This is a genomic window from Ralstonia sp. ASV6 (assembly GCF_016429285.1).
In the GTDB taxonomy this organism is placed as follows: domain Bacteria; phylum Pseudomonadota; class Gammaproteobacteria; order Burkholderiales; family Burkholderiaceae; genus Ralstonia; species Ralstonia flaminis.
Window position 1 is genome coordinate 1 of record NZ_JAELUI010000039.1, and the last position, 44688, is coordinate 44688.

The window sequence follows — 44688 nt, forward strand, 5'->3', positions numbered from 1 at the left end:
GCTGTGTACGGCAGCGGGCCTGGGCGTGGCCATCCCCGCGCTGTTCGGCTACAACTGGCTCGCCTCCCGGTCAGATGCCATCGCCGCCGACATGGCGGTGTTCGTGGACGAGTTCGCTACGCGCCTGGCGGAAGAGCACGGCGACGGTCGCGCCACCGTTGTACTGGGCGATACCGCACCGCGTGCGGCGCATGCAGACCATCGCACCGACACGTCGGGCGGCGGCTTCGTGGCCAGCCCGGCCGCGCCGCACCGCGAGTAAGGGGCCGCCATGGCAAACGTGTCCCGCTTTGGGCCCAAGAAGCGCGCCAGCGGCATCAACATCACGCCGTTTGTGGATGTGCTGCTGGTGGTGCTGGTGATCTTCATCCTCACCAGCAACGCGAGCATCCCCGGTATCAAGGTCAACCTGCCGAAGGCGAGCGCCAGCGTGGCGTTGGAGAAGCCCAAGACCAAGGCCATCACCATCGACAACAACGGGCAGGTGTTCCTGGATGCGTATCCGGTCACGCTGCCCGAGCTGGAAGACCGCCTGCGCACCGAGAAGGCCGTCACGCCGGATTTTCCGGTGATCGTGCGTGGCGACGCATCCGTGCAGTACGCCAAGGTGGTGGAGGTGCTCGACCTGTTGCGCAAGATCGAGCTCAACCAGATCGGTCTGGTGACCGGCAAGCCGGCAGCGTGAGGGCGGCGCAATCATGCAGCTTGACCTGAACCCGTCCACGCCCACGGCGGATCCGCAGCCGGCTTTCTGGCGGCGCTGGGGCAGCTATGTGATCGGCGCCGTAGCGGCGCTGATCGTCGTGGCGGTGGTGTGGTATCTGCTCGCGGGCACGGCGAGCACCAAGCGTGAGGCACCGTCCACGCCGATGCTCGTGCTGCAGCCGCCACCACCTCCACCGCCTCCGCCACAACCCGAAAAGCAACCGGAGCCTGACAAGGTGAAGCCCGAAGTGGTGGAGCCCAAGCCCGACCCCACGCCCGAAACACCCAAGCCGGCAGAAGACACACCCAACCCCGCGAAGGACCTGTCCGACCCCGTCACCATGAATGCCGACGGGCAGGCCGGCACTGACGCCTTCGGTATCGGCGCAGGCAAGGGCGGCGGCATGAGCGGCGCGGGTGCCGGCGGCGGCAATGCCACGTATGGCCGCTATTTCGGCTACGTGCTGCAGCAGGCCCTGTCGCGCGATGACCGCGTACGCCGCCTGGCGTTCCTGATGCAGGTGAACGTGTGGCTGGACCCGAACGGCCGCGTCACCCGCGTCGAGCTCGTGCACGGCAGCGGCAATGCCGACACCGATCAGGCCGTGCTCGCCTCCTTGCGCGCGATTGAGCGCGTGGATGAACGGCCACCGGCTTCCCTGCAGTTTCCGCAGCGCGTGACGCTGCAAGGCAAGCGGCCCGCCGGTTGAAACACATGACAACGATAGCGCCGGCTCGGCAGTCGAGCCGGTACTCCAGCATGCAACGCACTTCTTCCAAGAACATGGCACTCAACCCTGTTACCCACCCATTCCGTGCCGCCGCGCTGGCATCGGCTGTCGGCTTGTTGATCGCGTCGGGCAGCGTGCACGCGCAGGCCGCCGCGGGCGAGACCACGATGGTCAAGCTCATCCGCGGCCTGATCCAGAGCGGCGCGCTCAAGAAAGACGTCGGCGAAGCGCTGCTCGCGCAAGCCCGTGCCGAAGCGCAGGCCACGCAGCAACTGCAGCGCCAGGTGGCCGCGCAGGCTGCTCAACCTACGCAAACGGCAGGCGTGAAAGCCGAGCCCGGCGATGTGCGCGTGCCCTATGTGCCGCAGACCGTGCGCGATCAGATTCGCGACGAGGTCAAGAGCGAGGTGCTGGCCCAGGCCAAGACCGAGCGCTGGGCGGCGCCCGATGCCATCCCCGCCTGGACGCAGGGCATTCGCGTGGAAGGCGACGTGCGCGTGCGCAACGAATCGCGCTTCCTGTCGAATCAGAACAGCAACATCGAAATCGACTGGGCGGCCATCAACGCCGGCACCGGTTTCGACGTCAACACCAACACGAATACCAAGTTGCCGCCGCTGCTCAACACCTCGCAGAACCGCCGCAACCAATGGCGTGTGCGGGCGCGGCTGGGCGTCTTCGCAGATATCTCCGAGAGCACGCAGGCTGGCATCCGCCTGGCCTCGGGCAGCGACAACAACCCCGTGTCGACCACGCAGTTGCTGGGCACCGCGCAGGGCAAGAAGAACGTGTGGCTGGATCAGGCATGGATCTCGCACAAGCCGGCCGACTGGGTGACGATCACGGGCGGCCGCTTTGCCAATCCGTTCTGGTCGACCGACCTGCTGTTCTCGCAAGACCTGAACTTTGACGGCATTGCCGCCAACTTCAGCAAGACACTGCGCGGCGACACCATCACCGTGTTCGGTACCGCCGGCGTGATCCCGCTGGAGTACTCGGCAGATGGCTTCCCCAGCCGCAGCCAGGACAAGAGCTCAAGCCAGAACAAGTGGCTGTTTGCCGCTCAGGCGGGCGCGGAGTGGAAGGTGGATTCACGCAACACGGTGCGCGGCGCGGTGGGCTACTACAACTTCAACAACGTCACGGGGCAGGTGTCGCAACCGTGCGCGTTGTACTCGGGGCTGGACAACTGCAGCACGGACTGGTCGCGTCCGGCCTTCATGCAGAAGGGCAACACGCTGATGCTCCTGCGCAATATCGCGCTCAACCCGCTGGACCCGGCCAACACGCCGCAGCCGCAGTACGTGGGCCTGGCATCCGAGTTCCGCCTGCTGGACCTGAACGCGCGCTGGGACACCAAGGTCATGGGCAACTACGGCCTGCGCTTCGACGCCAACTACATCCGCAACCTGGCGTACGACGCCGACAAGATGTGGCAGCACGCCGGGCCGGGCGGCATCGTCAACAACTTCGGCGGCACCGGCGGAACGAACCGCTCGGACTTCCGCAGCGGCGGCAACGCGTACATGTTTCAGGCCACCTTCGGCAAGCCGGCCCCGAGCGCGCGCGGCGACTGGAACGTCATCGCTGGCTACAAGCGCATCGAGGCGGATTCCATGCCCGACGGCTACAACGACCCGACCTTCCACGGCGGCGGCACCAATGCGCGCGGCTACTACTTCGGCGGCTCGTATGCGGTGGACAAGAACGCGTGGTTCACCGGCCGCTGGATCTCCACGCGTGAAGTGACCGGCCCGCGCCTGTCGATCGACACGCTGCAGCTCGACTTCAACGCCAAGTTCTAAGGGGGCGACGTGGACGAGAACCGAACGGTTTCACGGCTGATGCTGGCGTTGTTGGTGGCGGCATCTCTGGCCCCCTGTGCCGCGTCGGCGCAGCAGCCCAGCATGGAGGAGCGTTTGCGTGCACAGCTGCGCGCGACCACTACGCAGCTTCAACAAGCACAGGCGCAGCTCGCCCAACTGCAGGCGGGCGGTGGTACCAACGCGCCCGCATCGGATGCCTCCAAGAAGGAGCTTGCCGACCTGCGCACCCAGCTTGATGCGGAGCGTGCGCGCACGCGGCAACTGAGCGAGGGTAGCGCCGCCGCCCATCGTGAAGCGCAGACCGTGGCTGACAAGGCCAATACGCAGATCACGCAGCTGCGCGCCGCGTACGATGAGTTGCTGCGCCGCGCCCGCGCCAGTGAAGCGGAGCGCCAGAAGCTGGCCACCGCAACGGCCACGCAGCAGAACGCCCTGCAGCAATGCGAGGCCAAGAACGCCAAGCTCTACGCCGTCGGCCAGGAAGTTCTGAGCGCCTACGAGTCGATGGACGTGACCACCGTCATCGCCGCTCGCCAGCCGTTTGCCACCAAGTCGCGCGTCAAGTACGAGCAGATTGCGCAGGAGTACGGCGACAAGCTGTACGAGGGCCGCTTTGATCCGCGCGCTGTTACCGCGCCGACACCGGAAGCCTCCGCACCGCACGCAGAAGCGCCCAAGGCGCCCTGAGTTTTCTCCTCTCCGATTCACCCACGCACATGACCACCATGTCCATGCTGACAACCCTTTCCCCCACCGATGTGGCCGACGCCATCAAGGCAGCGGGCGGTGCTGTGACTGCCATTGAGCAAGGCGGCATCACCTACCTGACCAGCGCCAGCCACGGCATCAGCTTCCAGATCCTGTGGGGCAACGCCATCGAGCCCGGCCGCTATGCAGATCTCACGTTGAGCTGCCCGCTGCGTGTGCAGGGTGGCGCGCTGCCCGACGGTCTCATTGCCGATTGGCACCGCTCACGTCGTTTTGCGCGTTTGGCGCAGCACGGTGATTTTGTTGTGCTGGAGATGGATGTGATTGCTGCCGGAGGCATCTCCGTTGAGCACCTCGTCACGCAGATCCGCCTGTGGATGCAGATGATGGGCGAGTTCTTCGTGTACCTGCGCAACTATCGCAACGAGCCGGCAGCACAGACTGCAACGGCTTCGGGTGCTGGCGTGGCTCAGCCTGTGGAAGCCGTCACGCAATAACGTAATCAATCGTCGCGCTTCCATGCTGCAAGGTTTGCGTTGGCATGAAAAAAGCCCGGCAATGCCGGGCTCAAACCTCGCGACAGCGGTGAACCGCCGTCTGTATCCCTATCGATTAACGACCAGCCTTGCCTGCGCAAGCCGTGGTGTTGCCGATGTTGACGTTCTTGCCGTTGACGTTGTTGAGCAGGTTGTCGCGGATCAGGCTGACCAGCGCGTCCGGCAGCGGGGCGAAGCCGTTGCCGGTGATGCGCGGCAGGTTGCTGTTGATGCCCGAGTACGTCGTGTGGCGGTCCAGGAACGTCTGGATCTTGCTCAGCACCGTGGCGTTGGCGTAGCACTGGACGTGGTCCAGGTAGGTCACGCCTGCGATCGGGTAGCCCGTGGAGGGGTTGGCAACCGTCAGCGCCCAGGTGTTCGGGTCAGCCAGGTTGGACGACAGCGTAGGCAGGGTGAGGTTGCTGAGCGCCGTGGTGGTGTTTGCCGACGTCGGGTCGTAGGTCTGACCATCGTTGCTGTTCGTCAGGCTGGCAGCCGACAGGTTCTTCGTTGCAACGGTCGAGTTCGGGGCAAGCGTGGTGTTGATGTAGTCCGGGCTCAGGTAGCCGATGCCGCTGTTGGCGGCCACAGCGTCACGCACACCGGCGCTCAGGTTGCCACCCACGAAGTTGGACGGAACGCCACCCGGGAAGCTGTCGGTGAACTTCGTGCTCGTCACGAACGTCACGTTGGAGTTGTTGGCGTTGCAGACCGCGGCAAGGTGACGCGTGAAGATCTCCGACGTGCCGCTGCTGTCCGAGCGGTAGACGACCTTGATCGGGCCAGAGGCGCCGCCGAGCGCTGCCCAATCGGTGATTTGACCGGAGAACACACCGCACAGCTGGTCGTCGTTCAACGTCAGGCTGCTCAGGCTGGCGTTCTGGAACGGAATGCCAACAGCGGTACCGACCGACGGGATCTGCACCAGGGCGCCGTCCGTGCCCTTGCGGGGGGCGAAGGCGCTGATATCCGACGAGCTCAGGATCGAGTCGCTGCCGGCGTAGTGCACGGTCGTGTCCGTGCGCGGCGTGACGTAGGCGGCGTTGAAGGCGGCCGGGTTGTTGGTGGTCAGTGCGGTCTTGCCACCGCCGCTACCCGTCACGGCGTAGATGTGGTTCGGGCCAAACACAGCGATTTCCGAGCTGTACAGGAACTCGGGCAGCGAAGCGCCACCGCCTACGACCACCGGCGATGCCGGGCTCGGGTTCGGTTGCGTACCGGCAAAGGCCACCGTGGCGGTGCCCAGGGCCAGCGCGGCGCAGGCGGCTTGAATCATGACTTGCTTCAGCTTCATGGAGTGCTCCAGAGGAATAGGGATCAGCAAATACAAGTTGTGTTGTTTTGCCGATGTGCGCTCATGAATGAATTCACACCGGCATGCAAAGTATTGATACCGGGTGTGAATCAGGTGGGATAAGCAGATGAAAAAGCGATGGCGCTAGCTCATGCGTTCTCGTCATGCGTTTCTGCGGAATGAAAGCCGTGGAATATAAGCAGTGTGCGGTTTTGCAGGTCGCCGTTCGTCAATTAGAGGCGGACTGTGCGTTTGAGTTTCACACGTGACAGACGCAAGGCATTGCACCATGCATGAATGCGGAATGCAATTCGAACAATTGAATTGTATGGCTGCATTCTGATTGAAATTCAATTGAATACAAGCCATGGCGTATTTGCCAGGGGTGCGTGTTGTCTTTTGATCTTGCTCCAAAGTAGAGCAGGACACAGGGCGCCACGCAATGCATCACAAAGGGGGGGCGCTGCAGAACCACTCAACCATGAGGTCCGTTCATGAACCTGGCTTTGCATCCGACCGAAGAGCGCATGTTGACGGTAGCGATGTATATCGAGGAGTTTGGTCATCTGACCAAGGCGGAACACGTGCCGCGCGCACGGTGTCCGATCTGTCATGGGGCGCTTTATGTGATCGGCTCGAAGAGCGACAAGCTCAAGCCGCGCTTCAGCCATATCAGCGGCGAGCGGTTGTGCTGTCCGCTCGTGCGCAATGGCGAGGCGCCGTCCGACATCACGGTCGAACAGCAGGCCGACGTCGTGCTCGCGCAGCGCAACCGCGAGCGCTTTCTCGCGCAATGGCAGTGGCACTTTGCGTTCATGAAGCGGCCACACCACGCGCCTACGCTGTCCATGGCGCGCTTCATTGCCTTGCTCGACTACGCTTCGGCACGCAACCTGTGGGCGTACGAAGAACTCAAGCCGGCGAGCGTGCCGTACATCCTGCTGTCGTATGCCGGCTTCATCCTGGCGGGGCGGCAGCGCGGTGGGCGATGGCTGCATTTCTGGTTCGACTCGTCTGTGCGTGACGTGCACGATCTGCACATGCCGCGCCGCTCGCCACCGCGTTTCTTTCGCGCGCACTACACGCACCCGCGTGCGACGCTGCTGCCGTCACAACAGCATCTGTTCCACATGGAGGAGGTGAGCTTGTCGCAGACGTATCTTGAAGAAGCACAGCCCGACGTGAATGCAGAAGACGTGGGTGCGTTCTGGACCTATCTGCGCCGGGCGGAGGCATGAAGCGCAGCCGCATACGCCGGGAGCGTGGCGCGGCCGTCGTCACCGCGTTGCTGGTGGTGGCAATGGCGGTGACGCTCGTGGCGACGATGTTTGCCGGCCAGCGCGCGGCCATTCGCACGGTGGAGGTGCAGCGCCTGCGTGCCGACACGGTGTGGATGCAGCGAGCTTCCGTGGAGTGGGCACGCCTGTTGTTGCGCGAGAACGCACGTACCGCGCCCGTCGATCATCTCGGCCAGCGCTGGGCGTCGCCCGTCAACGATCTGCCGGTGGCCAACGTACTGGGTAAGACGGGTGTGCAGGCGTTCGACGCTGCAGGCGACATGCGCGTCGACGGCTACATCGAAGATGCACAGGCGCGCTTCAACCTCAACACACTGATTACTGCCGCCGAAGGTGGCAAGCCGCCAGGCATTCGACCAGAAGGTGTACGTGTGTATCAGCAGTTGCTGACGAAAGCCGATCTCGATCCGTCGTTGGCGATGCTGACGGCCACCACCATTCTGCGTAGTCTTGATGCAAAGGGCTCGTCCGCATTTGCGCTCGCGCAGCCGGTGGACCTTGTCCGCATTTCCGGCTACACGGCCGACGGTGTGCGCAAGCTCGCGCCGTATGTGGTCGTGCTGCCGGAGCCGACGTCGGTCAACGTCAACACGGCGGGGCCAGAAGTGCTGGCAGCGACGATCCGTGGCCTGTCGCCGGGGCAGGCCGCAGCGCTGGTGTCGAGTCGCGACAGGGCATGGTTTCGCGATATGGGGGATCTCACCAACCGCCTCAAGGCCATCGCACCCGGTCTGGCTGAGCAGGGTGACATCCTGCTGGAAACGCGCAGCCGCTACTTCATCGCGCACAGCCGGTTGCGCAACGGGCGGGCTACACGCGCGCTGGATGCGCTGATCCTGCGCGAGGGCATCGGTGAGCGCTACCGCACCTCCCTGCTGTGGGTGCGTGAACCGGCTATGCCAGGCATCGATGGTTGAAGCGTAAGCAGCGCGCTACAGGTCCGCCAGAACCACCTTGGTATAGGGCGCGTCATTGACCATCACGGTCACTTCCAGGCCCGTCACAGCGTTGGGGGTGATCCGCGGCAGCATGCCGGAGGCCGCCACGGCGGATGCGGGGCGCGATGCATCCGCCGACAACGCCTTCCACCCCTGCGTTGTCCACCCCCGCACTTGCAGTGCTGACGTGTGCTCCACCAGCGTCAGCCGCTCCGGCAATGTGGCATTCAGTGCTTCACGCGCGGGGCCGCGCTCGTTGAGCGGTGCTGAAGCTTCGCGGATGAGCGAGCCGCCGTCCACACGATAGCGCACCACCTGCCAGCGGATCGGCTGACGCGAATCGCGCAGCATGCGCACGATGCGAAGGTCACCATCGCCAAACACAACGGCTGGCTGACCAAGGTCGTCGTCACGCACGGCTTCACCAAAGTCCGTATCGAGCTGCTCGAACAGACGGTCGATGGCGCGCGTCTCCTCCAGGCTGTCCGCCAGCCGATGCTGGCCGCGGATGATGCCGTCCAGCGACCGCCACGAGATCAGCGCAATGATCGCCAGGATCGTGATGGCGATCACCATTTCGATGAGGGTGAAGCCAGTTGACGGGCGGGCGCGCTGCATCAGCATCAGAAGGCCTGATTGGAGGTGTCGGCCAGTACGGTGGCCACTTGCGCCAGGCGCACGCGCGTCTCCAACCCTTCGCCTTCGCGATAGACGGAGACGACGACCAAGTGGAATACGGGGTTCTCTAGCACGATGACGGTGTCCTCGCACGTGAGCGCGATGCGCCCCTGGCCACACGGCGTGCGGTGCAGCCCCGGGGGCGGTACCGCATTGGCCAGGCGCATGCGCGCAAGGTGGTTGGTGGCGCTCCATTGCGCCAGCGTGCGCTCGCGCATGCCGGCGCTGGAATCGGCCAGCAAGCCGGTCGCCCGCAGGCAAGCACCCAGCGCCACGGCCACGATCACCAGTGCCACCAGCACTTCCAGCAGCGTGAAGCCGGCAATGTGCCGCCGCGTGGCTCTATTGCACAACATAGCGGCTCGGGCCCGTGGTGACGATATCGACCTGTGCCGTGTCGGCGGCCATGTGCAGGGTGATGGGCGGTTCGATGGCTTCGCGGCCAAACAGCATGTGCACGCTGCCGGATTGCGCGGGGCGGCCTACCTGCATGAGTGACAGTGCAGACAAGGGCTGCCGCCACTCGCTCGCGCGCAGCACGTCGTCACGCAAGGGTTGCCAGGCATCGTGCTCGCGGATGAGGAAGCGGTAGCCCTCGGGCGTCGCCTCCCACACGATGGGTTGGGAGCGCAGGCGCGCCTCGTCATGCGCCGCCTGCAGCAGAAAAATCAGGCGCTGCGCCTGGTGTTCAAGCACCGTGCGCTGGCTTGGTTGCGCATTGACGACCACCGCCCCCATCACGATGCCGATGATGACCACCACCACCAGCATCTCCAGCAGCGTGAAGCCGCGTGCGCGCATGCCGGTGCGCATGCTCAGTGCACCATCTGGTTGATGTCGAGAATCGGCATCAGTACGGCCAGCACGATCAGCAGCACCATCACGCCCATGCTCAGGATAAGCGCGGGTTCCAGCAGGCTGGTGATGAACAGCGTGCGGCGCTCCAGTTCGCGTGTCTCGCCCTCGGCTGCACGGTCCAGCATGGGAGCGAGGTTGCCGGTGGATTCTCCAGAGCGGATCAGGTGGACCAGCACAGGTGGAAACCGGTTGGCATGCGCCAGCGCGCGTGACAGCGACGTGCCCTCGCGCACGCGGCCGATGGCGTCTTCCACGTTCTGGCGCAGCACCACGTTGTTGAGCGTTTCCCCAGCCGCTTGCAGCGCCCGCAAGATTGGTACCCCCGCGCTGATGAGAATGGCCAACGTGCTGGCAAAGCGCGCCGTGTTGTAACCGCGCACGAGCCGGCCGATAAGCGGCGCGCCCAATAACCAGCCGTGCCATGCTTGACGCGGGCCGGGTCGTCGCAACAGGCGTTTGACGCTCATACCGATTGCCGCTGCTACCAGTGCAGCCAGCCAGCCCCAGTCGCGCGCGAAATCGCTGCAGGCCAACATGATGATGGTCAGCGTCGGCAGCTTTTGCTTGGTCGTCGTGAAGACCCCCACCACCTGCGGCACCACGTAGGTCAGCAGGAAGACCACGATGCCAAACGCCACCACGGTGACGACGGCCGGATAAGTAAAGGCCAGCTTGATCTTTTGCGTGAGGGCGTTGCGGCCTTCGATGTAGTCGGCCAGGCGCGAGAGCACCACGTGCAGCTTGCCGGTGTGCTCACCGGCGGAAACCAGCGCGCGGTAGATGTCAGGAAAGTCGCGCGGGTGGCGGGCTAGCGCACCAGACAGCGATTGCCCGCCCACCACCTCCGAGCGCAGCGTGCCGATGAGGTCGCGCACGTAGTCGCGCTCGGCTTCAGCCGCCAGGGCAGAGAGCGCTTCGTCCAGCGGCAGCCCGGCCGTCAGCAGGCTGGCCAGTTGGCGCGTGAACAGCGCTTGCTCCGTGGTGCCGAGGCGATGGCCGAACAACCCGTTGAGGCTCGTGCTGGCCGTGCGTTCGGTCACGGCGGATACGTCGATCGGCGTCATGCCGCGCGAGCGCAGCAGCGTGCGCGCACCTCGGCTGCCATCGGCATCGATGACGCCACGGCGCAGTTGTCCGGCCGGCGTGACGGCCTCGTAGCGAAAGGTCGGCATGAGCGAGAACGGGCGAAGACTGCGGGTTCATCAGCAAAGCCGGACCGACTCTATGCAACAATGATGGCGATGTGGTGTGCGAAAGTTTGCACAAGCGTGTCAATGCGCCATGCGCGGCGGGTTTAGGCCCGCTTGCGTACCGGGCGCCGGCCCATCTCCTGCAGGAAGGCCCGTGCACGTGCCTCGCCGGTGTAGGCCGTGTTGATCCGCACCCAAGGCGAGACCTCCAGATTGGGCCGGAAGTAACTACCGGGCGCCAGCGTCACACCATGCCGCTCAGCCGCGGTAACGAGTTCGCGCGAATCCTCCACGTGCGGCACGCGCGCCCACAGGAAGTTGCCGCCGGTTGGGTGATGAAACACTTCCCAGCCCGCGTCCGTCAGCACGTCGAGCGAGGCGATGAGCGAATCGCCGATGCGTTGCCGCAGCCGCTCGGTGTATTTGCGGTACGCACCGCGCTCCAGCAGTGTTGCCACGACCGCCTCTGAAAAGCGCGAGCCGCCCACGCTGGTGAGCATCTTTACGTCGGTCAGGTCCTGCACGAGATCGCGCCGCGCAATCAGGTAGCCCACGCGCAGCGATGCCGATACCGTTTTGGAGAACCCGCCCACGTAGATCACGTGTTCAAGCTGGTCCAGCGTGGCCAGCCGTGCGGTCGGGTCGGCTTGGATGTCGGCAAAGATGTCGTCTTCCACAAAGACAAAGCCGTGGCGACGCGCCAGCTCCAGCAGGCGGAACGCAACCGGCGGAGACAGCACCGAGCCTGTCGGGTTGTGCAGCACGCTGTTGATGAAGAACAGCTTGGGCCGGTGCTCACGCAGCATCGCCTCGGTCACCTCCACGTCGGGGCCATCGGCGGTGCGTGGAATGCCGACCAGCTTGACGCCATGCAGGCGCAGCAGGCCGAACACGTTGTAGTAGCCCGGGTCTTCCACGAACACGGTATCGCCGGGCTTGAGCAGATGGCGGATGACGAGATCGATGGCCTGGCTTGCGCCCACCGTCATCATCACGTTGGGCAGCTCGGCCTGGATGCCCAGTTGGCGTGCGCGCGTCATGATCTGGTGCCGTAGCGCGGTGTTGCCCAGCGGTGTGGCGTAGTCGATCACCGCTTCCACGTCGGTGCGCGAGACCTGGCGGATGGCCTGCGTAAGGCCGCCCATGTCGCGCCAGTCCGCCGGCACAAAACCGCCGCCCAGCTTGAGCGACGCGTCAGGGTAGTTGAACTGCTCAAGGATGTGATCAGATTCGACCTCTGCGCGGCGCGGGTCAGACCAGCCGCGTCCTGCGCGCCCGGTCAGGCCGCTCTCGGCCACGTAGAAGCCCGAGCCGTGGCGCGAGTCCAGCAGCCCCAGCGACACCAGTCGGTCATACGCCTCGATCACCGGAAATCGGCTGATGCTGTACTCGGCCGCCAACTGGCGGATCGACGGCAGCTTGGCGCCGGGCCTCACATCGTTGTCGCGAATCCAGGTCTGCACGCCGGCCACGATCTGGTCAGCAATGGGCACGCGGGTGGTGGCGTCGATCAGGAGCTTCATGGGCGATAGCCCTCCGTAGCGGATGATGCGGAACAGTCATGTGCAACTGTTCGTGACTGTTCACATTGTAACGATCCGCTGTCCAACTGAAAGAAGCGCCGATGCCCGGCTGGCGTATTTCAACGCACATGAACTCCAACATCGACTGCGCGGCCCATGAACTGGCTGCACGAGCGAACGATGCCTGGGAGGAGGGTGCACGCGACAAGGTGGCCGCCTCTTTGAGGGAGGCGTTCGTCCCGCGAGATCATCTTCTTGTGCAGCGCCACGGAGGCGAGCAACCTCGTGGCACAGACGCTTGGTCGCCAGCAGCACGCCGGTCTGAAGAAGGCCGGCAGGGCCGGGCATTCGCTGAAAGAGCAAAGCCAGCAGCTTAAGCAGGTGGTGTCGGTGTTCCGGATTGATCGGGAAGCGGCACTCGGGTGATCGCGCTGGTGGTAAGGCAAGACCGGCGCCCTGGGCAAGGAGCCGGTTTTTCTTTGGTCAGATGCCGAGGTCTAGCAAAAACGGATGGAGCGCGCCGTCAACGCGCCGTCAACGCCCCTTCATCCGCTGCACGGATCGATCCCCAACCCACTGCACTACGCTTACCAGGGCAATCAGCAGCACGATCACGACCGCCATGACCGTGGTGTCGAAGCGCTGATAGCCGTAGCGGATGGCGATGTCACCCAGGCCGCCTGCGCCCACCGCGCCCGCCATGGCCGATGCGCCAATCAGCGAGACGATGGTGAGCGTGAAGCCGCCGATGATGCCGGGCAGTGCCTCGGGCAGCAGCACATGCCAGACGATGTGTCGGCGCTTGCAGCCCATCGCCTGCGCGGCTTCCACCAGGCCGCGGTCGACTTCGCGCAGGCTGATCTCGGCAATGCGCGCAAAGAACGGCGTGGCGCTGATCGACAGCGGCACGACCGCCGCCCATACGCCAATGGTGGCCCCCACCACCAGCCGTGTGAACGGCAGCAGTGCCACCAGCAGGATGATGAAGGGCGTGGCACGAAAGCCGTTGATGAGCGCACCCAGCACGCGGTGCACGCGGGGCGATTTCAGCGTGTTGCCTGGCGCCGTCAGCACCAGGATCAGCGCCAGGGGGATACCGGCCAGCGCGGCGATCAGCGCAGATGCGGACACCATCGTCAGCGTGTCGAGCAGGCCCTGCCAGATGCGGTCAATCGTGAGCGGGGACATAGCCAAGGCTCCGGGTGGACTGGGACAGTTGCAAGGCCGCTAGCGCATCTTGCGAGAGGGTGCCGCCCGCTGCCGCAACCAGCAGGTGCCCTTGCGTGCGGCCCTGGATGCGATCGAGATCGGCGCGCAGCAGACGTGTCGGGTGGCGCAGCGCCTGAGCGATCTGCGCCAGCTCGGGCACGGCGACCGTACCGGTGTAGCCCAGTTCAATCAATTGTTCAAAGGTGCCGCGCGTGGGCGGGGTGGGCTGCAGGCGTGCCGCCACGTCGTCGGGCAAGCCGCCGCGCAGCGGTTGCAGCAGGGCGCGCGTGGCGTCGTGCTGCGGGTCACCAAAGACGCGCCACACGGGGCCCTGCTCTGCGACGCGGCCGGCTTCGAGCACCAGCACGTTGTCGCAGATGTCGCGGATCACCCCCATCTCGTGCGTGATGAGCACGATGGTCAGGCCTAGGCGGCGGTTGATGTCGCGCAGCAGAGCGAGGATGGCGTCGGTCGTTTCCGGGTCAAGCGCGGAGGTGGCTTCGTCGCACAGCAGGATCTCAGGCCGGTGCACCAGTGCACGGGCAATGCCCACACGCTGCTTCTGCCCGCCGGACAGGCGCCCTGGATACACGTGCTGCTTGCCCTCCAGCCCGACCAGCGCCAGTAGCGCATCCACGCGTTGCGCAATCTCCGCCGCCGGCACACCGGCCACCCTCAACGGCAGCGCGACGTTCTCCCACACCGTCTTGGCAGAGAGCAGATTGAAGTGCTGGAAGATCATGCCGATGCGCCGGCGCAGCCCCACCAGCGCATGCGTGCCAAGCGTGCCGACGTCGACACCGTCTACCAGCACCTGCCCGCTAGTCGGCTTCTCCAGCCCGTTGATGGTGCGCAGCAGGCTGGACTTACCCGCACCGCTGCGCCCAATGATGCCGAAGATGCCACCGGCCGGAATGTCGAGATCGATGCCTTGCAGCGCATGCACATCGCCCGCCGCCGCGCGGTACGTCTTGCCGACGTTGCGGAAGGTGATGGTGCCTGCGGTGGGCGCAGCAACAACCGCATCGGCGGCCCTGGCGTGCGGCACCGTGGCGTCGTGCCAGGCGTGGACGGGGTTTGAGACAAGTGTGGTCATGGCGTTACCGGGTCATCGTTTCAGCGCTTGAGCCAGGGCAGGGTGTAGAGCTTGTTGTCGTTGGCATACGACGTGTGGATCTGCTGCTGTACCGCTGGCGACTCCTGATACAGCTTGATGAAGCGCGCGATGCGTGGGTCGCCCGCGTTGTCGCGCCGCGCCACGAAGCGGATGGCGAAGTACTCGTCGTCGATGCCCGAGTACAGCAGGCCTGCGCCGGCAATGTCGGCCTTGCCCGCATTGACGAAGTGCGCCGGATAGCCCTGAGCGAGGTCCACGTCGTCCAGTGCGCGCACGAGCTGCGGGCCCTCGATCTCGACAAACTTGAGCTTCTTCGGGTTGGCCACCACGTCATTGAGCGTGCCGCGCGCGCCTACGCCGTCACGCAGCTTGATCAGCCCAGCCTTCTGCAGCAGCAACAGGCCGCGGCCCTGGTTGACGGGGTCGTTGGCTACCGCCACGCGCGCGCCGTCCTTCAGATCAGCCAGGCGCTTGATCTTGCTGGAATACAGGCCGATGTTGCCCAGCACGCCGATGCCGACGCTCTTGAACGCATAGCCGCGCTCCTTGACGGCGTTGTCCAGAAAGGCCTGGTGCTGGAAATAGTTGAGGTCCAGGTCGCCCGAGGCGAGCGCGACATTGGGGGTGGTCCAGTCGGTCAACTCGACCACCTTGACATCCAGCCCCTGCTTGCGGGCTTCAGCGGCGGCTACCTCCACGGAATCGGCCAGCGCGCCGGGTGTGACGCCAATGCGCAACGGTGCCGCATATGCGGCGGCGGTCAAGGTGAGTGTGGCGAAGGCGAGGAAGAGTCGATGTGTGAGCTTCATGGGTGTGCATGCTGCAAAGGGAACATGGGGTGATTCCAGCATGGCGGGTGGCCCTATTCCCACGAATATTTGCGTAGATGGTTACTCGGTCCGGACATGGCCCTGTAGCGGGGTGTGCTGGCGGCGGCACGCGAGTACAGCGATACTGGTGCCTTACGCCCGGTGCACGCATGCTGGGCGAAGGCAGTTCACCCTCAAGGAGCGGAGACCAATGAGAGCGTCGTACAAGCGTCGTGGTGCAGTGATCGGGCGGCTGTTGCGGCTCGTGATCGCAGTGGTGGTTGTGGTGGCGGCCTATGTGGCCTTCAACACCTGGCGGCATGGCTCGCGCCAGCTCGATGTGCCGGCCGTCACGCCGGTGGCCGTGGATGGCCCGGCGGCTGCCGCACACTTGGCGGAAGCCGTGCGTGCACGTACCGTGTCCAGCGCCACCGACGCACAGTTGAACGCCGACCAGTTCCGCCAGCTGCACGCCATGCTGGAGGCGCGTTACCCCAAGGCGCACGCCGTGCTTCAGCGCGAGCAGGTGGGTGACTTTGCGCTGCTCTACACCTGGAAGGGTTCCGACCCGTCACTCCAGCCCATCATGCTGATGGCGCACCAAGACGTCGTGCCCATCGCCTCCGGCACCGAAGGCGACTGGACCGAGCTGCCGTTCGACGGCGTGATCAAAGACGGCATGGTCTGGGGCCGGGGCGCATGGGACGACAAGGGCAACCTGATCTCGCAGATGGAAGCCATCGAACTGCTGGCCGCCAGCGGCTTCAAACCGCGCCGTACCATCCATCTGGCCTTTGGTGCCGACGAGGAAGTGGGCGGCGACCGTGGTGCCAAGCAGATCGCCGCGCTGCTCAAGTCGCGCGGCGAGCGCCTCGATTTCGTGATCGATGAAGGGCTGCTGATTACCGAAGGCGTGCTGCCGGGCCTGACCAAGCCGGCAGCGCTGATCGGCGTGGCTGAGAAGGGCTTCCTGTCAATGCAGCTCAAGGTGTCGGCCACGCCGGGGCATTCGTCGATGCCGCCGCCGCACGGCCAGAGCGCCATCGCCATGATGAGTGCCGCGCTCAAGCGCTTGGACGACGATCAACTGCCCGCCGGCATCCGTGGTGTGGCGCAGGAGATGTTCCAGACGCTGGCGCCCGAAATGCAGGGCTTCAGCCGTGTCGCGCTGTCTAACCTGTGGCTGTTCGGCCCGCTGGTGCAGAAGCAGCTGGAGGCGTCTGCCAGCTCCAATGCCATGCTGCGCACCACCACGGCGCTGACCGTCATCCAGGCCGGCAACAAGGACAACGTGCTCCCGGGCCGTGCCGAGGCCATCGTCAACTTTCGCCTACTGCCTGGCGATACCGTGGCGTCAGTGACGGAGCACGTGGAGAACGCCGCCAAGGCCGCGGCACCCAACGGCAAGTTCGAGCTGAGCAACTTGCCGGGCGTGAGTGAGGCCTCGCCGGTGTCGCCCACGCAATCGGCGTCGTATCAGTTGATCAATAAGACGGTGCGTGAGCTGTTTCCGGGCACGGTGGTGGCGCCGGGGCTGATGATCGGCGCGACGGACTCACGCCACATGATCGGGATTGCGGACCACGTGTACCGTTTCTCGCCGGTGCGCGCGAAGCCGGAAGATCTGCCGCGCTTTCACGGCACGAACGAACGGATTACCGAGGCCAACCTGGTCGAGTTGATCCGCTTTTACCACCGGCTGGTGCAGCAGGCGGCGGGCTGAGGCGCGGGCACCGGCCCGGCGCTCACTGTCCGTGGGTGCTGGGCAGCTCGTGCGAAGGCGCTGGTTTTGGCGCGGACGATGCCTTTGCGCGTTGTCCGCGCGTCGCGAGCCAGCACAGGATCGACCCAGCAACCACCATCGACGCGCCTTTCCAGAACGCGAACGACAGCGGGGCATGCAGCAGCGCAGCCGCCAGCGCGGCGGAAAACACGGGAATGAAGTACGACGCGCCTGCCAACACCGTCACGTTGCCGTGCAGGATGCCGACGTTCCAGGCCGCATAGCCGAACCCCATCGCGCAAGCGGCCAACGCCAGATAGATGGCAGCCGGGATGCTGAAGTGCATGGCGCCGCCGCCCGTTGTGAAGAATTTGATCCACAGGGCGAGCGCCGTCAGCATGAAGAACAGCGTGACGCCATTCTTACCCCCGGCAATGCGGCTGGTGACCGTACAGTACGCCGCCCAGATCATCGCCCCGGCGAAGGCCAGTCCGTAGCTGAGCGGGTTGTCCTTCACGTTTGCGGCCATGCCGGCCAGATCCAGCCCCTGGTCACCGCCAAGCACCAGGCAGATCCCCAGGATGGAGATCAGCGCACCCGGAACGATCAGAGCATTCGCGCGCTGCTTGTTGAACGCAATGGCCGACAGCATCGTGAAGGTCGGCCACAGGTAGTTGACCATCCCGACCTCGATGGCCTGCCGGCCGCTGTTGGCATAGCCGATCGACAAAGACAGGCACAGCTCGTAGGAAACGAACAGCAGGCTGCCCCACACCAGATAGCGCCGGGGAAACGTCTTCAGGTTGCCGAGGCCAACCGTGAACAACAGCAGCACCGATGCCACCGAATAGATCATGGCGGCGCCGCCCACCGCCCCCAGGCTTTGGCTGACGCCCCGGATCAAGCCGACGATTGAGCTCCACAGCAGCACCGCGATGAGTCCGATCAGTGTTGCCCTACTTTTGCTTTGCATAACGCTTGCCTGCACGGATTCGTCGATCTGAAGTCAATACTGTCCATACCTACCACACCCGGTTCCATCCTGACCAGCAGGACGCGATTCTGGCCGGGCGGCGGAGCATCCATAGGGATGCCTGATGGGCAAAGGAGCGGAGGGCGGCCAGTTTAGCAATCGAATGTTCCGGGCCGGATTGGGGCGGCAAACTGTTCGCGAAAGATGCTGAACAGTTCAGCCAAACTGTTCGCAACTGTTCATGTCAATGCCTTGACGCGCCGCGCAAGATGGAATCGTGCCGACCAGCAATGCCAAAAATCCATCACGAACCCCGGCACAAGGAGTCTCCATCATGCGCGAAATCAGGATCTTCGAACTGGACCGGCCGGGCGTGCCGGTGAGCTGGCGGTCGGCACGGACCCAAACCATCGCCGCACAAGCCGGGCTGTTGTGGGTGACGCAAGAACACCAGTTGCAGGACATCTGGCTCAGGCCTGGTCAATCGATCGACGTGCCGGCAGGTGTGCGCTTCTGGCTCTCGGGCGATCCGGCAGACGGCATGGCAGCGCGCTTTGCCGTCACGGAAGACATCAATGCACCGCGCCGTCTGCTGCGCTTCATTGGCCAACGGGTGGCCGCAGCGTATCGGCAGGTCCTGCGCGATGACGGGCGTGATGCAACACGCACGCCGTCGGCATTGCGGATCGGTACCTGAGCGTACCTAAGCCGGAAACACCAGCCGGAACTCGGTCCGCCCATCCGGCGGGCTGCTGGCCTGCACCGTACCCCCGTGCAGGTCCATGATGGTCTTCACGATGGCCAGTCCCAACCCCGTGGACTGGCTGGATGGTTCACCGGACTGCGCACCGGATTGCGCCCGTGAGGGGTCGCCCCGGTAGAACCGCTCGAACAGCAGCGGCAGACTCTCGGCCGGAATGGTCGCCCCCGGGTTGCGCACAACAATGCCGATCTCGTGCTGCAGGTATTCGACCACCACGTCGATGCGTTCACCCGTCGGCGTATAGCGCAGTGCGTTGTCCAGCAGGTTGTTGATCGCCCGGCGCAGCAGCGTCGCATCTGCGTGCACCTGCGCATCGCCCGTGACGTGGATGGCGATCTCGCGATCGGCGGCCACGGCCTCGAAGTAGTCCACCAGCACCTGAATTTCGTGTCGCGCATCCAACGGCGCCACGGACAACGCCACGCGCGCATGATCGGCACGCGCCAGGAACAGCATGTCTTCAATCATGTGCGACAGGCGTGCGTATTCCTCCAGATTGGATTCGAGCACGCTGCGGTATTCGTCCACCGTGCGCGGGCGGGCGAGCGTGACTTCAGTCTGGCCGACGAGGTTGGCCAGCGGCGTGCGGAAGTCGTGTGCCAGATCTGCCGAGAATTGCGAGAGCCGTGCAAAGCCATCCTGCAGCCGCGTGAGCATGGCGTTGAGTGAGGTCAGCAGGTCAGCCAGTTCGCGCGGCGCACCCTCCAGCGCGAGGCGTGTGTCGAGCTGGCTGGGGACCACCGCCGCCGCTTGCCGGCCGATGCGCTCCAGTCCCCGCAACGTGCTGCGCACCAGCAGCAGGCTTAGCAGCGCCACGGCAGCCACGCCGCCAACTACCGCAAAGACAATGTGCCGCTGGTAGCTGGCCAGCAGCGCGGCGCGGCTGTCGCCGTCCTGGGCGACCAGCACGATCACCTTGGTGCCGGTCTGCCCAAGCCACGCCTCGGCCGCCACGGCTCGCGACGCAATGCCAGACATGGACGTCCAGGTGCGCACGGCCGATTCAGCGGGTGACGTTTCGGCCAGAACAGCAGGTGGCGTCGTCACCGATTCGCCTTCCGGATTGACTTCGATCAGCGTGCGCCCCTCTGGCGTGGCCATGCGCAGGATCAGCCCGTCATGGCCGGAGACCACGTCGGTATAACGGTGAGCACTGCGCGTCAGATCGTCTGCGCTGGTCGCCTCGCTGGCCAGGTGGCGCAGCTGCGTGATCTTGCCGAGCAGCATGGCGTCGTCGGTGGCGCGCAACTGGGCGTTCAGCGCGTAGTACAGATACGCGCCGGCCGCGGTGAGCGTGACGGCCGCCACCACAACAAAGGCCAGCACCAGCCGGCCGGCGAGCGATGCAGGCCAGCGCATCAGCGGGCCCATCAACGCCCCACCGCGTCCAGCACGTAGCCCATGCCGCGCAGCGTGTGGATCAGCTTGTGCTCGAAGGGGTCATCCACCTTGGCGCGCAGGCGGCGGATCGATACATCGACCACGTTGGTGTTGCTGTCGAAGTTCACGTCCCACACCTGCGAAGCGATCAGCGAGCGCGACAGCACCTCGCCCGCGCGGCGTGCCAGCAGATGCAGCAGTGCGTATTCCTTGGCGGTCAGGTCAATGCGTTGTCCAGCACGTGTGACGCGGCGCTTGATGGTGTCGATGGTCAGGTCGGCGATTTCCAGGACTTCGTTCTCGCGCAGCGGGCCGCGCCGCAGGATGGTGCGCACGCGCGCCACCAGTTCGGCAAAGGCGAAGGGTTTGACAAGGTAATCGTCGGCGCCCAGTTCCAGGCCCTTGAGGCGATCGTTCAGATCATCACGCGCGGTCAGGAACAGCACCGGCGTGTTTTTTTGGCGGCGCAGCTGTTGGATGACTTGCCAGCCGTCCATGCCGGGCAGCATGACGTCGAGCACGATCAGATCGTAGTCGTGTTCCATGGCCTGGAAGAGTCCATCCGGGCCGGTGCGGGCGAGGTCGGCCACGAAGCCGGATTCCGTCAGGCCCTTCAGGAGGTAGTCGCCCGCTTTGGGCTCGTCTTCAACGATGAGCAGTCGCATGATGAAAGTTGCGGGCGCCCGTGGTGCGGCCCGTCTTGGCTGCCGATGCCGCCACGATATGCCAAAACCCCTGCTGCGGGGCCGAAGATGACAAGTTTGTCATGTTCAGGTCATGCCCGCGTGGCGACCCCCTCCCTAGACTGGCCCCACTGACACCGCCCCCTTTTCCTGTCTTGCTGGTGTCAGGCTATCTAAGGAGATCATCATGGCGATTCGATTCCAACGTGTACTGCCCCTGGCGGCTTCTGCCGCGCTGGCAGCATTGCTGGTTTCCGGCACTGCCGTGGCCGCGCAAGACCATCACGACGCCTGCTGTGACCCACAAGTCAAGTCGATGGCGGCTCCGCTGGCCAAGGCTGGCCCGCGTGACCCCTACACCGACGGCGCCAAATCCGGCGCACGTGATCCGTACACCGACGGTGCTGCTGCACACGCCGTGCTCGAAGCACGCATCGGACCGCGCGACCCGTACACCGATGGCGGCCTGACCGACACGCGTGGCCCGCGCGAGCGCAATCCGTACACCGACGGCGCCCGCGTGTGATGCACGCCAAGCCCTGGCTCTATCGGCCCGTTGGAGCGGCCCTTGCGTGTCTTCTGGCCGCTCCTTTGGCTGCCGTGGCGGCAACTGACCCTGTCACCCCGGCAGACCTTTCTGCAATTGCCTCCGCCGATGTGGTTGCCGGCCAGACCGAACGTGTGACGCTGCAGCAAGCGGTGGAGCGCGCCATGCAGACGCATCCCGTGCTGGCCGCTGCCAGCTACGAGATGGCCGCCAGTGAAGGTGCGCTGGATCAGGCGAGCCGCCTGCGCAATCCCGAGGCCGCGTTCGTTACCGAAGACGTGCGCCGCAACCGCGCCACCATGACGGCGCAACTCAATATCCCGCTGGAACTTGGCGGTAAGCGCGCAGCCCGCACGCGTGCAGCCGAGCTGGGGCGCGACGCTGTTACGCAAGGCGCGGCAGTCCTGCGCGCCGAGTTGCGCGCCGACGTGACACGCACGTTCTTCGACTTGCTGATTGCGCAGGAGCGTCTGACGCTGGCGCAGGCCTCCGATACGCTGGCTGCGCAGGCGGAGTCGGCTGCCGCGCGGCGCGTGCAAGCGGGCAAGGTGTCGCCCGTAGAGCAGACCAAGGCGGGTGTGGCGCGTGCCAGCGCTGCCATTGAGTTGCGCGATGCGGGTGCTGAGTTGCTGGTCGCGCAGCGCGCGTTGTCTGCATTCTGGGGCGGGGCGGCTGCCGCGCCGCAAGCCGACGGCAGTGCCGAGACGCTGCCCGTTGTACCGCCTGAAGCGCGTCAGGCCACCACCACACTGGACAACACGCCCCGTGCGGTCCGCGCCCGGCTGGAGATCGACCGCCGCCAGGCACTCGCCAACGTTGAGCGCAGCAAGCGCGTGCCGGATGTGACGGTCAACGTGGGGGTCAAGCGCGATAGCAGCGCGAACAACAACATGGCCGTGCTCGGCGTTGCCGTGCCGTTGCCATTGTTTGACCGCAATCAGGGCAACCTGCTTGAAGCACAGCGCTTGGCTGACAAGGCCTTCGAAGACTACCGCGCGCTGCAGCTTGAACAGAACGCCACCCTGGCACAGGACGTTGCCCGGCTCGATGCGGCGCGCACCGCTGTGCAGTCGCTGCGTCAGGACGTGCTGCCTGGCGCGCAGCGTGCCTATGACGCCGCACGCATTGGCTTTGATGCCGGCAAGTTCAATTTTCTCGATGTGCTGGATGCCCAGCGCACGCTGTTTCAGGCGCGTGCGCAGTACCTGGCCGCGTTGTCGCGTGCGCATCAGGCGGCAGCCGGCATCGATCGCATTCTCGGCCGGTGATCCGGCATCTCTTTTTTCGTTGACATGACACTTCCACCGCAACAACGGCGCGTCATCGCGCTCATCGTCTTGCTGAGCGCACTGGCTGCGGCCGGACTGTGGTTCGGCATGGGCGCACGCCAGGCTGCCACCGCCGAGGCCGAAGCCGCACCCACGCCCGCCGCCACGGAGCAGGCCGAGGCAGCGCACGCCGAAACGCTCACCATGACGGCCGAAGCGATTTCCAACGCCAAGATTGGTGTGGAGACGGCGGGTGCGACGGAGTTGCGAACGGAAGTTGTCCTGCCCGGCGAGATTCGCCTGAATGAAGATCGCACCGCGCATGTCGTGCCGCGTGTGGCGGGCGTGGCCGAGAAGGTGGCAGTGGAGCTGGGCCAGCCGGTTAAGCAAGGCCAACTGCTTGCCGTGCTGTCGAGCCCCGCGCTGTCAGACCAGCGCAGCGAGTTGCAGGCCGCGCAACAGCGCCTGGCACTGGCGCAGGAAACCCATGCGCGCGAGAAGCGCCTGTGGGAGCAGGGCATTGCCGCCGAGCAGGACTACCAGCAGGCGCGCACCTCGTTGCAGGAAGCACGCATCGCGGCGGATAACGCGCGCCAGAAGTTGACGGCCATTGGCGCTGCGCCGTCAGGGGCGACGCTCAACCGCTTCGAGTTGCGTGCGCCGTTTGATGGTGTGGTCGTCGCCAAGCATTTGTCGCAAGGCGAGGCCGTGCAGGCCGAGACGGCGGTCTTTACCGTGGCCGACCTGCGCACTGTGTGGGCGGATTTCTCCATCACCGCCAAGGACCTGGAAGCAGTGACCACCAACGCCGCTGCTACTGTGCGTGCAACGGCCACCGGCACCGCTGTGCAGGGCAAGGTGTCGTACGTGGGCGCATTGCTGGGCGAACAGACGCGCACGGCACCGGCGCGCGTGACGTTGGACAACCCCAAGCTGGCCTGGCGCCCAGGCATGTTCGTCAACGTGTCGGTGGAGTCGGGTCGCACGCAGGTGCCCGTGGCCGTGCGCGCAGACGCCGTGCAAACGGTGGATGACAAACCTTCGGTATTTGTCCCCGTGCCCGCAGGGTTCGAGGTACGCCCGGTCAAGATCGGCCGCTCAGACGGCACGTGGACAGAGATCGTTGAAGGCCTGCCCGCAGGCACGCGCTATGCCGCTGCCAACAGCTACGTGCTGAAGGCCGAAGCCGGCAAGTCCGCCGATCACGGCCACTGAGAGGCGCCCCATGTTCGAGAGCCTTCTGCGTACCGTCATTGCCCAGCGCTGGCTGGTGCTGCTGGCCGTGCTGGCCGCTGCCGCATTCGGCGCGTACAGCTACACGCGCCTGTCCATTGATGCGGTGCCCGACATCACCAACGTGCAGGTGCAGATCAACACACCGGCACCGGGCTATTCGCCGCTGGAAACCGAGCAGCGCGTCACCTATCCGCTGGAGACAGCCATGGCGGGGCTGCCGAAGCTGGAGCAGACGCGCTCGCTGTCGCGTTACGGCCTATCGCAAGTCACCGTCATCTTCAAGGAAGGCACCGACATCTATTTCGCGCGCCAGTTGGTGAGCGAACGTCTGCAGGCTGCCAAGGAGCAGTTGCCCGCTGGCATGGCGCCGAGCATGGGGCCGGTCTCCACGGGGTTGGGCGAAATCTATCTCTGGACCGTCGAAGCCGATGCCAATGCGCGCAAGCCTGACGGCACTGCTTACACGCCGGCCGATCTGCGCGAATTGCAGGACTGGGTGATCCGCCCGCAGATCCGCAACGTGCCGGGTGTGACGGAGGTCAACACGATCGGCGGGAATGCCCGTGAATTCCTGGTGGCGACCAGCCCCGAGCGCTTGGCTTCGTACAAGCTCACGCTGGCCGACGTGGTGGCCGCATTGGATCGCAACAACGCCAGCGTCGGCGCCGGCTACATCGAGCGCAAGGGCGAGCAATACCTCGTGCGCGCGCCTGGTCAGCTGCGCGACGCGGCCGACATCGGCAACGTCGTGCTGGCAAGCCCCAACGGCACACCCGTGCGCCTGCGCGATGTGGCCACCATCGAAAGCGGCAGTGAGTTGCGCACCGGCGCAGCCACCAGCAACGGGCGCGAAGTCGTGCTCGGCACCGCATTCCTGCTGATGGGCGAGAACAGCCGCACCGTGTCGCAGGCGGTGGACAAGCGCATGCAAGAGATCCGCAAGACGTTGCCGGCGGGCGTTCGCGTGGAATCCGTCTACGACCGCACGGTGCTTGTCGATAAGGCCATCGCCACGGTCAAGAAGAACCTGCTGGAAGGCGCCATTCTGGTCATGGCTGTCTTGTTCCTCTTCCTCGGCAACCTGCGTGCGGCAGTGCTCACCGCGTTGGTGATTCCGCTATCGATGCTGATGACCTTCAGCGGTATGGTGTCGGCCAAGGTGAGCGCCAACCTGATGAGCCTGGGCGCACTGGACTTCGGCATCATCGTCGATGGCGCGGTGGTGATCGTCGAGAACTGTGTGCGGCGCCTGGCGCATGCGCAGGAAGCACGTGGCCGGCCACTCACGCGCGCCGAGCGTTTTGAGGAGGTGTTTGAGGCCGCCCGCGAAGCACGCCGCCCGCTGCTGTATGGCCAACTCATCATCATGGTCGTGTACCTGCCGATCTTTGCGCTGTCGGGCGTGGAAGGGAAGATGTTCCACCCGATGGCGATCACGGTGGTGCTGGCGCTGGCTGCCGCCATGATCCTCTCCATCACGTTTGTGCCGGCGGCGGTGGCGCTGTTCATTGGCGAGCGCGTGGCAGAGAAGGAGAACCGCCTGATGGGCTGGGCGCGCCGCATGTATGCGCCGTTGCTGGAGCGCGTGCTAGCTGCACCAGCTGTGGTGCTGATCTTTGCGGCTGTCGCGGTGACGGTCTCGCTGGTCGCCGCCACGCGCCTGGGCGCCGAGTTCGTGCCCAACCTGAACGAAGGCGATTTCTCCATCCAGGCGATGCGCGTGCCCGGTACGGGCCTGGCGCAATCGCTGGAGATGCAGATGCAGATCGAGCGCACGCTCAAGGCGAAATTCCCCGAGATCGAACGCGTCTTCGCCCGTACCGGCACGGCTGAAGTGGCGACCGATGTGATGCCGCCCAGCATCTCAGACGGCTACATCATGCTCAAGCCAGAGAAGGACTGGCCCGCTGGCCAAGAAGGCAAGCGTCGCAACCGCGACCAACTGCTCGCCGACATTCGTGCCACGGTCGAAGCGCTGCCCGGCAACGCGTACGAGTTCTCGCAACCGATCCAGTTGCGTTTCAATGAGTTGATCTCGGGTGTGCGCAGTGACGTCGCCGTCAAACTGTTCGGCGATGACATGAATGTGCTCGAAGTGCAGGCCAAGATCGTGGCGTCGCAACTCGGCAAGCTGGCTGGTGCCACTGAGGTGAAGATCGAGCAGACGGGTGGCTTGCCGTTTCTCAACGTCGACATCGACCGCGACAAGGCGGCACGTTACGGGCTGTCCATCGGCGCGATCCAGGACACGGTGTCAGCAGCCATCGGTGGCAAGGATGCCGGCACGGTGTTCCAGGGCGATCGCCGTTTCGGCATCGTGGTGCGCCTGCCGGAAGCCTTGCGCAGTGACCCCGCCGCGCTCGGCCGTCTGCCGCTCGCACTGCCCAACGGCCAGGGTTACGTGCCACTTTCCGATGTCGCAACGCTCAACGAGGTCACCGGCCCCAACCAGGTCAGCCGCGAAGATGGCAAGCGACGCATCGTCATCAGCGCCAATGTGCGTGGGCGTGATATCGCCTCGTTCGTGGAGGAGGCGCAGACCGCGCTTGATGCACAGATGCGTCTGCCGACGGGCTACTGGATGGCGTGGGGTGGCCAGTTCGAGCAGTTGCAGTCGGCCACCGAGCGCCTGCAGATCGTGGTGCCGCTGGCGCTGGCGATGGTGCTCACGCTGCTGTTCATGATGTTCGGCAACCTGAAGGATGGCTTGCTGGTGTTCTCCGGCATTCCGTTTGCGCTGTCAGGCGGCATTCTGGCGCTGGCGTTGCGCGGCATTCCGCTGTCGATCTCTGCGGCGGTGGGTTTTATCGCGCTGTCAGGCGTGGCTGTGCTGAACGGGCTGGTGATGCTGAGCTTCATCCGCAGCCTGCGTGAGGGTGGTCAGTCGGTCGATCAGGCTGTGCGGGAAGGGGCGCTGACGCGCTTGCGCCCGGTGCTGATGACGGCGCTGGTGGCATCGCTCGGTTTCGTGCCGATGGCGCTGGCGACCGGCACCGGTGCAGAGGTGCAGCGTCCGTTGGCGACTGTGGTGATTGGCGGGATCCTGTCTTCGACAGCGCTGACGCTGCTGGTGCTGCCGGTGTTGTATCGCCTGGCTTATCGGCGTGAGGCAAAGCCGGAAGGGGCGGCAATGTCGGCGCCCGAGGCGTCGTCCGCCTGAGCGCCGTGCGTCGCTATCCCGCTCAGTGCCACAGGCCGGCGAGGTGCAGCAGCGCTGCGCATGCGCCGATCGCCACCAGGAACAGGCCGGCGCCAATGGGTGAGCCCCAGCCATACCAGCTCAGGGCCTTCTCGGCATTCGGGTCAAACGGAATGGGCTGCGGTTGCGCATCGCGCGGCAGGGTTTGGGACGAGGTTTGCATGGTGACTCCAGTGGTCATGCGACTACGAGAACTACGTTGAAGGCGGGTCAGCTCAGGCTGGCCCGGCGGTGGAAGCAGCCTTGTCGGCCGCCGCGCGCTGCTGGTGCCAGCCGCGCCAGAAGTCCAGCCCGCCCAGCGTGCCGGTCTCCATCTGAGTGACGAGCCCGCTGACGAACTGGCGTTCGGCCAGCAGCAGGGCGCGCTGGTATTCGGACTCGATCATGAAGAGCTGTGGAAGTTCTTGTGCTGCTCCGGTTGCCAGTTCGGCGTCGACTTCGGCAATGAGCGGATCGAGCCGCGCGAGGCGATCGCGCAGCAGATCGATTACGTGGTCTGGTGGCAGCGCCGGCAGCAGCGACAGCCCGGCTTCAAAGCGCAGGTACTCCTTCTCCGGCCGAGCGATCCATTCGCGCAGCCAGTCATTCATTTCGGCACGGCCGGCGGGAGTGATGGCGTAGACCGTGCGCTCGGGGCGGGCGCCATCGCGCACGGTTTCGGTCGGCACAATCAGCGCGGCGGCTTCCAGTGCGTCGATCACCGTGTACAGCGAGCCGTAGCGCAGCTTGATGCTCTTCTCTTTGCCGCGTGCACGCATGGTCGACGCCATCTCGTACGGATGCATCGGCTTTTCAAACAGCAGGACTAGAACGGCAAGGGCCAGTGGGCTGGTCGGTCGTTTCATTTTGCTCGGTTACGTATATCCGTTAACGAATATACGTAACCGATTTCGTAAACGCAAGCCCACCGTGGTGGCGATGCCGCACGTGAGGAAAGTGACGCTGTGGGAGGGTGCTGCGGGTGCCCAGGGCCGCGCAAACGGCCCTGGCGGGGTGACGCGGCTTATTCAGCCTGCAGTGCTGCGATGATCTTCTCGGCGTGGGCCTTGAGCTTGTCGCTGTCGGCTTGCACGCGGGCGTGCGGTTGCAGAGGGGTGTCGCTGTAGCGCGGCAGCACGTGGAAGTGCACGTGCGGCACGGTCTGGCCGGCGGCGCTGCCGTTGAGCTGGAAGATGGCGATGCCTGGCGGCGTGAAGGCGGTGCGCACGGCGCGGGCCAGCTTGCGCGTGGTGCGGATGGCGGCAGAAGCGGCCTCGTCCGACAGGTCGAACAACTCCGCCGCGCCTTCCTTGGGCAGCACCAGAACGTGGCCGTCGGCCTGCGGCATGATGTCCATGAAAGCGATGGTGTGGTCGTCCTCATACACCTTGATGCAGGGCAGTTCGCCGCGCAGGATCTTGGCGAAGATGTTCTGGTCGTTGTACGTCGCGTCAGGCATGGATGTCTCCGGCAAAACAGGAAAGGGCAGCGCGCAGTATATCTGCCACAGGCGGGGGCACGTGTGGCGTGAACTTGGCGTAGATCAAGCGACACGGTCGTCCGCCGACAGCAGCGCGACAACCTGTTCCAGCGGTTCTCGCTCGGTAGGCGCTACTGATCTGCACACGCGCGCGTTGGTGAGTCCCGGCGCCGGTCAGCGTTACCTCCAGCCCGGCATGCCGGCTGGGAAGGTCGGGGCGCTGAAAGGCTGGCGAATCGGGTATCGCGGCTTATTCGCTCTGCAATGCGCGCGATGCGGCGCGATTCATTCCTGCGCGTTTTTGTTTGAAGCGACAAGCGGCGCGCCGGCCAGCAACGTGTCTTCAAAGAAACGGCGGCGTGCGTCCTTGTCTGGCTTGCTGCCCTGGTGCCAAAGCGTGGCTTCGGAGAGTTGGTAGGCGTACAGCATGAAGGCGCGTGTCTTGGCATCCTTGCGCGTAAAGCCAATCGCCTGGAAGTGCTGGACGTAGTAGTCCATGCGGTGTTCGTCGACGGTTTCGACGGCCTCCTGTGCCATCGGGTCACGTCGTGCCCAGGCACGGATGGCGAACTCGATCATGGCGGTGCGGCGCGCGCTGCGGCCGCGAAACGGCAGCGCCAGCAGATCACGCACGAGGCCCTGTACAGACGGGTTCTGCCGCTCGAGCTTGGGGCCGACGCGCGTGCGCTCGCTCCAGTCCTGCAGCACCTGGTGCAGCAGATCGTCGCGGTTCTTGAAGTGCCAGTAGAAGCTGCCGCGCGTGACTTCCAGTTGTTTGGCGAGCACGTCTACGCGCACGGCATCGATGCTCTTGGTGACGAGCAGATCGGTGGCCGCGCGCACCCAGTCGTTGGGTGTGAGCTGCGCACGCGGCGTGGCGGTGGAGGTGGATTCGGCGTCGACGGGTGCGTCGTGTTCGTCGATCAGCGGGGCGGGCATGCACACCTCGTACGGCGTGGAGATGAAGGCGGATTCTATCGACGCTGACACCGCTGTCCAGCGCTGAGCGCATGCTGAGTGCCCCAGGTTTTCTCCGGTTGACATGTCAACAAACGCACTCCTACCATGCACATACGTTTGTGTATGGAAGGATCGAGCTACCGTAAGCCTCGGTTTGCGGTTTTGTGCAAGGACCATGCTCGACGATGCCTTCTGCACGGCGTCTAAAGATAAAACATCAGGAGACATTTGCATGAAGGCATTCCGACTCGCGCTGTGCGCGGCGGCCGTCGCGGGCGCATTTTGCGCGAGCACTGTTCACGCCGAGACCGTCAAGATCGCCTGGATCGATCCGCTGTCCGGGCTGATGGGCGCGCTGGGCCAGAACCAGCTGCGCAGCTGGCAATACGCGGCCGACCTGGCCAACCAGCAGAACTGGAGCGGCAACGGCACCAAGTTTGAAGTCGTGGGGTTTGACAACAAGGTCTCGCCGCAAGAGAGCCTGACGATCCTCAAGCAGATCACCGATCAGGGCATCCGCTACGTTGCACAGGGCGACGGCTCCAGCGTGGGCATGGCACTGCAGGATGCCATTGCCAAGTACAACGACCGCAACCCGGGCAAAGAGATCATCTATCTCAACTACGCCGCGGTCGACCCGGACATGACCAACAGCAAGTGCAACTACTGGCACTTCCGTCTGGACGCCAACTCCGACATGAAGATGGAGGCCCTGACCACCTATCTGGCCAAGGACCCGAATATTAAGAAGGTCTACCTGCTGAACCAGAACTATTCGTTCGGCCATCAGGTGGCGCGTGCGGCCAAGGACTACCTCAAGCGCAAGCGTCCGGACATCCAGGTCGTGGGTGAAGACTTGCACCCACTGGCGCAGGTGAAGGACTTCTCGCCCTATGTGGCCAAGATTCGCGCGTCTGGCGCCGATACCGTGATCACTGGCAACTGGGGCAGCGACCTGGCCCTGCTGATTCGCGCAGCCAAGGATGCGGGCCTGAATACCAACTTCTACACGTACTACGCCGGTACCACGGGCGTGCCGACGGCCATGGGCGCATCGGGCGCAGATCGCGTGAAGGTCATCAGCTACTTCGCGCCGAACGACGGCAACCCCAAGACCAACGCGGTGCTCGACGGCTTTAAAAAGAAGTACAACGACGACTTCTTCAACGCCGATGTCTATACCGGCATTGCGTTCCTGGCCAAGGCCATCAAGACCAGCGGCTCGGCCGAGCCGGCCAAGGTGGCCAAGGTGATGGAGGGCATGACGGTTGAGAGCCTGAATGGCCCGGTCGAGATGCGCAAGACCGACCACCAGGCGCAGCAGACGCTGTACGTCACCACGTGGGTCAAGGCCGACGGCAAGAAGATCAAGTACGACCAGGAAAACACCGGCTACGGCTGGCGCACCGACGTCACGCTTGAGCCGCACCTTGGTGCGCAGCCGACGTCGTGCCAGATGAAGCGGCCGGCGTCGTGATCCTGTAGTTGAGGTGTCTCCGGTTCAGACCGGGGACACCGCGCCTGTGCGCGCAAGATGCCCGCGGGCGTTGTCCAGAAAGCGATCCACCGTAGCCTGCACCGATTCCGGCGACCAGCCGGCAATGTGCGGCGTCAGCACGACCTGCTCCAAGTCCAGCAGGCCCACCGGCGGCTTCGGCTCACTCTCATACACATCCAGCCCTGCGCTGCCCAGCTTGCCTGTACGAATGGCGGCTTCCAGCGCCGCTGTATCCACCACGCTGCCGCGTGCGATGTTGACCACGCAGCCCGTCGGCCCCAGCGCCTCCAGAACTGACTGATTGACCAGGTGCCTGGTTTGCGCGCCGCCCGGCGTGGCAACGATCAGGAAGTCAGCCCACTCGGCCATCTCCTTGAGCGCACCGAAGTACTGGTACGACACACCGTTGCGCGGTTTGCGGTTGTGATAGCCGATCTGCATGTCAAAGCCTGCGGCGCGGCGCGCGATCTGCAGGCCGATGGTGCCGAGGCCCACGATGCCCAGGCGCTTGCCGTACACACCAGGCTGCAGCGGAATGTCGTCGCGCCAGACACCTTTGCGCGTGGCGCGGTCCAGCTTCGGGATACCGCGCACGGCAGCCAGCAGCAGGCCGAAGGCGTGGTCTGCCACGCAGGCGTCGTTGGTGCCGGCGCCGTTGGCTACCACCACGCCGCGTGCACGGGCGGCTTCCACGTCGATGTTCTCGTAACCGGCGCCCAGTGCGCAGGCCAGTTCCAATTTGGGCAGGGCGGCGATTTCTGCGCCGGTCAGGCCGGTCGAGCCGTTGGTCAGCACGATGCGCACGTCGTGCCCGTTTTGGGCGATGGCGGCGTCGCGTTCTGCTCGTGTCGGGGCGTGGATGACGTGGAAGTGTTGAGCGATCTGCGCCACGTTGTCGGGCGTCATCGCAATCAGGATCAGGAGTGTCGGCTGCATGGTGAGGAGCGGGCGAGGAAGACGGGCGGGCCGTGTCTTGTCAGCTGGAAGTGCTGCCCACGGCGCCCGAAGATCATAGCGTGCCCGCTGGCAGGGGCACTGGGAAGCCCCTGACACAGCGGGGTTACACGCCGTTACCAATGAAGAAATTTGGTTTCACGGGGCAAGCAGCGTGCGGCATAGACTTTGCGGCAAGAGGCGCAGACCGCAGGAAGGCCTCCGGCCTGAACCAGACGCCTCATCCATAGACGGAAACAATCATGCAAGCAACGAACAGGTGGGTACGCGTCAGTCGCGCGGCGCGATGGATGGCAATGGCGACCATGGCTGCGGCAGCAGCCGGCCTGGCCGGCTGTGTCACGGCGCCTTACCCCGGCTACGGTGCGGGCTATGGCGCCGGCTATGCGGCCGGCAGCAATGCATACGGCAACAGTTATGGCGGCACGACCTACAGCACCGCGCCATACCCCAACGGCTATACCGGTGGGTACGACACCACCTACAACAACGGCTACAACGGCAGCTACGACCCGAACGCGCCGCAGCCGTATCCGCAGCAACCCTATCCGGCGCAACAGCCGGCCCCTGCGCCGGTGTATTCGCAACCGAACTATTCGCCGTATCCGAGTGGCGGCGAGCCTGCCTATCAGGCGCCGGCCGACAATCGCTACGGTGTGATTGAGCGCATTGATGCAGTGCCAGTGCGTGGGCAGCCCACCGGTGTAGGTGCGGTGCTGGGCGGTGTGGTGGGCGGCTTGCTTGGCCATCAGGTGGGTGGCGGACGCGGCAATACCGTGGCCACCATTGGTGGTGCGGTGGCAGGCGCCATGGCAGGCAATGCCGTGGAAGGCAATACGGTGGTCGGCCAGACCTACCGCGTGACCATGCGCCTAAACGACAACTCCATGGTCACGCTCACGCAAAACAACCCCAACGGCCTGCGTCCGGGCGACCGCGCGCGCATCGAAAACAATATGGCCGTGCCGTATTAGCCACTTTCTGCATGGGAGTTTGTCTGCGCCAGACTTCAGAAGGGGCGCGGACCGGCCGTTATAGCGGGTGCCGCAACCTGTTTTTTGCCCGCTTTGACTCCCATGTTTAATCGACTCTCCATCCGTTTCCGACTCAATGCAGCCCTTGCGCTGCTCGCCGTGCTGCTGGCCACGATTGGCACCATTGGCGTGGTCGGCATGCGCGCATCCGACGCGAACAGCAAAGAGATCTATACCAACCAGCTCGCTTCGACCTCGCTGGTTGCCAAATCGCAACTGAACGCAGCCATCGTGCGCACCACGCTGGATCGCGCGGTTTTCCACCTCGACGCCGCTGACGTACCAGCCATCCTCGACAAGGCTGACGGTTATCGCGCAAAGTCGAACGAGGCCTGGAAACAGTACAAGGCGCTGCCCATGAGCGCTGATGAGGCGCGGCTGGCTGAAGATATGGAAGCCAAGCGCACGGCGCTGTTTCGCGACGGTATCGACCCATTGATGGCCGCGCTGCGCGCCCGCGATGCCGCTGCCGCTGACAAGGTGGTGATGAACACGATTCCGCCGCTGTCCGTGGCGCTGTCCGCCGCTGCGGATGCGCTGGACCGCAGCCAGACCGAACAGGCGAAGGCCGGCTACGACCGCGCAGTGGCGCGCTCGCACGGTTTCCTGATGCTGTGCATCGGCGCCGTTGTGGTGGGCATTGCGGCAGCGCTGGGCTGTGCGTTTGGTCTGCACCGCGCGATCTCTGTACCGCTGTCGCGCATGCTTGGCCACTTTGGCGAGATTTCACGCGGTAACCTGACCGAGCACATCACCGTGACCAGCCATGACGAAATGGGCGCGCTCACCCGCGGCCTGATCGACATGCAGCGTGGGCTGATCCGCACCATCGAGACGATGCGCGGCGGCAGCGATTCCATTGCCAGCGCGACCAAGCAGATTGCCGCCGGCAATCTTGATCTCTCGCAGCGCACGGAAGAGCAGGCATCTTCGCTGGAAGAGACGGCTTCCAGCATGGAAGAGCTGACCTCCATCGTGAAGCAGAACGCCGACAATGCACGCCAGGCCAGCCAGCTTGCTGGCAACGCATCAGACATCGCAGTCAAGGGCGGCGAAGTGGTGGGCCGCGTTATCGAAACGATGTCGGGCATCAACAACAGCAGCAAGAAGATCGCCGACATCATCGGCGTGATTGAAGGCATTGCCTTCCAGACCAACATCCTCGCCCTGAATGCCGCGGTGGAGGCTGCGCGTGCAGGCGAACAAGGCCGTGGCTTTGCCGTGGTGGCCGGTGAAGTGCGCAGCCTGGCGCAGCGCTCGGCCACGGCGGCCAAGGAAATCAAGGAACTCATCAGCGATTCGGTTGGCCGTGTTGAAAACGGTTCGACGCTGGTGACCGAAGCCGGTACGGTGATTGACGAAGTGGTGGTGGCCGTCAAACGCGTGACCGACATCATGGGCGAGATCAGTGCCGCGTCGGATGAGCAGAGCGCGGGTATTGAGCAGGTCAACCAGGCCGTCACACAGATGGACGAAGTGACGCAGCAGAACGCGGCGTTGGTGGAAGAGGCTGCAGCCGCTGCGCAATCGCTGGAGGAGCAGGCTGGTGTGCTGCGCGAGACGGTGGCTTCGTTCCGTCTGCCGCCGGCCGGTGCACACGCCGCGTCGACGACGAGCATCAAGCCTGTAGTTGCTGCCTCCGCCGTTGCACCTGCCGCCAAAGCCGCCATGCCGGTGGCCATCAAGCCTGCGCCTCGCAAGCCTGCGGCGGTAAAGGCTCGTGCGATTGTGCGCAAGCCTGCAGTGGCGCCTGCAGCCGTAGAGCCGACGATGGCACCTTCACCAACCGCCGCACCTGCTGCCGCTGCGTCCATGCCGGTGGCACCCGCACCGAAGACCGGCAAACTGGCTCTGGCAGCATCGACCAGCGACGCGGACGACTGGGAGCAGTTCTAAGCGTTGATTTAGCCCTGGCGGCTGCGCATCACGCGCGGCCGCATGTTTCAGCGCTGCAACCGGATCGCTTGGCTGGCGCAGCCGATGTTGTCGATATTGCTGCATCGGCAGGAAAGCGGTGCGCCCGCTGTGCCGCCGCACCGGCCGATTCTGCACGGTGATCTTTGCGCATCAATGCGGGAGTACACAGACTTCCCGCAAAGCCTTATGCCAAAAGGCTTCACAATCTCTTCAAACTTGTTGCGCGCTGCCCTCTGAACGCGTGTGCGTCCCGCCGCGCAATGTCCTCGCAAGCTCGCCTCATCCAAACAGCCTGCGCCTGACCGCAATGTCCCTCCGCCGTTTGTAGGGCGGCCCTATCGGCTACCCGGACGATCGTTGCGTGACCATGACGTGCATTGCATGCCGCGGCCATGATTGTTCCTGCGCGGCGTCGGGTTGAGCGCGTTCATCCTTGCAACAACGCGGTACGCTCCGCACCCGCGCAGCGCCCCCCGCGTTATGCCGCACCGCGTAACGGCGCGCCTTGGCGAGCCTTGGTACGGTCCTCGCGTTGCTTGTTTCCCGAAGCGAATCACAGAACGAAGCATTGGCTACCACTTGCCAGAAACGGTGGGGTCCACATGCCACGGCGCGCCATTGCGCCGCACGCCAAAAAGAACCTTGGGGGAAGCAATGAGCGCCATAGCGCAAAGCGGGGGAGCGGCCGGGCACCTTTTTGACGCCGGCGCGTGGGAGGGGCCATGAGCGATGTGCCATGGGAAATCTACCTGGCGTTGCTCAACACGCTGACGGTGGCGACCACGCTCGTCATCCTCATCAGCACCGCCGACGATTTCTTTCTGGACGCCTTCTACTGGGTGCGGGAACTGTGGCTCTGGCCGCAGCGCGGTCGCACGCCCGTCACCATCTCGGCCCAGGCGCTACGCGAGCGCGAGGAGCGGTGGCTGGCCATCATGGTGCCGGCCTGGAAGGAGTACGACGTTATCGCCAAGATGGTGGAGAACACCTTGGCGACGATGGAGTACACGCACTTCATCATTTTTGCCGGGGCCTACCGCAATGATGCGGAAACCACCACCGAGGTCGAGCGCATGGTGCGCCGCTATCCGGGGCGCGTGGTGCGGGCGGCTGTCACGCACGACGGCCCCACCTGCAAGGCCGACTGCCTGAACACCATCATCCAGACCATCATCCGCCACGAGGCAGGCCACGGCATCCGCTTTGCGGGCGTGATCATGCACGACTGCGAAGACGTGATTCACCCGCTGGAGCTGAAGTATTTCAATTACTTCATCGGCGATCAGGATCTCGTGCAGCTGCCAGTGCTCTCGCTTGAGCGCAAGTGGTACGAGTGGGTGGCCGGCACTTACATGGATGACTTCTCAGAGACACACCAAAAGGATCTGGTGGCGCGTCAGGCCCTGACCGGCACGGTGCCGGGGGCAGGTGTGGCGCTGTGCTACAGCCGTCGTGCCATTGAGGCCGTGATGAAGGTGCGCGGTGATTCGCCCTTCAATACCAGCACGCTGACTGAGGACTACGACTTCAGCTTCCGCCTGCGTGAATTGGGCATGCGTGAAGCCTTCGTGCACTTCCCGATCTGTGAAAACGCGGCGCCTACTGAAGACGCCGAGGGCAACACGCGCACGCGCTGGCGTCTTGGGCGCCGCCGTGGCGTGCGCCCGCAGCTGCTGGCTACGCGAGAGTATTTCCCCAGCACTTTCCGAACCGCCTACCGGCAACGTGCGCGCTGGGTACTCGGCATTGCATTCCAGGGTTGGCTGCAGATGGGGTGGAAGGGCAACCTCATCACCCGGTACATGTTCTTCCGTGACCGCAAGGGTGTGGTGACCGCACTGTTTTCGATCCTGGCGTATGTGCTCTCGCTCAACTATCTGGTGATTGGTGCGCTGCTGGTTAAGGGATGGGTTGCGATTCCGGATGGCTCTTTCGTGGTCGGCTCTGCATGGATGCAGGACTTGCTGGCCGTCAACGCAACGCTGCTGTTCAACCGGCTGGCGCAGCGCGTGTATTTTGTCGGGCGCCTGAATGGTCCGCTGCAGGGCGTGCTGTGCTTGCCCAGGCTGGTGGTGAACAACTTCATCAACTTCTTCTCGGTATGCCGGGCGTGGAAGATCTTCCTGATCTATTGCCTGACCGGTAAGCCGATCGCGTGGGACAAGACCCAGCACACCTACCTGTCGAACGACGCGCTCGGCCGCACACGCTGCATGCTGGGTGAAACGTTGCTCAAATGGGAAGTGCTGACGCAGGCGCAGCTTGATGCGGCTTTGGCCATACAACACGAAACCGGCCGCCGGCTCGGGACCATCCTGGTCCAGCAAGGGCTGATCACGCCCGACACGCTGGCCGATGCGCTGGCCGAGCAGGTTGACCTGCCGCGCGTGAGCCTGACCAACGTCGTGTTGGGCGCATTGGCGGATTGTCTGCCGCGCGACCTGGCTGTGCGGCATCACGTGGTGCCGTTTTCCATTGGCGAGGACGGCTCGCTGAATGTCGCCGTGTCGGAGTTGCCCAATGGTGAAGTGTTGGACGAGTTGGCCCGCGCGGCCGGGCGCAAGGTTGCGTGCTTCATGGCATGCGACCACGAGATGTCGGCCGAGTTGATGCTGATGGCTGACCCCAATCGCCGTGCCACCGTCGTATTTGGCCCAGCGGCGTATTCGGCTACGCTAGCCGTTGAATCCATGACGGGCGCCGGCCCGGCAGTAGCAGGCACGGCATCCGCAACCGAGGCTCCCCCCATCCCCCCGATACCTTCGGGGCCGGTCTTGCAAGGTCTGGCCTCCGGCCCTGAGGTACACCCCAATCCATCTGTTGCGGGAGGTGTGGCATGACTACCGAGAGAACCATCCGTTCCACCCCGCGCCGCGCAGGTTGGCCGATCAGGTGGCCCATCGCTGCCGCAGTTTGGGCGCTATGTCATGGTGTATCCATGGCGGAGCAGACGGCGCAACCGCTTCAGCCCGACGCGTACTTCCGCGCAGACCGCGCTTACCATGCGATCGACGCCAACAAGCTCGATGATGCCGAAGCCGCCACGCGCGCCGCGTTGGTCGTGCAGCCTGACAGCCTGCAACTGAACCTGCTGCTGCTCGATGTGCTTACGCGCAAAGGCCAGTTGGATGCGGCGCGCACGCAAGCCGATGCCCTCGTGCAGAAGTACCCCAACGAGCCGCGCGTGTATGCGCAGCACGGGTTCCTCGCGCAGAAGGCGAATGACCCGGCCACGGCCGAACAGGATTTCGCCCGTGCCGTCCAGGGCACGGACTGGACACCGCAGGAGCAGCGCAACCTGCGCCTTGCGTGGTCGGACAGCGCGTATTCAGCCAAGCACCCGCAGGCTGCGCTGGATGCACTGACGCCGCTGCAGGATCAACCCGACCCTGACGTGCAACTGCGTCTCGCGCAATCGCGGCTGCAGTTGGGCGATCGCGCTGGCGCTGCCCAGGCTGCCAAGCTGGCTGCCGAACGCGCGACAGACCCTGCCCGTCAACATTACGCACAAGCACTGCTTGCCCAGGCGATGGCACCGCAGGCGCAAAGTCCGGTTGCACCGGTTGACGACTCGCGCGTTGCCGGCCAGCGCGCGTTGAACGAAGCCTATGACCACCTGCGGGCACGCGATGACCGTGCAGCGCTCGCAGCCTTTCAGCGCGGTTTCGCTACGGGGCAGGGCAACTGGAGCCACTACGCGGATGCCGCCTACGCTGCCAAGCGCCTGGGCGACAACCCGACCGCCATCACGCTGTTCCGCAAGAGCCTGGACGTAGCCGATACCGACGCCAATACCAAGAGCGACGTTGGCGGCAATGGCAATGACAGCCTTCCCGCTGACCGCCGCTTCGGCTATCGCCGCGAGGTGGAGCAGATGCAGCGCACCTGGGGCATGGTGCTGTCCGGCGCGTACCAGACATCGGCGTTTGGCCTGCCCAACACGGTAAGCGTGCTGCAGGGGGGCGCGGAGGTCTACTGGCAGCCTCCCGGCATCGGCTATCGAGACGGCAGCATCTTCCAGCTCTTCGTGCGCGGTTACGACAACCTTTATGACGGCAACGGCATCGCCGGCCTGCCGACGGCGCAAGGGTCGGTGGGGGCGCGCTATAAGCCGATCAAGGATCTCAATCTGGTGTTCACCGCCGAGCGGTTGATCCGCATCGGTACCCAGTCTGTCAATGACACGCTGCTGCGCATCGGCTTCTCCACCGACCAGGGCATCGACCTGCAGGTCACCAAACCGCGCTGGCAGACCTGGCAGGCGTATGGGGAAGGCGCGTACTTTCTCAATCAGGGCCGCATGATCATCAGCACCGAAGCGCGCTACGGCCACACCTGGTTACTCAACTCGATCAGCGATCATCTGACGGTCTATCCGCACGTGGTACTGGCTGGTGACCACGACAACAAGGCCACCGACCGGCAACTCGCGCTGGGTATCGGCCCCGGCATCAACTTTCGCTACTGGTTTCGAGAGACGCAATACAGCGCCCCGGCCAGTTGGCTGGATCTCACCGTGCAATACCGTCTGCCCCTGACCCACGCCGACCGGGCGAAGGGCGTAGTAGCGCGCGCCATCCTTTGGTTCTAGCGGCCAGGAGCCCAGGTGTCACGGATGAAACGATTTTGATCAACGAGGGGTACGGGCAACGACGATGAAGGGCAGTGGTGCACGCGCGATGGCGTCGTAGCGCCAGGGCAAGACCAGGCGGGATACATGGCACGACCTTCGCTCTAGGGTGAAATCTGCGCCGGTGTCAGAAGCGACGCGCTCGTCGTCGCGCTTGGAGTGACCAGCCGATGCAAATGACATGGGGAGAGCAAGATGACCGGGAAGATTTTGACAGTGTTCGGCACGCGGCCAGAGGCGATCAAGATGGCGCCGCTGGTAAAGGCGTTGCAAGCCGAGGCAGGCTTCACGTCGGCGGTGTGTGTGAGCGCGCAGCACCGGCAGATGCTCGATCAGGTCTTGCAGCTCTTCGGCATCGTGCCGGAGTTTGATCTGAACCTGATGCAGCCTGGGCAGACGTTGTCGGGCATCACCTCCAGCGTGCTGGGCGGCATCGACGGCGTACTGGATGCTTTCCAGCCCGACGCCGTGCTGGTGCATGGCGACACCACCACCACACTGGCCGCCAGCCTTGCAGCGTTCTACCGGCGTATCCCCGTGGGGCATGTCGAGGCAGGATTGCGCACGGGCAACATCTGGTCTCCGTGGCCGGAGGAGCTGAACCGCCGCGTGACCGATTCCGTGACCACTTGGCACTTTGCACCAACAGCTGAATCGCGCCAGAACCTGCTGGATGAAGGCATCGACCCGAGCCAGGTCACGCTCACCGGCAACACCGTTATCGACGCACTGCTGTCTGTGAAACGGCGCCTGGATGCCGATGCGGCGCTATCGGCGGAGATGGCTGCGCGCTATCCATTCTTCGACGCGGGGCGGCGGATGATTCTCGTGACCGGGCATCGGCGCGAAAACTTTGGCGAGCCGTTCGAGAACTTCTGCGTGGCGTTGCGCTTGCTGGCGGCGCGCCACCCGGATCTGCAGATCGTCTATCCGGTGCATCTGAACCCGAACGTGCAGCAGCCGGTGAATGCCATCCTGGCAGGCCATGACAACGTTCATCTGATCGCGCCGCAAGACTACTTGCCGTTCGTCTACCTGATGGACCGAGCCTATCTGATCGTCACCGATTCCGGCGGCATTCAGGAAGAGGCGCCTGCGCTGGGCAAACCGGTGCTGGTGACGCGTGACACAACCGAGCGGCCCGAGGCCGTGGCTTCCGGCACCGCACGCCTGGTTGGCACCGATACACAGCGCATCGTGGCGGAAGCCGAAACGCTCCTGCAGGACTCCGACGAATACCAGCGCATGGCGCAAGCCCACAACCCATATGGCGATGGCCACGCATGCCGTCGCATCGTCGATGCATTGAAAGCGGCCTTCGAGGCGCCCGCCAAGGTGGTGGCGCGTGGCCCGCAACTCGTTCGCAAGCCGGCCACCGAGGCCGAGATCATCAATCTGGAAGCGGCACGCGCCACGGCGCTTGAGGCTGCGTCTGCGCAACGCCTGAACGGCTAGGAGGCTTGGATGAAAGCGAAACGCATCGGGGCTGGCATCTTGCTGGCCTCCGCCCTGGTTGCCGGATGGCTGGTGTTGGCGCCACCGTGGGCCGGCAATGCGGGGGTTCCTGCCGTGGTTACAGGGGGTTCTGAGCAGCGCAATCCCAGCATGGATGCAGACAAGGCAAAGCCTGCATCCGCTTCCCCCAATGGCACGGTCGTGGCCGGGCAGCCCGCACAGGCAGCTGTTGTGGCTGTGGCCACACACAAGCCCGTGACCGGGGGCGGACGCGCCTACGGCTACGGCGTCATGGATGAAAACGGGCAGGTCGTTCCGCCGCCGCGCCCACCTGGCATGACCGAAATCCGTCCCGGCATGCCAGAGAACGAGCCAACCGGCACGGAACGTGGCCACGACCGTGGTCCCAACTTCAACCTCGGGCTCTACCGCCAAGCGGATGGCTCGGTGTATCGCCCATGAGTCGGAGAGCCATCATGAAATCGATGTTTCGTAAGTTCCTATGCGCACTGATCTTTGCGGGCAGCCTGCTCGGCATCTCGCTGACCGGGCCAGCGCAGGCGTCCACTTGCACCATTGGGCTCGGGCCCATTTGCGTGACGGTCGGCACAACGGCTTCGGCGCAGACCACGCCGGCTCCCATCCTGGTGTTGTACGATGCGCCCGCCAATGACCAGTACACCAACCTGGGCAAGGCGTACGCGATCATGCTGTACAACCTGCTCGCGCACTTCAATACCACCATCACGATGCTGCCCGTGCAGAATTACACGGCTGGCATGACCGAGCAGTACACCGCCACGTTCTATATGGGCAGTTATTACGCCAACCCTATACCGGCGGCGTTCCTGTCCGACGTGAGCACCACGCAAAAGACTGTCGTCTGGTTCAAGTACAACCTGTGGGAGCTGGCCTGGAACACGGCGTATCCGTTCACCTCGCGCTATGGCATCACATTCTCCAGCCTCGCCGGCATGAATGCTGCGCCGTCGGCTAGTGCCCCCAACCCTGGTTTCTACGATACGGTCACGTACAAGAACCAGACCATGACCAAGTACTACGCCTTCAACGCCACGACCGGGGCCATTTCCGCAGATCCGGACATTGGCGTGACTGCGGTGGCCGACGCCACCAAGGCCACGGCTCTGGTGACCATCTCTAACTCGGTCAATCCCACCGCATATCCGGCCGTGCCGTACGTAATCCGCTCCGGCAATTTCTGGTACTTCGCCGACATGCCGTTCTCGTTCATCGGACCGCGTGATCGCTATCTGGTGGTCTGCGACATGCTGCACGATATTCTCGGCACCAACGCGCCGACGCAGCATCGTGCGCTGGTCAGGTTGGAGGACCTCAACGCCACCAATACCGTATCGTCGATCGAAACGCTGGCAGGCTATCTGTACGGCAAGAAGATCCCGTTCTCGCTTGCAACCATCCCGCTCTACACCGACCCGAATGGCGTCTACAACGGTGGCGTGGCACAGACCATTCACATGGTCAATGCGACAGGGTTGAAACAAGCGCTCAACTACTCGATTGCACGCGGCGGCAAGCTCCTGATGCACGGTTACACGCACCAGTACAGCAATATCCCCAACCTTGTGAACGCCGTCAGCGCGAACGACTACGAGTTCTGGCTCGCTACGTTGAACCGGCCGGTGAATGAGGATTCAACGCAGTGGGCGGCAGGACGCCTGTCTGCCGGGTTACTGGAGTTGCAGCTCAACGGCTACACGCCGTTTGCATGGGAGGCACCACACTACCAATCCTCTCCACTGGCCATTGCGGCGGTGCCGAAGTACTTCAAGAACACATACCAACGCGTGGTGTACTACACGTCAAGCAACCCGCAGACGTTGAATGCAACCACGCCGGGCCATGACTTCTCGGTCGGCCAGTTCTTCCCCTACATCATTCAGAAGGACTACTACGGCCAGCGCGTGATTCCTGAGAACCTGGGTAACGTGGAGTACAACATCTGCAATATCGACCCGTCGTCGTGCCTGACGTACACCGCACAGGACATCCTGACGAACGCCAACTATGCGCTGGTTGTGCGCGATGGTTTTGCTTCGTTCTTCTTCCATCCATTCTGGCTTGAACCCGATCTTGGTACGCCAGGCTATGCGGACTTCCAAACCATCATTACCGGCATCACCAACCTGGGCTTTACCTGGGTAGATGCCAGCACGGCGCAGTAGTCATGCGCTGGATGCGCTCGATACTGGCGGCAGCAACGCTGGTGTTGGGCGCCTCCACAAATGCCGCGGGGCCGGTGGGCACATTGCCTGCCGGCCCCGCGCCGCTATATGGCGTGACGGTGGATGCGGTGGACAACGTGCCCGCCGTGGTCGATGCGCTCTCGCACCTGTCACGCACGCCCACCGTGCGCATCGTCTTTGATGAAGGGATGGACGCACCGGACTACGCCGCGCCTGTCGCTGCCATCCGGCGCGTGGCCTACGTGATGGGCGAGCTGGTCGATTCGTCCACGCTCAGGCAAATCACCGTGCAGCAGATGCGCGAGCGCGCCAGCACATACGTTGATGCGCTGGGCCGTAACGTCGACATCTGGGAAGTCGGCAACGAGATCAACGGCGAGTGGACCGGCAGCACGCGCGATGTCATCGACAAGACGCTGGCCGCTTACGACGCCATCAAGCAGCGCGGTGGCCGCACGGCGCTCACGCTCTACTACAACGAAGGCTGCGCTGAAACGCCATCACGCACCATGTTTGACTGGACCGAGCACAATTTGCCGCCAAGCCTGCGCAATGGCGTGGACTATGTATTCATCAGCTTTTACGAAGACGATTGCAAGATCGCACCGCCCGACTGGAACGCCGTATTCGACCACCTTGGAAGCCTGTTTCCGCAGGCGATGCTTGGCTTTGGAGAGGTCGGCACACGCCATGCGGCAGGCAAGGGCACATTGATCGCGCACTACTACGGCTTGTCGATTGCGCATCCGCGATTCGTTGGCGGCTATTTCTGGTGGTACTTCCGGCAGGACATGGTGCCGCGCACGCGACCGCTCTGGCGCAGCATCGACGCGGCCTTTCAGTCGATGCCAGCCAAACTGTTGCGAACGTCGCCTACGCCCTAGCCCGTGTGCCTGGGTACTGCAGACCTTGCGGCGGCTGTCCATGGGTCTGCCCATCGGGCTCGACGGGTTCACCATGGCGTCGCACAAGCTGGATGGTGCGGGTCGGCAGTGCGAAGGCTGCCCCGAGGTTCTGCAGCTCTTCAAGAATCGCCAGGTTGATGCGCTGCTGGATATCCATGTAGAGGTTGAAATCGGGGCTGGTCACGAAGTACACCACCTCGAAGTTCAGCGCGTTCTCGCCAAATTCCTTGAAGTGCGCACGATCGAAGCGCGTATCTCCCGCCGTCTCGACGGCGTGGCGCACGATGTCCGGGATCTTCTTCAACTGCGCGGCACGCGCGTCGTACGTCACCCCGAACGCGAACACGATGCGTCGTTCCTGCATCCGCTTGTAATTGTGGATCGTACTTTTGAGTAACGCAGTGTTGGACGTCACGATCTCTTCGCCCGAGAGGCTGCGGATGCGTGTGGTCTTGAGCC

At 64.3% G+C, this 44688-nt stretch carries 41 protein-coding genes and 1 pseudogene; 24 read left to right on the forward strand and 18 right to left on the reverse strand.

The annotated features are described in order from the left end of the window. From JHD73_RS29075 to JHD73_RS09990, 6 genes and pseudogenes are all read left to right on the forward strand, one after another. Nucleotides 1-262: pseudogene (locus tag JHD73_RS29075) on the forward strand (MotA/TolQ/ExbB proton channel family protein); the annotation flags it as partial. A gap of 9 nt (nucleotides 263-271) precedes the next feature. Continuing rightward, nucleotides 272-685 carry a biopolymer transporter ExbD gene (locus tag JHD73_RS09970; protein WP_199030132.1) on the forward strand — a complete coding sequence of 138 codons (414 nt, stop codon included), beginning with the start codon at nucleotides 272-274 and terminating at the stop codon, nucleotides 683-685. Between the two features lie 13 nt (nucleotides 686-698). Then, entirely contained in the window at nucleotides 699-1415 is a 717-nt protein-coding gene (locus JHD73_RS09975; RefSeq protein ID WP_199030133.1) for a TonB family protein, read from the forward strand. Between the two features lie 50 nt (nucleotides 1416-1465). Next, nucleotides 1466-3241 (forward strand): putative porin, encoded by a 1776-nt coding sequence (locus JHD73_RS09980; RefSeq protein WP_199030134.1) that lies wholly within the window; start codon nucleotides 1466-1468, stop codon nucleotides 3239-3241. A 9-nt stretch (nucleotides 3242-3250) separates the two neighbouring features. Then, nucleotides 3251-3949 carry a hypothetical protein gene (locus tag JHD73_RS09985; RefSeq protein ID WP_199030135.1) on the forward strand — a complete coding sequence of 233 codons (699 nt, stop codon included), beginning with the start codon at nucleotides 3251-3253 and terminating at the stop codon, nucleotides 3947-3949. A 29-nt stretch (nucleotides 3950-3978) separates the two neighbouring features. Next, on the forward strand, nucleotides 3979-4467 hold the full coding sequence (locus JHD73_RS09990) for a YbjN domain-containing protein (RefSeq protein WP_199030136.1): 489 nt from the start codon (nucleotides 3979-3981) through the stop codon (nucleotides 4465-4467). A 115-nt stretch (nucleotides 4468-4582) separates the two neighbouring features. Here the strand turns inward: JHD73_RS09990 and JHD73_RS09995 are convergent, their stop codons facing one another. Next, nucleotides 4583-5800: a substrate-binding domain-containing protein gene (locus JHD73_RS09995; protein WP_199030137.1), complete on the reverse strand. Its 1218-nt coding sequence runs from the start codon at nucleotides 5798-5800 to the stop codon at nucleotides 4583-4585. Between the two features lie 494 nt (nucleotides 5801-6294). Here JHD73_RS09995 and JHD73_RS10000 point away from each other — a divergent pair, with 494 nt between their 5' ends. Both JHD73_RS10000 and gspK read left to right on the forward strand, forming a co-directional pair. After that, complete coding sequence (locus tag JHD73_RS10000) at nucleotides 6295-7038, forward strand: hypothetical protein (protein WP_199030138.1); 744 nt, start codon at nucleotides 6295-6297, stop codon at nucleotides 7036-7038. Further along, the gene (gene gspK, locus JHD73_RS10005) at nucleotides 7035-8015 is read left to right on the forward strand and encodes a type II secretion system minor pseudopilin GspK (RefSeq protein ID WP_199030139.1); all 981 of its coding nucleotides are present in this window, start codon (nucleotides 7035-7037) and stop codon (nucleotides 8013-8015) included. Before JHD73_RS10000 ends, gspK begins: the two co-directional genes overlap by 4 nt. A gap of 15 nt (nucleotides 8016-8030) precedes the next feature. On the opposite strand, the gene JHD73_RS10010 is transcribed toward gspK, so the two are convergent. From JHD73_RS10010 to JHD73_RS10030, 5 genes are all read right to left on the reverse strand, one after another. After that, nucleotides 8031-8660 (reverse strand): type II secretion system protein J, encoded by a 630-nt coding sequence (locus tag JHD73_RS10010; protein WP_199030140.1) that lies wholly within the window; start codon nucleotides 8658-8660, stop codon nucleotides 8031-8033. Then, nucleotides 8660-9070, reverse strand: a complete 411-nt coding sequence (gene gspI / locus JHD73_RS10015) for a type II secretion system minor pseudopilin GspI (protein WP_199030141.1) — start codon at nucleotides 9068-9070, stop codon at nucleotides 8660-8662. Before gspI ends, JHD73_RS10010 begins: the two co-directional genes overlap by 1 nt. Further along, a complete protein-coding gene (gene gspH, locus JHD73_RS10020; RefSeq protein ID WP_199030142.1) occupies nucleotides 9057-9527 on the reverse strand; it encodes a type II secretion system minor pseudopilin GspH in 471 nt (156 codons plus the stop codon). Before gspH ends, gspI begins: the two co-directional genes overlap by 14 nt. Before the next feature lie 2 nt (nucleotides 9528-9529). Then, nucleotides 9530-10744 carry a type II secretion system inner membrane protein GspF gene (gene gspF, locus JHD73_RS10025; protein WP_199030143.1) on the reverse strand — a complete coding sequence of 405 codons (1215 nt, stop codon included), beginning with the start codon at nucleotides 10742-10744 and terminating at the stop codon, nucleotides 9530-9532. A gap of 122 nt (nucleotides 10745-10866) precedes the next feature. After that, entirely contained in the window at nucleotides 10867-12285 is a 1419-nt protein-coding gene (locus tag JHD73_RS10030; protein WP_199030144.1) for a PLP-dependent aminotransferase family protein, read from the reverse strand. Between the two features lie 285 nt (nucleotides 12286-12570). Between JHD73_RS10030 and JHD73_RS29080 the strand changes: the two genes are divergently transcribed. Continuing rightward, nucleotides 12571-12711 (forward strand): hypothetical protein, encoded by a 141-nt coding sequence (locus tag JHD73_RS29080; protein ID WP_233176878.1) that lies wholly within the window; start codon nucleotides 12571-12573, stop codon nucleotides 12709-12711. A gap of 108 nt (nucleotides 12712-12819) precedes the next feature. Here the strand turns inward: JHD73_RS29080 and JHD73_RS10040 are convergent, their stop codons facing one another. The 3 genes from JHD73_RS10040 to JHD73_RS10050 are packed head-to-tail and all read right to left on the reverse strand — an operon-like array spanning nucleotide 12820 to nucleotide 15420. After that, entirely contained in the window at nucleotides 12820-13473 is a 654-nt protein-coding gene (locus tag JHD73_RS10040; protein ID WP_199030145.1) for a methionine ABC transporter permease, read from the reverse strand. Next, on the reverse strand, nucleotides 13454-14590 hold the full coding sequence (locus JHD73_RS10045; RefSeq protein WP_199030146.1) for a methionine ABC transporter ATP-binding protein: 1137 nt from the start codon (nucleotides 14588-14590) through the stop codon (nucleotides 13454-13456). The genes JHD73_RS10040 and JHD73_RS10045 overlap by 20 nt, the downstream gene beginning before the upstream one ends. 20 nt (nucleotides 14591-14610) lie before the next feature. Next, entirely contained in the window at nucleotides 14611-15420 is an 810-nt protein-coding gene (locus JHD73_RS10050; RefSeq protein ID WP_199030147.1) for a MetQ/NlpA family ABC transporter substrate-binding protein, read from the reverse strand. Between the two features lie 211 nt (nucleotides 15421-15631). On the opposite strand from JHD73_RS10050, the gene JHD73_RS10055 reads away from it, so the two are divergent. Continuing rightward, on the forward strand, nucleotides 15632-17143 hold the full coding sequence (locus JHD73_RS10055) for a M20 family peptidase (RefSeq protein WP_199030148.1): 1512 nt from the start codon (nucleotides 15632-15634) through the stop codon (nucleotides 17141-17143). A gap of 22 nt (nucleotides 17144-17165) precedes the next feature. Here the strand turns inward: JHD73_RS10055 and yddG are convergent, their stop codons facing one another. After that, complete coding sequence (gene yddG / locus JHD73_RS10060; protein ID WP_199030149.1) at nucleotides 17166-18116, reverse strand: aromatic amino acid DMT transporter YddG; 951 nt, start codon at nucleotides 18114-18116, stop codon at nucleotides 17166-17168. 334 nt (nucleotides 18117-18450) lie between these two features. Here yddG and JHD73_RS10065 point away from each other — a divergent pair, with 334 nt between their 5' ends. Beyond that, nucleotides 18451-18813, forward strand: coding sequence for a DUF2917 domain-containing protein (locus JHD73_RS10065; protein ID WP_199030150.1), 363 nt, complete (start codon nucleotides 18451-18453; stop codon nucleotides 18811-18813). Between the two features lie 6 nt (nucleotides 18814-18819). Here the strand turns inward: JHD73_RS10065 and JHD73_RS10070 are convergent, their stop codons facing one another. Both JHD73_RS10070 and JHD73_RS10075 read right to left on the reverse strand, forming a co-directional pair. Further along, complete coding sequence (locus JHD73_RS10070) at nucleotides 18820-20241, reverse strand: heavy metal sensor histidine kinase (protein WP_199030168.1); 1422 nt, start codon at nucleotides 20239-20241, stop codon at nucleotides 18820-18822. A gap of 8 nt (nucleotides 20242-20249) precedes the next feature. Then, a complete protein-coding gene (locus JHD73_RS10075) occupies nucleotides 20250-20924 on the reverse strand; it encodes a heavy metal response regulator transcription factor (RefSeq protein WP_199030151.1) in 675 nt (224 codons plus the stop codon). Between the two features lie 205 nt (nucleotides 20925-21129). Between JHD73_RS10075 and JHD73_RS10080 the strand changes: the two genes are divergently transcribed. From JHD73_RS10080 to JHD73_RS10095, 4 genes are read left to right on the forward strand one after another with little or no spacing between them, the layout of a single operon-like run. Then, nucleotides 21130-21468: a hypothetical protein gene (locus tag JHD73_RS10080; RefSeq protein ID WP_199030152.1), complete on the forward strand. Its 339-nt coding sequence runs from the start codon at nucleotides 21130-21132 to the stop codon at nucleotides 21466-21468. Beyond that, nucleotides 21468-22757 carry a TolC family protein gene (locus JHD73_RS10085; protein ID WP_199030153.1) on the forward strand — a complete coding sequence of 430 codons (1290 nt, stop codon included), beginning with the start codon at nucleotides 21468-21470 and terminating at the stop codon, nucleotides 22755-22757. The genes JHD73_RS10080 and JHD73_RS10085 overlap by 1 nt, the downstream gene beginning before the upstream one ends. A 24-nt stretch (nucleotides 22758-22781) precedes the next feature. Beyond that, nucleotides 22782-23972: an efflux RND transporter periplasmic adaptor subunit gene (locus JHD73_RS10090; protein ID WP_199030154.1), complete on the forward strand. Its 1191-nt coding sequence runs from the start codon at nucleotides 22782-22784 to the stop codon at nucleotides 23970-23972. Between the two features lie 10 nt (nucleotides 23973-23982). Next, complete coding sequence (locus tag JHD73_RS10095) at nucleotides 23983-27153, forward strand: efflux RND transporter permease subunit (RefSeq protein WP_199030155.1); 3171 nt, start codon at nucleotides 23983-23985, stop codon at nucleotides 27151-27153. 22 nt (nucleotides 27154-27175) lie between these two features. On the opposite strand, the gene JHD73_RS10100 is transcribed toward JHD73_RS10095, so the two are convergent. The 4 genes from JHD73_RS10100 to JHD73_RS10115 form a co-directional block, all read right to left on the reverse strand. Then, a complete protein-coding gene (locus tag JHD73_RS10100) occupies nucleotides 27176-27355 on the reverse strand; it encodes a hypothetical protein (protein WP_199030156.1) in 180 nt (59 codons plus the stop codon). A gap of 52 nt (nucleotides 27356-27407) precedes the next feature. Further along, nucleotides 27408-28037: a PadR family transcriptional regulator gene (locus tag JHD73_RS10105; protein WP_199030157.1), complete on the reverse strand. Its 630-nt coding sequence runs from the start codon at nucleotides 28035-28037 to the stop codon at nucleotides 27408-27410. A gap of 158 nt (nucleotides 28038-28195) precedes the next feature. Then, nucleotides 28196-28630, reverse strand: a complete 435-nt coding sequence (locus JHD73_RS10110) for an HIT family protein (RefSeq protein ID WP_048931551.1) — start codon at nucleotides 28628-28630, stop codon at nucleotides 28196-28198. Between the two features lie 306 nt (nucleotides 28631-28936). Beyond that, a complete protein-coding gene (locus JHD73_RS10115) occupies nucleotides 28937-29695 on the reverse strand; it encodes a TetR/AcrR family transcriptional regulator (protein WP_233176879.1) in 759 nt (252 codons plus the stop codon). A 148-nt stretch (nucleotides 29696-29843) separates the two neighbouring features. Here JHD73_RS10115 and JHD73_RS10120 point away from each other — a divergent pair, with 148 nt between their 5' ends. Further along, the gene (locus tag JHD73_RS10120) at nucleotides 29844-31088 is read left to right on the forward strand and encodes a branched-chain amino acid ABC transporter substrate-binding protein (protein ID WP_199030158.1); all 1245 of its coding nucleotides are present in this window, start codon (nucleotides 29844-29846) and stop codon (nucleotides 31086-31088) included. A 24-nt stretch (nucleotides 31089-31112) separates the two neighbouring features. Here the strand turns inward: JHD73_RS10120 and JHD73_RS10125 are convergent, their stop codons facing one another. Further along, nucleotides 31113-32045 carry a 2-hydroxyacid dehydrogenase gene (locus tag JHD73_RS10125; RefSeq protein ID WP_199030159.1) on the reverse strand — a complete coding sequence of 311 codons (933 nt, stop codon included), beginning with the start codon at nucleotides 32043-32045 and terminating at the stop codon, nucleotides 31113-31115. 260 nt (nucleotides 32046-32305) lie between these two features. Here JHD73_RS10125 and JHD73_RS10130 point away from each other — a divergent pair, with 260 nt between their 5' ends. The 8 genes from JHD73_RS10130 to JHD73_RS10165 all read left to right on the forward strand — a co-directional run bounded on the left by JHD73_RS10130 (nucleotide 32306) and on the right by JHD73_RS10165 (nucleotide 44208). After that, nucleotides 32306-33037 (forward strand): glycine zipper 2TM domain-containing protein, encoded by a 732-nt coding sequence (locus JHD73_RS10130; RefSeq protein ID WP_199030160.1) that lies wholly within the window; start codon nucleotides 32306-32308, stop codon nucleotides 33035-33037. A gap of 102 nt (nucleotides 33038-33139) precedes the next feature. After that, nucleotides 33140-34993 (forward strand): methyl-accepting chemotaxis protein, encoded by a 1854-nt coding sequence (locus JHD73_RS10135; protein WP_199030161.1) that lies wholly within the window; start codon nucleotides 33140-33142, stop codon nucleotides 34991-34993. A 743-nt stretch (nucleotides 34994-35736) separates the two neighbouring features. Further along, entirely contained in the window at nucleotides 35737-37854 is a 2118-nt protein-coding gene (locus JHD73_RS10140; protein ID WP_199030162.1) for a glycosyl transferase family protein, read from the forward strand. After that, a complete protein-coding gene (locus tag JHD73_RS10145) occupies nucleotides 37851-39605 on the forward strand; it encodes a bacteriophage N4 adsorption protein A (RefSeq protein WP_199030163.1) in 1755 nt (584 codons plus the stop codon). Before JHD73_RS10140 ends, JHD73_RS10145 begins: the two co-directional genes overlap by 4 nt. 234 nt (nucleotides 39606-39839) lie before the next feature. Next, nucleotides 39840-41099, forward strand: coding sequence for a non-hydrolyzing UDP-N-acetylglucosamine 2-epimerase (gene wecB, locus JHD73_RS10150; RefSeq protein WP_199030164.1), 1260 nt, complete (start codon nucleotides 39840-39842; stop codon nucleotides 41097-41099). Between the two features lie 9 nt (nucleotides 41100-41108). Next, a complete protein-coding gene (locus tag JHD73_RS10155; protein WP_199030165.1) occupies nucleotides 41109-41561 on the forward strand; it encodes a hypothetical protein in 453 nt (150 codons plus the stop codon). 14 nt (nucleotides 41562-41575) lie between these two features. Then, complete coding sequence (locus JHD73_RS10160) at nucleotides 41576-43303, forward strand: DUF2334 domain-containing protein (RefSeq protein WP_199030166.1); 1728 nt, start codon at nucleotides 41576-41578, stop codon at nucleotides 43301-43303. A gap of 2 nt (nucleotides 43304-43305) precedes the next feature. Continuing rightward, nucleotides 43306-44208 carry a hypothetical protein gene (locus JHD73_RS10165; protein WP_199030167.1) on the forward strand — a complete coding sequence of 301 codons (903 nt, stop codon included), beginning with the start codon at nucleotides 43306-43308 and terminating at the stop codon, nucleotides 44206-44208. Here JHD73_RS10165 and JHD73_RS10170 read toward each other — a convergent pair. After that, nucleotides 44198-44688, reverse strand: a 491-nt coding sequence (locus JHD73_RS10170) for a mechanosensitive ion channel family protein (protein WP_233176880.1), incomplete at its 5' end; no start/stop codon positions are given. The two genes, JHD73_RS10165 and JHD73_RS10170, sit on opposite strands and share 11 nt — an antisense overlap.

Coding starts and splice junctions, on each gene's coding strand:
- JHD73_RS10160 (WP_199030166.1), top strand. CDS start 41,576: ATGAAATCGATGTTTCGTAAGTTCCTATGCGCACTGATCTTTGCGGGC.
- gspF (WP_199030143.1), bottom strand. CDS start 10,744: ATGCCGACCTTTCGCTACGAGGCCGTCACGCCGGCCGGACAACTGCGC.
- JHD73_RS10045 (WP_199030146.1), bottom strand. CDS start 14,590: ATGACCACACTTGTCTCAAACCCCGTCCACGCCTGGCACGACGCCACG.
- JHD73_RS10145 (WP_199030163.1), top strand. CDS start 37,851: ATGACTACCGAGAGAACCATCCGTTCCACCCCGCGCCGCGCAGGTTGG.
- JHD73_RS09975 (WP_199030133.1), top strand. CDS start 699: ATGCAGCTTGACCTGAACCCGTCCACGCCCACGGCGGATCCGCAGCCG.
- gspK (WP_199030139.1), top strand. CDS start 7,035: ATGAAGCGCAGCCGCATACGCCGGGAGCGTGGCGCGGCCGTCGTCACC.
- gspI (WP_199030141.1), bottom strand. CDS start 9,070: ATGTTGTGCAATAGAGCCACGCGGCGGCACATTGCCGGCTTCACGCTG.
- JHD73_RS10100 (WP_199030156.1), bottom strand. CDS start 27,355: ATGCAAACCTCGTCCCAAACCCTGCCGCGCGATGCGCAACCGCAGCCC.
- JHD73_RS10010 (WP_199030140.1), bottom strand. CDS start 8,660: ATGCTGATGCAGCGCGCCCGCCCGTCAACTGGCTTCACCCTCATCGAA.
- JHD73_RS10030 (WP_199030144.1), bottom strand. CDS start 12,285: ATGAAGCTCCTGATCGACGCCACCACCCGCGTGCCCATTGCTGACCAG.
- JHD73_RS10090 (WP_199030154.1), top strand. CDS start 22,782: ATGACACTTCCACCGCAACAACGGCGCGTCATCGCGCTCATCGTCTTG.
- JHD73_RS10080 (WP_199030152.1), top strand. CDS start 21,130: ATGGCGATTCGATTCCAACGTGTACTGCCCCTGGCGGCTTCTGCCGCG.
- JHD73_RS10125 (WP_199030159.1), bottom strand. CDS start 32,045: ATGCAGCCGACACTCCTGATCCTGATTGCGATGACGCCCGACAACGTG.
- JHD73_RS10110 (WP_048931551.1), bottom strand. CDS start 28,630: ATGCCTGACGCGACGTACAACGACCAGAACATCTTCGCCAAGATCCTG.
- gspH (WP_199030142.1), bottom strand. CDS start 9,527: ATGCGCACCGGCATGCGCGCACGCGGCTTCACGCTGCTGGAGATGCTG.
- JHD73_RS10065 (WP_199030150.1), top strand. CDS start 18,451: ATGCGCGAAATCAGGATCTTCGAACTGGACCGGCCGGGCGTGCCGGTG.
- wecB (WP_199030164.1), top strand. CDS start 39,840: ATGACCGGGAAGATTTTGACAGTGTTCGGCACGCGGCCAGAGGCGATC.
- JHD73_RS10140 (WP_199030162.1), top strand. CDS start 35,737: ATGAGCGATGTGCCATGGGAAATCTACCTGGCGTTGCTCAACACGCTG.
- JHD73_RS10050 (WP_199030147.1), bottom strand. CDS start 15,420: ATGAAGCTCACACATCGACTCTTCCTCGCCTTCGCCACACTCACCTTG.
- yddG (WP_199030149.1), bottom strand. CDS start 18,116: ATGCAAAGCAAAAGTAGGGCAACACTGATCGGACTCATCGCGGTGCTG.
- JHD73_RS10130 (WP_199030160.1), top strand. CDS start 32,306: ATGCAAGCAACGAACAGGTGGGTACGCGTCAGTCGCGCGGCGCGATGG.
- JHD73_RS10055 (WP_199030148.1), top strand. CDS start 15,632: ATGAGAGCGTCGTACAAGCGTCGTGGTGCAGTGATCGGGCGGCTGTTG.
- JHD73_RS10105 (WP_199030157.1), bottom strand. CDS start 28,037: ATGAAACGACCGACCAGCCCACTGGCCCTTGCCGTTCTAGTCCTGCTG.
- JHD73_RS09995 (WP_199030137.1), bottom strand. CDS start 5,800: ATGAAGCTGAAGCAAGTCATGATTCAAGCCGCCTGCGCCGCGCTGGCC.
- JHD73_RS10155 (WP_199030165.1), top strand. CDS start 41,109: ATGAAAGCGAAACGCATCGGGGCTGGCATCTTGCTGGCCTCCGCCCTG.
- JHD73_RS09970 (WP_199030132.1), top strand. CDS start 272: ATGGCAAACGTGTCCCGCTTTGGGCCCAAGAAGCGCGCCAGCGGCATC.
- JHD73_RS09990 (WP_199030136.1), top strand. CDS start 3,979: ATGACCACCATGTCCATGCTGACAACCCTTTCCCCCACCGATGTGGCC.
- JHD73_RS10095 (WP_199030155.1), top strand. CDS start 23,983: ATGTTCGAGAGCCTTCTGCGTACCGTCATTGCCCAGCGCTGGCTGGTG.
- JHD73_RS10165 (WP_199030167.1), top strand. CDS start 43,306: ATGCGCTGGATGCGCTCGATACTGGCGGCAGCAACGCTGGTGTTGGGC.
- JHD73_RS10135 (WP_199030161.1), top strand. CDS start 33,140: ATGTTTAATCGACTCTCCATCCGTTTCCGACTCAATGCAGCCCTTGCG.
- JHD73_RS09980 (WP_199030134.1), top strand. CDS start 1,466: ATGCAACGCACTTCTTCCAAGAACATGGCACTCAACCCTGTTACCCAC.
- JHD73_RS10115 (WP_233176879.1), bottom strand. CDS start 29,695: ATGTCAACCGGAGAAAACCTGGGGCACTCAGCATGCGCTCAGCGCTGG.
- JHD73_RS10075 (WP_199030151.1), bottom strand. CDS start 20,924: ATGCGACTGCTCATCGTTGAAGACGAGCCCAAAGCGGGCGACTACCTC.
- JHD73_RS10120 (WP_199030158.1), top strand. CDS start 29,844: ATGAAGGCATTCCGACTCGCGCTGTGCGCGGCGGCCGTCGCGGGCGCA.
- JHD73_RS10040 (WP_199030145.1), bottom strand. CDS start 13,473: ATGTCCCCGCTCACGATTGACCGCATCTGGCAGGGCCTGCTCGACACG.
- JHD73_RS10085 (WP_199030153.1), top strand. CDS start 21,468: ATGCACGCCAAGCCCTGGCTCTATCGGCCCGTTGGAGCGGCCCTTGCG.
- JHD73_RS10000 (WP_199030138.1), top strand. CDS start 6,295: ATGAACCTGGCTTTGCATCCGACCGAAGAGCGCATGTTGACGGTAGCG.